Raw genomic sequence first — 57671 nt, forward strand, 5'->3', positions numbered from 1 at the left:
CTCCGACACGGCTGCGGTCGCATCCGTGTCGGACGGCGCCGTGCCGGTGCCCTTCCGGGCTTTGGTCGGTCCGGTCGGGGGTGCTTTCGGGTCGGCTGGTGCGGTTCCCGAGTCAGCGGAGGTGGTGTCGGATTCGGCAGGGGTGGTGCTGGATTCAGCAGTGGCCGACTCAGCAGGCGCGGTGCCCGACTCAACCGGCGCAGCATCGGATTCAGCGGCGGCGGCACTCGAACCCGCGGACGCAGTACTCGGTCCGGCGGGAGCGGTTTCCGATCCGACCGTGCCGGTCTCTACCGACCCCGTTGTTTCCTTCGGCGCGGTTTCCGTGTCGGCGGCAGTATCTGCTCCGGCCGACTCGGTTTCCGGCGCCTCGACAATGTCGGCCTCCGGCAGCGGAACGTTGGTGATCCCCCGCTTCGGTGCGTCCCGCGGGATGGCCGCGTCGTCACCGACGTGCGGCTGTCCGTCGGTGTCGGTGCGCTCGACCGGCAGCGGCTCGGGCTTGGGTTTGGTCGCGGTGCCACCCTGACTGAAACTGAACCCACCGGACGCCGCGTAGCCACCCGACTTGTCGGTCAGCTCTTTGTCGGCGGCTGGCGGCGTCAGTGACACCCGCGAGCGCTTGTATCGGACAAAACCGACAACAAGCACCACGAGCAGCAGGGCAGCGGCCACGGCGATCAGGATCCAGGCTTCGGCACTCACGCGCCCATCCTTGCAGAACGGACCGACCCGCTTTACCACGCCGCCCCGGCGCAGAGACACAACCCCCGAGATTTCTTGTCCTGCGGAACTTCTCGCGAGGTGGCAATAGGATCGGCGACGTGACCGATCGAAACGTGCTTGGGGGGCCGCTGGAAGAGTGCGGCACCGATCCTCTCACCGGCTTCTACCGGGACGGCTGCTGCAGCACCGGGCCGGAGGATCTCGGTAGCCACACCGTGTGCACCGTCGTCACGGCCGAATTCCTGGAGCACCAGGCGTCTATCGGCAACGATCTGAGTACGCCGCGCCCGGAGAACAACTTTCCGGGCTTGCAGCCAGGAGACCGGTGGTGCGTGGTGGCCGTGCGGTGGCTACACGCGCATGAGGACGGTGTCGCCGCACCCGTAGTGCTGGCCGCCACGCACGAAAACGCCCTGGAAGTGATCTCGATGGACATCCTGCGCAAGTACGCCGTAGACGTCCCCAACGACGTCAGCGACCTCTTGTAAGCACGCCCATCCGGGCCACGACCGCTGATGGCACGTGTCACTTATGTGCCATCCGGTCCCGTCCCCAGACAAAGCGATTCAAATCACAGCCCCAGTCGAACCTCTTCATGATCAATGGGACATAGCGGCGGCGACACGCCGTTCCGGCCCGCCGCCATGTCCCGTCGATCATGGTCGGCGGGCGGCGGCGCGTTGGCGGTGCGCTTTTTGGCGGCACGCCGCCGAGCAGTAGCGGGGGCGGCGGCCGGTTCCGGTGTGCCGAACCTGCGCGTCGCATACCGGGCAGCGGGGGTCGCCGGTTTCGTTACTATCCGCTGATTCGTTACGGATATCAGCGTCCGCCGAGCGATTCGTTACGACCGGCGTGGTGCGCATCGCGTCGAGGACCAACGCGGCCGCGCGGTCGAGTCGCCCTTCGGATCGCCGAAGCCGTTGGATGGCAACAGAGCCGGTGAAAATTGCCAGCACATCGGGCACTTCGATGTCGCCGCGAACCGCGCCCTGCCGCTGTGCGGCCAGCAGCAGCGCCCCCAGCGCCCGATGGAAACGCTCCCCCGCACTCATCAGCAGGGCCCGTGGCCAGCCGTCGTCGGACTGCACCATTTCGCACAGCGCCTCATTGCCCGGTGTCGACACCACCACCTCGGTACAGAACTCGAAGAAGGCCGCGCCCGGATCCGGCGCCTCGAGGTAGGCAGCGGCCAGCTTCGCCAGCCGGTCGACCCGCTGCTGCATAACCGCTTCCAGCAGATCGAATTTCGTCGGAAAGTGCCGATAGACGGTGCCCGCCCCGACACCGGCCCGCCGAGCCACCTCGGCCAGCGACACCGACGGGCCTTGTTCAGCGAACGCCCGCTGCGCGGCCGCCAGCACCAGCGAGCGGTTGCGCCTGGCGTCGGCCCGCGCGGCAGGACTTGGCGCGGCCTCGGCGCGAGCACTCATTTCGTTACGGCCTTCCCTTGCGTGACCTGGCGAACCGGGTCCCAGCGCCCGTATGGTCCGAAATGCGGGTCGCCCGACCCGATTCTATCGACAGAGAAGGCAGGCATGTCCCCTCAGCACAACCTTGTCCTGGTCACCGGAGCCACCGGCAAGCAGGGCGGCGCGACCGCCCGCAGGCTGCTGGCCGACGGCACCGCGGTGCGGGCGCTGGTTCGCGACCCGCACGCGCCCGCCGCCCAGGCCTTGGCCGCGGCCGGCGCGGAGCTCGCCGTCGGCGACTTCGATTCCCCCGACACACTGTCCGCTGCACTCGCCGGTGTCACAGCACTTTTCGCGGTGCCGCCCGCCGTCTACGACCCGCAGGGCTGGGATGTCGACCGGGAAGCGCAGCGCGGCATCGCCCTGGTCGACGCGGCGAGCCGGGCCGGGGTCGAGCAGATCGTGTTCACCGGCATCGCCTCGTTCAACTCCGACGACGCCTGGGGTGCGGACGGCAAGACTCGCATCGAGGAGGCCGTCGCCGCCGCCGGCACCCACTACACGTTGCTGCGCCCGGTCCGCTTCATGGAGAACTACCTCATGCGCGGTATGCCGATCGACGGCATCGTCGACGGCGTCCACCGGCACCTGTTCCCGGCAGACCGACCGCTGAAAGTTATTGCGCTGGCGGATATCGCCGACATCGCCGCGCTGGCCTTCGCCGACCCCGACCGCTTCCACGGCCGAACCCTCGAGCTCGCCGGCGATGCCCTCACCCCACCGGACGCCGCCGCAGCGATCACCGCGGCGACCGGCTACCCCGTCCGCTACGAGGAGCTCGACGAAGCAGCCGCCGCCGAGCTCGGCGAGATGATCGCGCACACCTGGCGTCTCGTGCGAGCCACCGGCGGCTGGCACGCCGACGTCGCGGCCACCCGCGAAATCCACCCCGGACTGCGCACATTCGACACTTGGCTCGCCGAAACCGGTGCCGCCCAGATCAAATCCCTACTGGACAGCGTGAGCGCGCTGCGCTGAAGCAGGCCGCCGAAGGGCGTCGGCATACCGCCGGCGTGGTCGTGGGTACGGTCCGCCAGAGTCAGCACTGCCGGAGCAGCCGCATCCTGGCGTCGCCAGCTGAACTGCTTGCAGCGCAGCCCGGTGCGCTGGGTCTACGCCGCACCCACCGGCGCCAGGTTCTCCCCGCGCATCCGCTGCGAGATCACCTGAGTGATGCCGTCACCACGCATGCTGACACCGTAGAGCGCGTCGGCGATCTCCATGGTCGGCTTCTGGTGGGTGATGACGATCAGCTGGCTCTTCTCCCGCAGCTGCTCGAACAGCCCGATGAGGCGGCGCAGGTTGGTGTCGTCGAGCGCGGCCTCGACCTCGTCCATCACATAGAACGGGGACGGGCGGGCCCGGAAGATGGCTACCAGCAAGGCGACTGCGGTGAGCGACTTCTCACCACCGGAGAGCAGCGACAGCCGCTTGACCTTCTTGCCGGGCGGCCGGGCCTCCACCTCGATGCCGGTGGTGAGCATGTCGGACGGGTCGGTGAGCAGCAGCCTGCCCTCGCCACCCGGGAAGAGTTTCGAGAACACGCCGACGAACTCTCGCTCGACGTCCTCCCACGCCTCGGTGAACACCTGCAGGATCCGGGCGTCCACCTCGGCGACCACCTCGAGCAGGTCCTTGCGCGCGTTCTTGACGTCTTCGAGCTGGGTGGCCAGGAAGTTGTAGCGCTCCTCGAGTGCCGCGAATTCTTCCAGCGCAAGCGGATTCACCTTGCCGAGGGTGGCGAGGTCCTTCTCGGCGCGTTTGGCGCGGCGTTCCTGGGTGGGCCGGTCGTACGGCATCGGCGCGGGCGCGGTGACCTGTTCGCCGCGCTCCTGGGCCTGCTCGTACTCCTGCCACTCCAGGTCCGACGGCGGCAGCGGCACGTCGGGGCCGTACTCGGCGATCAGATCGTTGAGGGCGATGCCGAACTGTTCGGAGATGGTGGTCTCGAGCTGCTCGATGCGCAGCGCCGCTTGGGCTTTCGCCACTTCGTCGCGGTGCACCGCGTCGGTGAGCTGGGCCAGCTGGGTGGACAGCGCGCGCACCCGCTCCTTGACCTGCTCGACCTGGGCGGCGGCTTCGCCACGACGGCGGACCAGGTCGTCGCGCCGGGTACCGGCCTCGGCGACCACCTTTTCCAGTTCCGCGGCGATCTTGGCCCCGGATTCCGCGACCGCGGCGGCGACTTCGGCGGCTTTCTTGCGCGAGGCCTGGGCACGTTCGGCGCGGGCCCGCGTCTCGCGTTCGGCACGCGCCGCCCGGCGCAGCGAATCCGCCTTGCCGCGAACCGATTCCGCGCGTTCCTCGGCGGTGCGCACGGAAAGGCGCGCCTCCACCTCCATCGACCGCGCCTCGGCCAGCGCGGCCGCGGCCTCCTCGCGTTCGCGGCCCGCGGACTCGGTGCCCGCGGTGGCGCCGTCGGAGTCGATCTCGGTTTGTTCGAGCTCGGCGTTGCGCAGCCGGTCCTCGATCTCGGCGAGCGAGGTGAGTGCTTCCTCCCGGGCCGTCTCGGTCTCGGTGCGTTGCGCGAGCAGCCGCTCGCTGTCGGACTGCGCGGTGCGGGCGGCGTGGCCGAGCCTGCCGAGCCGGTCGTAGATGGCGACCAGTGACTGGTCGGATTCGTGCAGGGCGAGCAGCGCCTGGTCGACGGCGTCCTTGCGATCGGCCTGTTCGGCGAGCGCGCCCGACAGCGCCGCCTCGAGTTTTTCGGCCCGCCGCTGTGCCGCGACGAGATCGGCCTTGGCGTTGTCGATGTCGGCTTGGATCTCCAGCTGGCTCGGTGCGCGATCGGATCCGCCGAGCAGCCAACCGGTTCCGGTGAGGTCGCCGTCGCGGGTGACCACGCGCACGTCCGGTCTGGCCGCGACCACGGCCCTGGCGGTGGCCAGGTCGTCGGCGACGGCGATACCGGCGGTCAACGCCGTGATCGCGCCGCGCACGCCGTCCGGGCACTCGACCACGTCGGTGAGCCAGCGCGCCGCACCCGGCAGCGGGCCGAGCTGCGGACGGGAAACGCCATCGGCGCCGAATACCAGTGCGGCGCGCCCACCGTCGGCGTCCTTCAACGCGCGGATGGCGTCGTGCGCCGACTCGCCGGTGTCCGCCGCGACGGCGTCCGCGAGCGGACCGAGCGCGGCGGCGACCGCGGCCTCGAACCCGCCGTGCACCCGCAGCAGTCCGGACAGCGGCCCGAGCAGACCCTGCGACCGATGCTCCACCAGCCAGGCGGCACCGTCCCGGCGGGCCAGGCCCATGCCGAGCGCTTCGATCCGCGCCGTCAGGGACGCAACCCGTTTGCTGGCCTCGCGGTCCTGTTCGCGCAGTTCGGTCACCCGCTGATCGGCCAGCGCGAGCGCCTGCACCGCGTGCTCGTGCTGTGCGTCCAGGCCCGCCTCGCCGGCGTCCAGCTCGCTGAGTTCGGCCTGGACCGCATCGAATTCGGTCTGTGCGGCCTCGCCGCGGTTCCTCGCGTCGGCGATCGCCGTCGTCAACCGGGCGATCTCGCCGTCGTAGGACTGGGCCCTGGTGCGCAGCGTGTCGACCTTGCCGACCAGCCGTGCGACACCTTCGCGCCGGTCCGCGATGGCCCGGACCGCGGCCAGGTGCGCCTGCTCGGCGGCCTTGGCGGAGTGCTCGCGTTCGGCCAGCGCGTCGCGGGCCGCCTCCAGCGTCTCCGTCGCGATCTCGACCGCCTCGCGCAGCTCCGCCTCCTCGGCCTCCACCCGCTCGGCTTCGGCCTCCAGCTGCTCCGGGTCGCGTCCGCTGCCGACCGGCGTCTCGGTGTCGAGGTGGCGGGCGCGGTCCTGCGCGATGCGGATGGTCGCGTTGACCCGCTCGGCGAGCGCGGACAGCTGGAACCAGATCTGGGCGGCGGCCTCGGCGCTCGGCGTCAGCCGGGACAGCTGGAATTCCTGCTGCGCCAGTGCGGCATTGGCGGCGTCGAGTTCGCTCTGCACGTTGATGTGCTGCTCGCGCGCGTAGGCTTCCTTGCTCTGCTGGCTCTCCAGTTCGCCGCGGCGGGTCACCAGGTCGTCGGCGGCCAGGCGCAGGCGCGCGTCGCGCAGGTCGGCCTGCACGGTCTGCGCGCGCCGGGCCACCTCGGCCTGCCTGCCGAGCGGTTTGAGCTGGCGGCGCAGTTCGGTGGTGAGGTCGGTGAGGCGGGCCAGGTTGGCCTGCATGGCCTCGAGCTTGCGGACGGCCTTCTCTTTGCGCTTGCGGTGCTTGAGCACGCCCGCGGCCTCTTCGATGAACGCGCGCCGGTCCTCCGGGCGCGATTCCAGAATGGCCGAGAGCTGACCCTGCCCGACGATGACGTGCATCTCGCGGCCGATGCCGGAGTCGCTGAGCAGTTCCTGCACATCCATCAGCCGGCAGGAGCTGCCGTTGATCTCGTACTCGCCGGCGCCGTCGCGGAACATCCGCCGGGTGATGGACACCTCGGCGTAGTCGATGGGCAGTGCGCCGTCGGAGTTGTCGATGGTGAGGGTGACCTCGGCGCGGCCGAGCGGCGCCCGGCCCGCGGTGCCCGCGAAGATCACGTCCTGCATCTTGCCGCCGCGCAGCGCCTTCGCGCCCTGCTCGCCCATGACCCAGGTCAACGCGTCGACCACATTGGACTTGCCGGAGCCGTTCGGACCGACCACACAGGTGATCCCCGGCTCCAAGCGCAGCGTCGTCGCGGACGCGAAGGACTTGAAGCCCTTCAACGTCAGGCTCTTGAGATGCAAGTTCGACGACCTTTCCGTTTTCGTCGGTTCCGCAAGCTGCCCGTTGCCGGACCCGTCGCGCACGCCGACCCGTTCTGCCTGATCAACAGAGGCGGGCGACCAGTCATGGTATCCATCGAGGGCCGAGCACCGCGGACGCGGGACGGCCCCCGTGGCCGCGCGGCGGTTCGGCGACACACGTAGGTTATCGAGTCATCCCGCGATATCCCGTATTTCAATGTGCCCGAAGTTTGCCGGACGCGTCGTCCCTAGTGTCTACCGCACCGGATCCGATGCCGCGACCGACGCGCCCACCACATGCGGGACCATAACGCGCGCGGACGACACGCGGGCCGCCCGCAGGTAACGAATGCGGGCATCTTGTTCGACCTCAGCGGAACCTTTACACCAATAGACCGACCGACTCGCCGCACGCCCTGCCACACGGCGACGTCGCCGCATACGATCCAGTCTGATTCGCCAGCGGGAATGTTTGGAGCGCCACAGGATGCCAGCCCCAGCCGGGACCAGTACGGCGTTCCGGCTTGCCCGCATCGCGCTGCTGCTGCTCGGTAGCCTGCTGTTCCTCTATGCGTGTGAGAACAGCAAGAGCGCGCTGCTGGCGGACAAGTGGGTTGAGGTCGCCATCGCGGGCACGCTGTTGGCCGCCGGGCTGGGGGCGGCTTGGTTCGAGGTCAAGTTGACCGACTATCTCGATGAGGATGCGGACGAGCCTCAGGTGGTGCGGGCCGAAAGCCGTAGGGGGCGGGCGGAGCTGCGTGGGGGGCGCGCCAAAGATCGTGCGGTGACCAAAGATCCTGCGCGGGCGACAGGTCGTGCGGGGGCGAAGGGCCGTGCGGGGGCGCACGGTCTCGCGGGGGCGAAGAGTCGCGCCGGGGCGGGCAAGGATCGCGCCGAAAACCGGGAGTTCCTGGTCGAATCCGAGGGCTGGTCGATGCGCGCCAAGATCGCTCGGTCCGGCGATCTCATCTTCCACGGTCACGATCTGGGCGGCACCTATCCCGCCTACGAATGGATGTGGATCTTCCACCCCGATACCTTTCCCGAGATCCGGGCCGCCCTCGGTGATGACGAAGGCGAGATCCTGGAACTGCTCGAAGACGTTGTCCCGCAACTGGATCGGCACGGCAGGCATGATCCCGGTGCTTGGCTGCGCGCGCACGACATTCCGGCTACCTATCGCGAGAAGGGTGTCAGCGCCACGCAGGAAACCCGGGAACTCCCGATCCTGCAGCCCGGCCTCCCCCACCCGGTGCCCCGGCGCGACGTGTCCGTTTCCGCGCGGGAGCACCGCAACGGGCCGCCGCCCGGTCGCGAGTACCGCAATGCCGCGCCGGTATTCGATGAAGATTCCGTCGAGCCGGACGTACCGGCGCGCGCACGGCGAGACGCTCTCGCACCCGCAGGATTTCGGGATGAAGACGCCGGACCCGGCTGGCCGCAGCGGGATCCGGAGCCCGCGCACTCCCGGTGGCACGCCGAGGCAAGCGCACCGTATGAGGAGATTGCGCCCGCACCCAGTACGGAACCCGCACCGTGGCGTTCCCCGGCTCCCACTCCACGCGAAGACTTCGCGCCGGTCCGACCGCTGCACGAGGAGCCGGAACCAGCGCGTGCACAGTGGAGTTCGGGGGCCGCCGTGTATCCGCCCCGCGAAGAGTACGAGCCAGCCAGGTCGTCTTATGGGCTGCCTGAACCAGCTGGCACACAGTGGAATTCCGGTGTCACCCCGCATTCGCCTCGCGAAGAATATGAACCCGCCTGGTCACCTCGCGAACAGCCGCAATCTACCGGCGCACAGTGGCATTCCGACGCTGCCGCGTACTCGCCTCGCGAGGACTACGAACCCGCCCGGTCACATTACGAACAGCCGGAACCAGCGCGCGCACAGTGGAATCCGGGAGCCGCCGCGCATACGCCGCACGAAGATTTTCAAGCCGCTCGCTCGCTTTACGGGGAACCGGAACCTGCTCGCGCACAGTGGCCTTCCGCCGCACCGACATATTCGCCGCGTGACGACTTCGCGCCCGCGGCACCTCCGTACGAGGCTGCGGCATCGTGGCAAGAGGATCGTGCACCGTCCTACGGCAATTCCGCACCTTCCTACAGCAACCCCGCATTGCCGTACGAGAATCCCGCACCGTCTTACGAACATCCCGCACCGCACTGGCCGACCCGGGACGAGATCGCACGTCCCCCACTCGAGCGGCGCAACTCCAAACGGTCTCAGCACGCTCAGCCGGACACCGAATGGCCGCAACACGACTCCGAACCCGCGCGGTCGCCGTACGAGGACCCGGCCGCCGCGCGGGCACGGCGAGAGCGCCTCGACGCGATCCAGGCGCAGCTGGAGAACCCCTCACTCGCGCCGGCGGAGCGGCCGTATCGAAGGGATGCCGCTCAGCCCCAACACCATTCGCGGCACAGGGAACCAGACAGCCCGATGCCGCTGCAGCGCAGAGGCAGTTCACCCCTGCCGGACGATTACCCGGCAGCCCCGCGCTACGAGCCGCTTTCGCCATCCCGGCAACGCCCCGCGCCGAATGCCGAGCCGTCCTGGCCCGAGCGATCCATGCCTCGTCAGCGGCAGGCGCCGCCCGAGCAGCGCGACGAATACTCCCGCTGGGCGGATCAGTCGCCCGCCGAGTACGACGAGCCGCCCGCGCGCCGGCACCGCCGGTCGAGCCCGCCACCGAATTCCGCGGGCACAGGTCGGCACGCGCAATCGCACAGCGCTACGCCACGTCGGCCATAGCCGGTTCACTCTTCGCGCAGCTGCCGCCACCTCCGAGGTTCCGGCACCGAGGGTGAACTAGCCGCTGCACACAGGTGCCACACGCCGACGACCCTCGTCAGCTGACCCTGCTCACCTCAGGTGACCCCGCTCAACTGAGGTGAGCACCTCGATCCGAGCGACCGCGCTCAACGCACGTAGCGCGAGCACCGGCCCGACTCGAACCCCGTCAGCATGCGGAACACCAGAACCGCACCCCACGGCCCGATCACCCAGATCGGCCACGGGTAGGTGAATTCGCCAACGCTCAGCGAGATAGCACCCCAGATCAGCAGGACGAGCACGCTGACACCGAGCCAGCTGCTGCCTTCGATCTTCTGCCAGATCGGGATGCGAGATCCCGAGTCCGCTTTCCCCACAGTCTCTTTCGGCAGCTTGGGCAGATCCGACAGCACCAGCTGCAGATCGTCCGTGGTCGTGGTCGCGTAGACCTTCGCGGCGCGCTCGTCGTACTCGGCGAGGTCGATCCGGCCGTCCTCCAGGTGCCGGGCGAGCAAGCGCACCACCTTCTCACGTTCAGCGTTCGAGGCGCGGGTACCGGGCGATATGTCCATACCGAATTTCCTTCTCGACGGTTCCACCTTCCATAGTGGAATATTTCCCAGCATGAACCTTCCACTATGGAATGTCAACCCCTCGGCCGCTCGATGCCACCCGGCGGTGGTGCCGCCCTGCCGAGCGCGGCAGTATGGACGGTGCTCAGCTCGCGGGCGCACAGGGTCCGCGTCGACGAAATCTCCTAGGAGGCATAGGTGTCGGAAACCGTGCGCGGTGTCATCGCCCGCAGCAAAGGCGCGCCGGTCGAGATCGTCGACGTGGTGATCCCCGATCCCGGCCCGCACGACGTGGTGGTGCGGGTGCAGGCCTGCGGCGTCTGCCACACCGACCTGCATTACCGCGAGGGCGGCATCAACGATGAGTTCCCGTTCCTGCTCGGGCACGAGGCCGCGGGCCTCGTCGAGACCGTCGGCGACGCGGTCACCCACGTCGAGGTCGGCGATTACGTGGTGCTGAACTGGCGGGCCGTCTGCGGCGAGTGCCGGGCCTGCAAGCGCGGCCGTCCCTGGTACTGCTTCGCGAGCCACAACGCGAGCAAGAAGATGACCCTCACCGACGGCACCGAACTGAGCCCCGCGCTCGGCATCGGCGCCTTCGTCGACAAGACGCTGGTGCACGAGGGGCAGTGCACCAAGGTCGATCCCGCCGCCGACCCCGCGGTCGCCGGACTGCTCGGCTGCGGCGTGATGGCCGGCATCGGCGCGGCGATGAACACCGGCAATGTGTCCCGCGGCGACACCGTCGCGGTGATCGGCTGCGGCGGTGTCGGCGACGCCGCCATCGCCGGCGCGCGGCTGGCCGGTGCGAAGACCATCATCGCGGTCGACCGGGACAAGCAGAAGCTGGACTGGGCCACCGATTTCGGCGCGACCCACACCGTCGACGCAACCACCGAGGACGTGGTCGAGAAGATCCAGGAGTACACCGACGGCTTCGGCGCCGACGTCGTCATCGAGGCGGTCGGCCGACCGGAAACTTGGAAGCAGGCGTTCTACGCTCGCGACCTGGCGGGCACCGTGGTCCTGGTCGGCGTCCCGACGCCGGACATGACCCTCGACATGCCGCTGATCGACCTCTTCTCTCGCGGCGGCGCACTGAAGTCCTCCTGGTACGGCGACTGCCTGCCCGAACGCGACTTCCCGACCCTGGTCGACCTGCACCTGCAGGGCCGTCTGCCACTGGAACGCTTTGTCACCGAACGTATCTCACTCGACCAGGTGGAGGCGGCGTTCGCCGCGATGCACACCGGCGATGTGCTCCGCTCGGTGGTGGTCCTGTGACGAACATCGAACGCATCGTCACCTCCGGCACCTTCTCCCTCGACGGCGGCACCTGGGACGTGGACAACAACGTCTGGCTCATCGGCGACGAGCACGACGTCCTCGTCGTCGACGCCGCGCACGATGCGGACGCGATCGCCGAGGCCGTCGGCACCCGCAACGTCGTCGCCATCCTGTGCACGCACGGCCACAACGACCACGTCACGGTCGCACCGGAATTGAGTGCCCGGCTCGACGCCCCCATCCTGCTGCACCCCGCCGACGACCCGCTGTGGCGGATGACCCATCCGGACGTCGACTACCGCTCGCTGGCCGACACTGCCCGAATCACCGTGGGCGACACCGACATCGACATCCTGCACACGCCAGGCCACTCCCCCGGCTCGGTCTCCCTGCACCTGCCCGAAGCCGCCGCGCTCTTCACCGGCGACACCCTGTTCTCCGGCGGTCCCGGCGCCACCGGCCGCTCCTACTCCGACTTCGACACCATCATCGCCTCGATCCGCGACCGGCTACTCACCCTCCCTGAGGAAACCACCGTGCACACCGGGCACGGCGGCACCACCACGATCGGCGCCGAAAAGCCTTCTCTCGCCGAATGGATCGCCCGGGGCCACTAATTCCCTTGCCGTCACCCCCGGTGCCGTTGTTATGGTGCCGGGCGTGACTTCTCCCGAGGCGTCCAGACTCTAGCCACCTGTCGAACGACCAGGTGGCGTCCCTCGCCATGCGCGAATCGACCTGCCGACCCGGTCGTTCGGCCCTGAACGTCGTCCCATGGGGGCGATTTCTGCTCTGCCACCCTCCGTTGCCGCTGTGCGCCGGAGGGCGGCGTGGTGTCGAACAGAGTCTGGGAGTCTTTGCATGCCTGTTGTCATATTCGTCTTGGGTGTCGCCGTATTCGCGCAGGGGACATCGGAATTCATGCTGTCGGGGCTGCTCGAGCCCGTCGCAGCGGATGTCGGAGTTTCGCTCGGTTCAGCCGGGTTACTGACATCGCTTTTCGCCGTCGGAATGATCGTCGGCGCGCCACTGATGGCGATGGTCGCCGGTCGTTGGCCTGCCCGGTACGCGCTGACCGGATGCTTGTCGTTGTTCATCGCCGCGCACGTCGTCGGCGCACTCACCACCACCTTCGGCGTGCTGCTCGCCACCCGCGTGGTCGCGGCGGTAGCGAACGCCGGATTCCTCGCGGTCGCCCTCGCCGCGCTCCCCGCGCTCGCCGGTCCGCATCGGGTCGGACGAGCGACCTCCATCATCCTGTCCGGCGTGACACTGGCCTGCATTGCCGGCGTCCCCGCGGGCGCCTTCCTCGGCCAAGCACTCGGCTGGCGCTCGGCCTTCTGGGCAGTCGTCGTCGTGAGTGTGCCTGCGCTGCTGGGCACTTGGTCGCTGGTTCGTACGGAACCCGGGAAAACGGAAGCGACCGACGGCGGTTCCCTCTGGGGCGAGTGGCGCACGCTCAGTCTGCCGCGCGTGCGAATCCTGCTGGTACTCGGCGCAGGGGTGAACGCGGCGACCTTCGCCGCCTTCACCTATCTCGCGGTGATCACCACCAACATCAGCGAAGCAGGACCCGGCTGGGTGCCGATAATGCTTGCCCTCTTCGGGATCGGATCTTTCCTCGGCGTCACCCTCGCCAGCCACTACGCCGACCGATCCGCCCCCACCATCCTCTCGACGGGACCAGTTGCCCTACTGATCATCTGGACCACAACCGCCCTGATCGCCGACTACCTACCCGGCCTCCTGATCATGGCAACAATCAGCGGTGCCACCTCTTTCGCCGTCGGCGCCACAGTGATCGGCCGCATCGTCACCACCGCAACCCCAACGGCCCCACACCTCAGCGGCGCCTTCGCCACCGCAGCACTCAACCTCGGTGCCGCCCTCGGCCCAGCCACCGCAGGCCTGGCCATCAGCACAACGGGCACAACAACATCCGCCCTATGGACCAGCGCAGCACTGGCCTTAGCAGCCACCGCTCTCACCCTCTTCACCCCGACGCGCCAGCCCAGCACCCCCTGACCACGCCCGTGAGTGGCACATGACGGTGGCAAACGTCGAGTGGCACACACCATGGTGTGCCACTCACGGCGGGGTCAGAGGATGGCGAAGGCTACTACGAGGCCGAGGGCGAAGTGGGCGGCGGCTACTACCAGGACTTCGGTGGTGTAGGTGTCGGCGTGCAAGGCCGCGCCGATGTCGATGCCGAGGACTTTTTCGATGACGCGGACCGAGATCACCTGGGCGATGATGCCGACGAGGCCGTAGACGAGGGCGGCGATGAGGCCTTCGGAGAGTTTGCCGCCGCTGCCGACCGCCAGGATGGCGAGCACGACGATGAAGGCCATGCTGATCATGCCCGCGGCGGTGACGATGATCGCGTTGGGCTTGCCCTCGATGACGAGCCCGCGCAGGTGGCCGGGGGTGGTCAGGTCGATGGCGTAGAACCCGACGAGCATCAGGACCAGACCGATGAGGGCGTAGAGAATGATGGCTCCCACGCCCTCGCCGAGCGAGCTCCAGTACCCCGATTCGAGGGCGACTGCGGTCATCATGATCCTTCCGAAGTGGTTGTGACGATGCGGTGCGGGACGAAGGCCGAGCCGTCGTCGGTGATGAGTCCGGCGGTCTCCCGGATGCCGAGCCCCGCCGCGGTGTCGCCGACCATCCAGGCGCCCAGCACGGGGCGCATGTCGTCGAATTCCGGTAGCGGGTCCAGCAATTGGTAGACGTAACCCTCTTCGCCGTAGATGCCGCCGGTGGCGGTTTCCAGGCCGGCGCCGACGATGGTCATGTTGGCGCCTTCGCGACCGAGCTTCGGCTTGCGGATGTATTCGGTGAGCTCGTTGGGCTGATCGAGGTAGGCGGGCAACAGGTTCGGATGCCCGGGATACATCTCCCACAGGATCGCCAGGATCGCCTTGTTGCTGAGCAACGTCTTCCACAGCGGTTCGATCCACATGGTCTGCGGCAGACTGCCGACGACCCGCTTACCGAAGTCGTCGTCGAGCGCCCACTCCCACGGGTAGAGCTTGAAGATCGCCTCGATCGGCGCCTCGGCCAGATCGACGAAACGCTCCAGCTCCGTGTCGAATCCGACCTCTTCGATCGGCAGCGCGATGGTGTCGAACCCGGCCTCGGCGGCGGTCTCCTGCATGTAGGCGGTGGTGACGTTGTCCTCGCCGGTGGCGTCGGCCCCGGACCAGCTGAAGTGCAGCTGGGCGGTCGGCAGGGTGTCGCGCAGTTCGGTCCAGCGCTCGACGAGCTTCTCGTGCAACGAATTCCATTGGTCGCCGCCGGGGTAGAGCGCGGTCAGCCAGTGCCACTGCACGATTGCCGCCTCGAGCAGCGACGTCGGCGTATCCGCGTTGTACTCCAGCAGTTTCGCCGGACGACGCGCGTCATAACGCAGGTCGAACCGCCCGTACACGTAAGGGTCGTTGCGCCGCCACGATTCGGTGATCGGTGCCCAACTCCATTCGGGCAGACCGAAATCCTTGAACCGCTCGGTGAGCACGACATGTTCGACGGCGTTGAGGCACATCGAATGCAGCAGCTCGACATCGGCTTCGAGCGCGAGGATCTCGTCCATCTCGAACTCGTAGTGCACCGACTCGTCCCAGTACGGCCGTGGCTGACCGCTGGCATCGCGACCGGGCACACCGTAGACGAGGCCCTGGCTCTCGGTGATCTGCTGCCAATCCGGCCGGGGCGTACTGCGTATCCGCCGCACTACGATCCCCCGCCGGTGCTCTTGCTGCCGAGCCCGCCGCGCTGAATGGTGGTGCCGCTCTTCGTCTTTATCTCGGCACTCTTGGGTTTCACCGTGGTGCCACCGGTGGGCGGCTTGCCGATGGTGGGGGTGCCGCCGTAGTAGTAGCGGTACTGCGGCCCGGCGCCGAGGATGATCAGGCCGGGGTTGATACCGCCGTCGCCGACGAAGCCGGGGCGTCCGTCACCGCAGTAGCGGTCCTCGACCACGATCTCCTGACCGTTCTCGACCTTCACACACGACGCGGTGACCTTGTCCGGCGCGGAGATCGCCCGGTAGGCGAGGTAACCGCCGCCGACCAACGCGGCGACCCCGACGATCGCGACACCGCCGATCATCACCCGCTTGCGCGTGCGCTTCTTCGCGTCATCAGCCGCGGCGGCGGCCCGCTGCGCTTCGGCGGCCCGCTTACGCGCTTTGTCTCTGGCCCGCGCCTCGGCCACCGTCGGCGGGCGCGGCTGGGTGACGCCGGGCTCCTGCCGCTGCACGCTGCCCGGCCGTGGCGGTGCGGGCGACTCCGGAAGGTCGGTGGGCTGGCCGGGGGTGGCTGCCGGTTGTCCGGGTGCGGCAGCGAGGCCGGCCAGATTCGGGTCGGATTCACTCGGCCCGGCGGGGGTCGCCTCATGCGCCCCCGACGGCTGCGCCGCGGACTCGTCCGGCTGGTTCCCCGGACGCTCGTCGCCAGGATTGTGCGTGCTCACTGTCGAGTCCTCGTCCTATCCCGGCCCACCACTACCGCTCCTCGAATCCGGTCATATCACCCCGCGCGGGCTCCCAGCTTTCCACAACCAAGGTCACCCGACCAGGTGTATCTCCGGAACGTAGCAGTTCGAGCAAACGCGCGCAGTCGTCGCGCCGCCCCTCCGCGACCACGTGCACCCGCCCGTCGCGCGCGTTGGTGGCATGCCCGGTCAATCCGAGCTCCAAGGCGCGCGACCGTGTCCACCAGCGGAAACCTACTCCTTGGACGCGGCCGTGGACCCAAGCACTCAGCCGGGCGAGCTCGTCGGATTCGCCCATCAGGCTTCGACGTCGAAGGACAAAGTCACCTTCGTCCCCGCCTGCAAAGTCCGGCCGACGGTGCACGCCTTGTCGATGGCGCGCTGCACGGTAACCAGCAACCGCTCCCGCGCCTCCTGATCCAATTCGCTGAGGTCGAGCTCGAACGTCTCTTCCAACTGCGGGTAGAGCTCGTTCTCCCGATCCGCGTCACCGGACACGCGGATGGTCGCGTCAAAGGAATCGCCGAGTTTGCGGGAGAGCGAGAAATCCGCGCTCAGTCCCGAGCAACCGGCCAGCGCGATCTTCAGCAACTCACCGGGGGTGAAGGCTCCGGGCACGCCCTGCGAAGCAATCAGCACCTCGGCGCCGCGCGAGCTGCGCCCGGTGTAGGCCCGCGTGCCGGTGCGCTCGACCCATAGCTCGGTCGGTGCCTGTGCGGGAGTCTGTTCAACCATGGTTCGATCCTGCCATTGTCGTCGGAGTTCGCTCACGCCTGGCAACGCGACGAGGCTGGTCTCGCATTCCGGTGGTCGGCACGATAACGACCACCCGAACACGACCGGACCCATACCTACTCCTGGAACCGGTACCCCATCCCCGCCTCGGTCAGCAGATGTTTGGGATGCGAAGGATCATCCTCGAGCTTGCGCCGCAACTGCGCCAAATACACGCGCAGATAATGGGTTTCGGTCGCATACGCCGGCCCCCACACCTCACGTAGCAACTCCTTGCGCCCCACCAGCTTCCCCTTGTTGCGCACCAGCATCTCGAGCATCCCCCACTCGGTCGGCGTGAGATGCACGGTCTCGTCGTTCTTGGTCACCTTCTTGGCGGCGAGATCGACGGTGAACGACGAGGTCACCACGACCGGATCGGAGGCGTCGGTGTCGGCGGCCCCGCGCCGGACCGCGGCCCGCAACCGCGCCAGCAGTTCGTCCATCCCGAACGGCTTGGTGACGTAGTCGTCGGCGCCGGCATCGAGCGCCTCGACCTTGTCCGCCGAGTCGGTGCGCGCGGACAGCACGATCACCGGCGCGGAGGTCCAGCCGCGCAGCCCGGCCAGCACCTCGATGCCGTCGATGTCGGGCAGGCCGAGGTCGAGGATCACCACGTCGGGGTGTTTGTCGGCGGCCGCCCGCAGCGCGCCCGCGCCGGTCTCGGCGGTGATCACCTCGTAACCGCGGACCGACAGGTTGATCCGCAACGCACGCACGATCTGTGGTTCGTCGTCGACCACCAGCACCTTGATCGCCGGGGCTTCCTGTTTCTTCTCGGTCATCACGGCTTCCTGTGTGGTCCGGTTCTGCGCGGCTCCTACTGTCGATGTATCCATCATCAGCTGCTCGCTTCCGTTTCGTCGGCAGGCAGGTCCACGATCATGGTCAATCCTGTGCCGGGGGTCGGTTCGGCGTGCACGGTGCCGCCCATCGCCTCGACGAAACCGCGCACGACCGACAGGCCGAGCCCGACGCCGGTGGTGTTGTCGCGGTCGCCGAGCCGCTGGAACGGCTCGAAAAGTTGTTCCTCGGTCCCTGGCGGTACGCCGGGCCCGACATCAACCACCGCGATCGACACGCGGGCGCCGTCGCGTTCGGCGGTCACCCGCACCGGTGTGTCGCGCGGCGCGTGCCGCAGGGCGTTGTCGATCAGGTTGGCCACCACGCGTTCCAGCAGCCCGGCGTCGGCGCGCACCGAGACATCGCCGACCTCCACCTTCACCCGATCCATCGCCGCGCGCCGCAGCCCACGCGCGCCCATCCCGACGCTGACCAGGGCCCGGTGTACCACCTCGTCCATGTACACCCGTTGCAGCTGTGGCTTCACCACGCCGACGGCCAGCCGGGACGAGTCGAGCAGGTTACCGACCAGCGCGGTGAGCTGGTCCACCGATTCCTCGATGGTTTCCAGCAATTCGGTGGTGTCCTCGGCGGAGAACTCGATGTCGTCGCTGCGCAGGCTGGACACGGCGGCCTTGGCCCCGGCCAGCGGCGTGCGCAGATCGTGGCTGACCGCGGACAGTAGCGCGCGACGCAACCGGTCGGCCTCGAGCAGGGCCGCGGCGGCGCTGGCCTCCTCGGCGAGTCGCGATTGGCGGACCAGCCCGGCCGCCTGGTTGGCGACGGCGTTGAGCACCGGCCGGTCGGCCGAGGCCAGCGGACGGCCGGCCAGCAGCAGCCAGCTGGACGCGTCGCCCGCCTGAATAGCGGTTTCGGCGTCGGCGGCGCGCTGCGGCGGATTCGGGCCCACCGCGGCGATCACCTGCTCGCCGCACACCATGCTGACCGCGCGCAACCCGTAGGTCTCCCTGACCTGTTCCAGCAGTTTGGGCAGATCCGCGCCGTGCAGCACCGCACCGGCGAACAAGGTCAGCAGTTCGGCCTCCTGCGAGGCCCGCCGCGCCTGCCGGGTCTGCTTGGCCGCCACGTCGACCAGGGCCGCCACCGCGACCGCGACGAACAGCAACACCACGACGGTGACGAAGTTGTCCGGCTCCGCGATGGTGAGGCTGTAGCGCGGCGAGGTGAAGAACCAGTTCAGCAGCAGCCCGGAGAGTAAGGCCGAAAATGCCGCGGGGACAACGCCGCCGAGCAGTGCGACGGCGACCACGCCGACGAAGAACAACGCACTGAGACCGCCGAGTTTGAGGTAGCCGTCCAAGAACACGGCACAGATTCCGTAGACCGCCAGCGGCACGAGCACCGCGGCGAGCCAGGCTCGGATCGGCTGACGCGGCATGAGCCCGCCCCGGCGCAGGCCACGGTGGGCTTCCTCGTGGGTCACCATGTGCACGTCGATCTTGCCGGACTGCTGCACCACCGTCGAGCCGATACCCTCATCGACCATGCGCGCCCACCGGGAGCGGCGGGAGGTGCCGAGGACCAGCTGGGTCGCGTTCACCTCACGGGCGAACTCCAGCAGTGTTTTCGGCACATTGTCACCGGTGACGGTATGCAGCGAGGCCCCTAGGCTGGCGGCCAGTTCGCGCAGCCGTACCAGCCGTTCGGTGGAGACACCGGCCAGCCCGTCGCCGCGCACGACGTGCACCAGCACAAGCTCGGCACTGGCCTTGGTCGCGATGCGGCTGGCGCGGCGCACGACGGTCTCGGACTCCGGGCCGCCGGTCACCGCGACGACCACCCGCTCACGCGCCTCCCACAGATCGGTGATCTTGTGGTCGGCCCGGTACTTCGCGAGCGCCGCGTCGACCTGGTCGGCGAGCCACAGCAGCGCCAATTCCCTTAGCGCGGTGAGGTTTCCGGGACGGAAGTAGTTGCGCAGCGCCGCGTCGACCTTGTCGGCGGCGTAGACGTTGCCGTGGGACAGCCTGCGACGCAACGCTTCCGGGGTTATGTCGACGAGCTCGACCTGATCCGCGCCGCGCACTACCGCGTCCGGCACGGTCTCCTGCTGCTGGATGCCGGTGATCTGCTCGACCACATCGTTGAGGCTCTCCAGATGCTGCACGTTGACCGTGGAGACCACATCGATCCCCGCGGCGAGCAGCTCTTCGACGTCCTGCCAACGCTTTTCGTGCTTGCTGCCGGGCACATTGGTGTGCGCGAGCTCGTCGACCAGCGCGACCGCGGGCGCGCGGTTCAGCACCGCCTCGAGATCGAGCTCGGGCAGTAGCGTGCCGCGATACTCCAGCATCCTGGGCGGTATCCGCTCGATCCCCTGCAACAGGTCGGCGGTCTTGGCCCTGCCGTGCGTTTCGACCACCGCAGCCACCACGTCACGGCCGCGCTCGAGCCGCCGGTGCGCCTCGCCGAGCATGGCGTAGGTCTTACCGACACCCGGCGCGGCGCCGAGGTAGATGCGTAGTTGGCCGCGTTTCACTCGTCCATCATTGCGTGTCGCGGTCCCGGCGCGGCGCACCCGCGGCACAGACCGGCGCGCTGCGCCCGATCACCGGACATCGAAGGCACCGGGTTCTGCGACGCGGGTCCGGTCGCCGTCCACGACCAGGCCGGGCACGTGCCGCTCGTCGCGGCGGGCGCCCAGCGCGCGGATCAACAGCGCACAACATACGAACCCGATGATGACGGCGACGGTGACAGCCGACATGACGTTCCTCTCTGGTGACCAATGCGAACAGCCGGTTGCGCTGGAGGGGTCCGCCTGGCCGACTCTCCACTACTACCTCCACGCAGGGAGATCGAGCCGATCTTTACGGTGTGTTGACGCTATCGCCGCATTCTTTGACGGCATCCTGTCAGCTATCCCCGGCCGGGGTGTAAACGAAACGCAAAGGCAACCGTTTCGCGCGCAAAGGAGTCGTAAGGAACCTCGGCACGCGCCGAATCGAAGACTTGACTCGCCAAGGCGCGCTCCACAACACGAGCGCTTGATGGAGGTTGGTCATACATGTCTGTCGTGGTGTTCACGGTGCTCACCGTGGGGATCTTCGCCCTGCTGAGCCTGATCCAGCGAGGGGTGGAAAAGCTGTGATCGCGAACCTGATCGGTCTGGTTCTCGCCATCGCCGTCGCGGTCTACATGGTCGCGGCGCTGCTTTTCCCCGAGAGGTTCTAGGTGAACACGACAACGGCGGGGATCGCCTTCGCGGCGTCCCTGATCATCGCGCTCGCCCTGGTCCATGTACCGCTCGGTGACTACATGTACCGGGTCTACAACAACACCAAGCACTCCCGCGCCGAGCGCGTTCTCTACAAAGCCATCGGCGTGCAACCCGAGGTCGAGCAAACCTGGGGCGTCTATGCCCGCAGCGTGCTGGCGTTCTCCGCAGTCAGCATCCTGTTCCTCTTCTTCTTACAGCTGCTGCAAGGCAGGCTGCCCCTGCATTTGAATGACCCGGGCACCGAGATGACGCCCGCGCTGGCCTGGAACACCGCCGTCAGCTTCGTGACGAATACGAACTGGCAGAACTACTCCGGCGAGTCCACCCAGGGTCACCTGGTGCAGATGGCCGGGCTCGCGGTGCAGAACTTCGTCTCCGCGGCCGTCGGCATGGCCGTCGCGGTCGCGCTGGTGCGCGGCTTCGCCCGCAGGCACACCGGCGATCTCGGCAACTTCTGGGTGGATCTGGTGCGCGGAACCACCCGCATCCTGCTGCCGATCGCCTTCGTGTTCGCGATCGTGCTGGTCGCCGGTGGCGTGATCCAGAACTTCCACCTGCACGACCAGGTCGCGCAGACGCTGAACGGCACCGAGCAGACCATCCCCGGCGGGCCGGTGGCAAGCCAGGAGGTCATCAAGGAACTCGGCACCAACGGCGGCGGCTTCTACAACGCGAACTCCGCGCACCCGTTCGAGAACCCCACCACCTGGACGAACTGGCTCGAGATCTTCCTCATCCTGATGATCAGCTTCTCGCTGCCGCGCACCTTCGGCCGGATGGTCGGCAGCAAGAAGCAGGGCGTTGCCATCGTCGCGGTGATGGGCACGATCGCGATCATCAGTGTGACGCTGAGCAACATCTTCCAGCTGGCCCACCACGGCACCGTGCCCACCGCCATCGGCGCGTCCATGGAGGGCGTGGAAACCCGGTTCGGCGTAGCGAATTCGGCGACGTTCTCCGGCGCGACCACGCTGACGTCCACCGGCGCGGTCGACTCGTTCCACGACTCCTACACCAGCCTCGGCGGCATGATGACGATGTTCAACATGCAGCTCGGCGAGGTCGCGCCCGGTGGCGTGGGCTCCGGGCTCTACGGCATGCTGATTCTCGCGGTGATCACCGTCTTCATCGCGGGCCTGATGGTCGGGCGCACACCGGAATACCTCGGCAAGAAGATCACCCCGCGCGAAATCAAGCTGGCCGCTTCGTATTTCCTCGTCAGTCCGCTGATCGTATTGGTAGGCACCGCGATCGCGATGGCGCTGCCCGGTCAACGCGCGGGCATGCTGAACTCCGGGCCGCACGGACTCTCGGAAGTGTTGTACGCCTTCACGTCCGCGGCGAACAACAACGGCTCCGCGTTCGCCGGCCTCACCGGCAATACCGAGTGGTACAACACCGCACTGGGTCTGGCCATGGTCTTCGGCCGGTTCCTGCCGATCATCTTCGTGCTCGCGCTCGCCGGGTCGCTGGCGAAGCAGGGCAACACCCCCGAGTCGATCGGCACGCTGCCGACGCACCGGCCACAGTTCATCGGCATGGTCGTCGGTGTGACGGTGATCCTGGTCGCGCTCACCTTCCTGCCCGCACTCGCGCTCGGGCCGCTCGCTGAAGGAATCCACTGAAATGACCACACCAACGACCGAAATCACCAGCGCTCCAGACGAATTCACCGAGTCGAAGAAGCAGCTGGAACACAAACGCGTCGCGCGCGGTGCGCTCGACCCGACGATGCTGCTCACCTCGCTGCCCGACGCGGTACGCAAGCTCGACCCGCGCACCATGTGGCGCAACCCGGTGATGTTCATTGTCGAGATCGGCGCGGTCTGGGCGACCGTGCTCGCGATCGCCGACCCGACCTTCTTCGCCTGGGCGATCGTGGTGTGGCTCTGGCTCACCGTCATCTTCGCCAATCTCGCCGAAGCGGTGGCCGAAGGCCGCGGCAAGGCGCAGGCCGACACGCTGCGTAAAGCCAAGACCGACACCGTCGCACGACGTTTGGTGGACTGGACACCCGGCGGGCCGATCGTCGAGGAAGGTGTCGCCGCACCGGAACTCCAACGCGGCGATCACGTCGTCGTCGAGGCGGGGCAGGTCATCCCCGGCGACGGTGACGTGGTGGAAGGCATTGCGTCGGTGGACGAATCGGCGATCACCGGTGAATCCGCGCCGGTGATCCGGGAATCCGGCGGCGACCGTTCCGCGGTCACCGGCGGCACCACCGTGCTGTCCGACCGGATCGTCGTGCAGATCACCCAGGAGCCGGGCAAGAGCTTCATCGACAAGATGATCGCCCTGGTCGAGGGCGCGAGCCGGCAGAAGACGCCCAACGAGATCGCGCTGAACATCCTGCTCGCCTCGCTCACCATCATCTTCGTCTTCGCGGTGGTCACCCTGCAGCCACTGGCGATCTTCTCGAAGGCGAACAACCCTGGCGTGCCGGATACTTCGGCACTGGACGGCAACGGCATCACCGGCATCGTCATGGTCTCGCTGCTGGTCTGCCTGATCCCGACCACCATCGGCGCGCTGCTCTCGGCCATCGGCATCGCGGGCATGGACCGGCTGGTGCAGCGCAATGTGCTCGCCATGTCCGGCCGCGCGGTCGAGGCGGCCGGTGACGTGAACACGCTGCTGCTGGACAAGACCGGCACCATCACCCTCGGCAACCGGCAGGCCGCGGAGTTCGTTCCGGTGCCGGGCATTTCGGCCGACGAGCTGGCCGACGCGGCCCAGCTGTCCAGCCTCGCCGACGAGACACCCGAGGGCCGCTCGATCGTCGTCTACGCCAAGCAGGCGTACAACAAACGCGAGCGCACGCCCGGCGAGCTGACCGGCGCGACCTGGGTGGAGTTCACCGCACAGACCCGCATGTCGGGCGTCGACCTGGCCGACGGGCACCAGCTGCGCAAGGGCGCGGCCAGTGCGGTCATCGAATGGGTTCGTACACAAGGCGGCACCGTGCCCAGCGAGGCCGGCGTGATCGTCGACGGCGTGTCCGCCTCCGGTGGAACACCTTTGGTCGTCGGCGAGCTCAGGGACGGCACCGCCCGGCTGCTCGGCGTCATCCACCTCAAGGACGTCGTCAAGCAGGGCATGCGGGAACGCTTCGACGAGATGCGCAGGATGGGCATCCGCACCGTCATGATCACCGGCGACAACCCGTTGACCGCCAAGGCGATCGCCGACGAAGCGGGCGTGGACGACTTCCTCGCCGAGGCGACGCCGGAGGACAAGCTGGCGCTGATCAAGAAGGAACAGGACGGCGGGCGGCTGGTCGCGATGACCGGCGACGGCACCAACGACGCGCCCGCCCTGGCCCAGGCCGACGTGGGTGTCGCCATGAACACCGGCACTTCGGCGGCCAAAGAAGCGGGCAACATGGTCGATCTGGACTCCGATCCGACCAAGCTGATCGAGATCGTCGAGATCGGCAAGCAGCTGCTCATCACCCGCGGCGCGCTGACCACGTTCTCCATCGCCAATGACATCGCCAAGTACTTCGCGATCCTGCCCGCGTTGTTCATCGCGCTGTTCCCCGGCCTGGACGCGCTGAACATCATGCGGCTGCACAGCCCGCAGTCGGCGATCCTGTCCGCGGTCATCTTCAACGCGATCATCATCGTGGCGCTGATCCCGCTCTCACTGCGCGGGGTGAACTACACGCCGAGCAACGCGTCGAAGTTGTTGAGCCGCAACCTGACCATCTACGGGCTCGGCGGCATCATCGCGCCGTTCATCGGCATCAAGCTCATCGACCTCGTCGTCCAACTCCTCCCTGGGATGTCCTGACATGCGCCTCTCCACTTGGGTCCGGCAGCACCTGGCCGCGTTGCGTGCGCTGCTCGTGCTCACCGCGATCACCGGAATCATCTATCCCCTCGCGGTTTTCGCGGTTGCGCAGCTGCCAGGGCTGCACGACAAGTCGGACGGGTCGTTGCTCACGGCCGACGGTAGGGTCGTCGGCTCCAGCCTGATCGGGCAGTCGTTCACCGACGCCGACGGCAAGGCGCTGGTGCAGTACTTCCAGAGCCGTCCGTCCGCGGCGGGCGAGCACGGGTACGACCCGATGGCCACTTCCGCGTCGAACCTCGGCCCGGAGAGCATTGTGGACACCCTCGACGCCGACCCCTCGAAGGTGAAGCTGAGTTTGCTGTCCACCGTGTGCGCACGCAGCAAGGAGGTCGGCGACCGTGAGGGGGTCGACGGCGCCCGGCCGTTCTGCACGAAAGACGGTGTCGGGGCCGTGCTTTCGGTGATCGGGCCGCGCGACGCCGACGGTGAGGTCTCCCAGCCCACGCAGGTGGTGAGCGTCAACGAGGCGTGCCCGGCGACGCCGTTCCTGGCCACATACAAGGGTGTGCGGGTCGAATGCGCCGAGCCCGGTGCGGATTACGCAGCCGGCCGGATCGTCCCGATCTTCGGCGACGCCACCGTCGACACCCCCGTCCCCACCGACGCGGTCACCGCCAGCGGCAGCGGACTGGACCCGCACATCTCGCCCCGCTACGCGGACCTCCAGATCGCCCGAATCGCCAAGGCCCGCAGCATCTCCGAGGACCAGGTGCGCCAACTGGTGGACGCGCACACATCCGGCCGCGCCCTAGGCTTCCTCGGCGAACCCCGCGTCAACGTGGTCGAACTGAACCTCGACCTCGACCAGCGCTACCCGTTCCGCGGCTGACCTGACAAACGAAGGGCCGGTGACACACCGTCACCGGCCTTTTCGCATATCCTGACCGCCGAGGCGCACATGCCGGGCCACTCGCTGTTGGCCCCCACCATGTCCCGTCGATCATGAGCCACCCCGCCCAACGGGACATCACAGCGCGCCCACTCAACGTTCGCCGCCACCATGCCCCGTCGATCACGGGCTACCCCGCCGAACGGGGCACCATGCCGCGCCCACTCGCGGTTTGCCCCACCATGTCCCGTCGACGATGAGCCCACCCCGCCCAGCGGGACACCACAGCGCGCCCACTCGACGCTTGCCGCCACCATGCCCCGTCGACCATGAGCTACCTCACCGAACGGGACACCACAGCGCGCCCACTCGACGCTTGCCGCCACCATGCCCCGTCGACCATCGGCTACCGCGCCCAACGGGACACCATGGCACGCCCACTCGACGTTCGCCACCACCATGCCCCGTCGACCATGAGCTACCCCGCCCAACGGGACATCACGGCGCACCCACTTGCGGTGCGCCATCATCGCAAGCGAATTCAGCCTTCTTCTTGGATGTTCGGGCGCGGGCCGAGGGGAAGCAGCGGGGCTCGGGAGGTCAGGCAGAACGGGTGACCGGCCGGGTCGAGCAGCACCCGCCAAAGTTCCGGTCCCGGCTGCACCTCAGCGACCCGCGCTCCCAACCGGACAGCCTCGGCCTGCGCGTCGTCCAGGTCATCTACCCGCAGATCGAGATGGATGTGGCTCGGCGCTTCGCCGGCGGGCCAAGTCGGCGGCTGGTAATCCGGCACCGTCAGCGCACACAGCGATCCGCGCTCGGTGTGCACCACGGCCAACTCCGCTGTGCGATAGACGATCTCACCATCGAGGAGAGCGGCCCAGAACACCGCGAGCTCCTCCTTGTCCGAGCAGTTCAAGGTGATCAGACTCAGCTGAGCGATAGCCACCTCACGATCCTACGGCCGGTGACACGCGTGGCGCCGCGAACGGAAGAGGGCCGTGCCCGGCGACTCGGGCGATCAGCGGGCGGTGCGGTCAGCGATATTCGGGGTTCTCGAAGTCGAAGCGGCAGCCCGCGTCCCATTCGGACCGCTGGTTGCCGTGGGCGGGGATTCCGTTGGCGTCTTTGAGCATCCTGGCCAGGTGGAGCAGGTTCCAGGTCATGAAGGTGGTGTTGCGGTTGGTGAAGTCGTTGTCGGGGCCGCCGGAGCCGGGGTCCAGGTAAGAGGGTCCGGGGCCTGCTTCGCCGATCCAGCCGGCATCGGCCTGCGGCGGGATGGTGTAGCCGAGGTGCTGGAGGCTGTAGAGGATGTTCATCGCGCAATGCTTGACGCCGTCCTCGTTGCCGGTGATCAGACAGCCACCCACGCGGCCATAGTAGGCGTACTGGCCGCGGTCGTTGAGGATCGATGAGTTCGCGTACAGGCGTTCGATGACCTGTTTGGTGACGGAGCTGTTGTCACCCAACCAGATCGGGCCCGCTACCACGAGAATGTCGGCGTCCATCACCTGACGTTGCAGTGCAGGCCATTCGTCGGTGGGCCAGCCGTGCTCGGTCATGTCCGGCCAGACGCCGAAGGCGATGTCGTGGTCCACCGCCCGGATGTGCGAGACCTGCACCCCGTTCTTCGCCATGATGTGGGCGCTGACGTCGATCAGGCCTTGCGTGTTGCTCACCTCCGGCGAGCGTTTGAGCGTGCAGTTGATGAACAGTGCGCGCAGGTCGTGGTAATCGGTCATAGTGTGCTCCTCGAGGAGTTGGTGCGGGGGCGACGCGATCGGTGATCGGCGGCGAGCCTGGTCGCCGCCGCGACGCCGGCCAGGGCCCAGATCAGCACGAGTGCCACGGCGAGCCCGAGGGGATAGTTACGGTCGAGCACCGTCGGGTTGTCCGGCACAGCGTATCGGCGGCCGAGCACCGGTGCGGCGATGAAGAGCAACGCGACGGTGGCGACCGAACCGCAGGCGATCGGCGCCCACCAGGTGCTTGGCAGGAGGCGCCGCGCGGTAACGCCGAGCACGGCGCACAGCGGCGCGAACACCGCGTCGTGCAACAGAATTCCGCACGCGAACCACAGTGCGATCGAGAGCAGGTCGGTGCGCGGGAAGTCGAGTAGCAGGGTGATGCCGTACCACCCGAGCCACAGGCCGGCCAGGAGCAATACGATCCGGATCGCGGTCATGCTTGTGCCTCGATCAGCGAAAGCCATTTGGTCTGAAGCACTCCGGGACGACTCGGCGCGATGAGACGGCACGGATAGCCATGGTCGATATCGAGCGGCTCGCCGTTCAGCGATAGTGCCACCAGGGTGTCCGAGTCGACGACATGTCGTTGCGGCAGTACCGAACTCGCATAGATGCCACTGGTCTCCAACGAGCGGAAGCGCACATCTCCACCGCGGTAAGAACCTACGGCGGCGAGTAGCTCACGCAGTCGCACGCCGGACCAATCGCCGGACGCACTCCACCCTTCGACGCAGGCGATCGGCAGCCGAGCCCGCACCTGCGGCATTGCCTGCAATTCCGCCCTGGTGAAACTGCGTTGCCGCTCGCCGACCACCACGGTCAGGCGGTAGTCCGAGGCTCGCGCGCGCTCGACGACACCCGCTGCCATTGCGGACCTGTTGACCGGAAGCCCTTGCGGCCCTTCCCCACTGCGCGGCGCAAGCACTGCGGCCCAACGCAGGAAGGGAACGGTTTGACCGGCGACCACCAAGGTAGCCGCACCTGCGGACACCCAAGCCGCCGTCAGCACCGTGCGCCGAGAGACATACCGCCCGCGAGTATCGGCCCAGCCCCCGGCACCGACAGGAGCACTGTCACCTCCGCCGGCGGCACGGAGACCGGCACCACGGCCAGCGGCGACACCGATTCGGGCACCACCGCCACCAGCAATGCCTCCACCTCCACCTCCGCCTCCGGCACCGTCATTGCCACCGCCACCGCCACCCCCACCAGCACCGCGACCGCGNCTCATTGCCACCGCCACCGCCTCCGGCACCTGCAGGTGCACCTGCACCACGATCGACGGCGTCATCGACTCCGGCACTCTCATTGGTCTCGGCACTCCCGCCGACATCCGCTCCATCCGACTCCCAGTCGATCGGACGACTCAGCACTTCTCGGATCACCGGCAACTTCACCGCTAGGTGCACCGCCAGCGCACCGGCGGCGACGAACGCCATCGCGTAGTGCGCGGTCGGGAAGAAGAACTTCCATGGGTAGTACTGCGCGGTGTTGAGCAGGCCGGTCGACAGCTCGAATATGACAGCCCCGACCAGCAATGCGATCGATCCACGCTCGAGCATGCGCAACGGCGAACCGAGCACCGGGCGCTGGAACAACTTCGGGTACACCGCCCACAGCTTCACCAGCAGCAGCGGGATGGCGGCTACGCCCGAGATGACATGCAGCCCTTGGGTTACCCGGTACAGCCACACCGGGTGCGCGGGCCACCAAAACCAGCTCGGCGGGTGTTGAATCCAATGACTCAGCAGCCCGGTGACGAAGCAGATCAGGATGGCGGTGCCGAGCGCGAGGCCTACTCGGCCGGCGACCTCGGGCCCACGGGCACTCGACACCTGAGGCCCGCGCCGCACCGACGACTCAGCGCGTTCGGCGGATTCGTGCGGGCTCATCGATTACCAGCCCACTGTGCTGCCGAACTGTACGTAGCGCAGGTCATCGAGCGTTCACCTTCATTGTGTCGTCGGCGCGCAGCAGCCACGCGATATGCCTGCCGCCGACCCCGGCCGTGTTCAGCACCCGAAACCCGGTGGCGTGCGCGAGTTGCTCCGCGTGATCGATGCCCACCGACGCCCACGAAAACCAGGACCCGACATGTGACCGGGACTCCAGGCGGACCCGCCGGGTCACCGAACCTGCTCCAGGAGGGCCGAATTCGACGATCGCCACACCATCCGGAGTGAGCAGTTCCGCGGTACGCGCCAGGATGCGTTGCGGGTCACCGCCGATGCCGATATTGCCGTCGGCCAGTATCGCGTAGGACCAGCGCCCTGCTCCCGGCAACGGCCCGAACAGATCGCGGCGCAACGCGGGTGCACCGCGAAACCTACTGATGGCGACCGCTGTCGGCGAGATATCGATCCCCAGCGCGAGCACGCCGCGCCGTAACAGGGCGGCGACCAACCGTCCTGGCCCGCAGCCGAGATCCACCGTCGGCCCGTCGCAGCAGCGGATGAGCGCATGGTCGGCACGGCACTCGCCGGCACCGGCGAGCCCGAGCCACCGTCCGGTCGGCAAACGCAGCCGGGTGCCGTCCGCCGCACGCATCCAACATCGTTCACCGGCCAGCGCGCGGTCGAAGAGGTCGAAATCCGCTCCGATCATCGCACTACCAGCCCACTCAGTTCGTGGATGGTCGCGGCGAAACGGCCGCTCGAGGTCGCGGCGACCCGCAGTGCGTCGGCGAAGGTGTCGACATCGCTGAAGCGCGGCAGCGAACGCACCTGACAACCGCACTGCTGCAAGGCTTTCCGGGTCAATTCACCGGTCCGATCGGTGGACATCGGCACGTCGGCCAGTACCCGGGCCGGCTCGGGCGACGGGAGGCCGAGCGCCCACCAGCCGCCGTCCTCGGCCGGACCGAGCAGTGCGGCCTCGCCCGCGGCGAGCTCGTCGGCCGCTGCGGTCAGTGTCTCCGGCCCGATCTGCGGTGTGTCCATGCCGATTTGCAGCACCGGCGCACCCCAGCGGGCGGCATCGGCGTGCGCGTTGGCCAAGCGGGCGCCGAAGCCCGCCCCGCGCTGCGGGATCACCGAGAAAGCGGCCAGTTTCGCGGCCAATGCACGGCTGTTCTCGGCGGCCGCGAGATCGCCGGTGAAGGCGACGACCCGATGCGTGACGTCGCTGCACAGCACCGAATCGAGGGTGTCGAGCAAGGCCGCCGCCGCCACCCGGGCGGCGTCGCGGGCCGTCAGCGGCGGAGTCAATCGGGTCTTCGCGAAGCCGGCGATCGGGGCCTTCGCGATGACGAGCACCGTTGTCTCGCGAGGCCCGCTCATCGGAGCACCGCCAGGAAATCCTTTGTGGCGCGCAGGGTTCCGAGCCAGGAGCCGGAAACCTTCGAGACGCCGCCGGCTCGGGGCCGGTAGGCGATGTCCCGCTCGACCACCTGCCAGCCCGCGCTCGCGGCACCGACGAGCAGTTCGAGCGGATAACCGGAGCGCAGGTGCAGCGGCCCCAGTGACAGCATCCCGGCCCGCCGCGCTACCCGCATGGCGGCGATATCGTGCACGGGCAGACCGTATTTGCGGCGCAGCCGGTAAGCGATGAGCAGGTTGCCGAGCCTGGCGTGCCACGGCCAGACACCGGCTCGGGTCGGCCGCCGCCGGCCGACCGCGAGATCCGCTCCGCCCCGGACCAATTCGACCAACCCGGGTAGGTCGGCCGGATCCATCGATCCGTCGCCGTCGAGCACGGCGACCATCTCGGTGCACGCCGCGGCGATGCCGGCCTGGACCGCGGCGCCGTAGCCGGGCCTGTCCTCACACACCACCGTGGCGCCGCGCGCACGGGCTACGGCGGCGGTCCCGTCGGTCGAGCCGTTGTCCACCACCAGGGCGTGGTACCCGGCGGGCAGGGCGGCGAGCACCTCCGGCAACGCGTCAGCTTCGTCTCGGCACGGAATCACCACGGTCACTCCGTCCGGATCAACCTGGGTTCGAGTCACGACCATGACGCTATGCCGGAGAGCGCGCCGGACGGCCGAAAAACCTGTGACGAAACAGTGACATCGTCAGAAAAAGCATGAGGAACAGCGCTAACGGTTCGGTGGCCGCCCTATCGTGTTAGCCGTGCATGACACCTCCGAGGTCGCGACCGCAACAACGCCGCGTGCCCGTTTCCACCGTGAGCTGATCGGCGCGGGTATCGCAGCCGCGCTGGTGTCAGCGGCATTCCTCGTCCCGCGAATTGCCAGCGAACAATGGCGCAGCAAGTTGTACGCCGGAGCGGCACCGATATTCGGGGTGTTTCTGCCGCATGTCGGCTGGGGCACCGTTCCCGCGATCGCCCTCGCCGCTCTCGTTGTCGTACAGGGACCGTCGCTCGCGCGACGGCTGGCGTGGCGCCCGCTGCTGGCGACGTCGTGGGCCGTCGCACTCGGGTGGACGTTCGCGCTCGCCATGATCGACGGCTGGCAGCGCGGATTCACCGACCGGCTCACCGACTCCAACGAGTACCTGCACGAGGTGGGCAGCGTCACCGATATCGGCGCGATGCTGCGCGGATTCGCCGATCGCATACTGGATTTCGAGCCGGACTCGTGGACGACGCATGTATCCGGGCATCCGCCCGGCGCGCTGCTGTTCTTCGTACTGCTGGACCGCGCCGGCCTCGGCGGCGGGGCGTGGGCAGGCGCGGCCTGCCTGTTGATCGGCACCAGTGCGGTGCTCGCGGTCGCGGTCGCGCTGCGGGTACTCGGCGCCGAGGATCGGGCGCGCGCCGCGCTGCCGTTCCTGGCGCTGGCCCCGGCGGCGATCTGGATCGCCGTCTCCGCCGACGCGCTGTTCGCCGGTGTCACCGCGTGGGCGGTCGCCTTGCTCGCCATCGCCGCTCGGCACCCGACCGGCCGCCTCGCCGCGGTGGGAGCCGGGCTGCTGTTCGGCATCGGTCTGTATCTCAGCTACGGGTTGGTTCTGATGGCGATACCGGCGGTGGCCGTGCTGATCGCCGCCCGCACCACTCGCCCGCTGCTGCCCGCGCTGGCCGGCGCGCTGGTGGTCGCCGCGGCGTTCACCCTCGCCGGTTTCTGGTGGCTGGACGGCTATCACCTGGTGGTGCAACGCTACTACCAGGGCATCGCCAGCGATCGGTCCTTCGCGTACTGGTGGTGGGGCAATCTCGCGGCGACGATCTGCGCGGTCGGGCTCGCGACCGCGGCGGCGTTGTCGCGGGCGCTGTCCCCACGCCTGCTGCGTGCCCTCGATCCGACGGCGCTGCTGGTGGCCGCGGCCCTGTGCGCGATCCTGGCCGCCGACGTCAGCGGCCTGAGTAAAGCCGAGACCGAACGAATCTGGCTACCGTTCGATATGTGGCTACTCGCCGCCACCGCTTTCCTGCCTCGGTCCACCGCCCGCGGCTGGCTCGCAGTACAGAGCATCACAACGCTGGTATTGGCCCACACGATCCTGACGAATTGGTGAAACGATGTCCATCCTGATCGCCGACGACGATCCGGTTGTCCGGGAGGTGGTCCGGCGCTACCTCGAGCGCGACGGCCTGACCGTCCGCGAAACCGCCGACGGCACAACCACATTGGCCGCGCTGGCGGACGGCGGCGACCAGATCGAGCTGGCCGTGCTCGACGTGATGATGCCCGCCCCGGACGGCATCGAGATCTGCCGCGCGATCCGCTCGGGGCCCCGCCCGGATACCCCGATCATCCTGCTCACCGCGCTCGGCGACGAGGACGACCGGGTGCTCGGCTTGGAGGCGGGCGCCGACGACTACGTCACCAAGCCGTTCAGCCCCCGCGAGCTCGCGCTGCGGGTCGCGTCGGTGCTACGGCGGACTCAGGTGGTGCGCGACGGCACCGAGCCACCGCTACGGGACGGCGCGGTCGAGGTACGGCCCGCGGTCCGGCTCGCGCTGGTCGAGGGGACGCCGGTGGATCTCACGCCACGCGAGTTCGATCTTCTCGTCTTCCTGCTGCGGCATCCCCAGCAGGTGTTCAGCCGAGATCAATTGCTGGCCCAGGTGTGGGGCTGGGATTTCGGCGACCTGTCCACGGTCACCGTGCATATCAAACGGTTACGCGCGAAACTCGGTGCCCGCCACCGCATCGAAACGGTGTGGGGCCGCGGGTACGCATGGGCACGCACCGATACCGGGAACGGAGCCCCCGATGCCTGACGACACCATCCAGCTCATCGGTTACACGCTGGCGTGCTCGGTGCCGGTGGTGCTGATCGGCGCATTCATCCTGCGCGCCACCAGCAATCGCTCGCTCACCACGAGTATGGCTGTGCTGGTGTTGATTCCGACGTTGTCGACGTTGGCGGGCATCATCGGAGTGAGCGGACTGATGTTCACCCACGAACTGCAGCGCACCGCAATCGTGCTCGCCGTCGTCGCGGCGGTCACCGTCCCGGCGGCCATCCTGCTCGGCCGAGAACAGGCCAGAAAGACGGTCTGGGAGAAGCAGATTCGTGAGCAGGAGCGGGCGGCGGAGCGTTCGCGACGCGAGCTGGTCGCCTGGATCAGCCACGACCTGCGTACCCCGCTGGCCGGTATCCGTGCGATGGCCGAGGCGCTGTCGGATGGCGTGGTCAGCGAACCGGACGACGTGGCGCGCTACGCCGGTCAGATCGGCTGCGAAACCGATCGGCTGGCCAGGATGGTCGACGACCTGTTCGAGATGTCGAAGATCAACGCGGGCACCCTGCGGCTCGACCTGGAGCCGGTCGACCTGCGCGAGCTGATCGACGAGGTGCTGGCCGCCAACCGCCCCACCGCCGACCGCGCGCAGGTCGCCCTGCGCGCGGAACAGCCGGACCGCCGAATCGTCGTGGCGGCCAGCGATCAGGCCCTCGGCCGGGTGCTGACCAACCTGATCTCCAACGCGATCGCGCACACACCGCCCGGTGGCGAAGTCGCCCTGTCCGCAGGCGCGTCCGACGGGCAGGCCTGGGCCAGGGTCGACGACACCGGACCCGGGATCGACGAGGCGGATCTGCCGCGCATCTTCGAGGTCGCGTATCGGGGCACCGCCGCCCGGTCGCCCGTCGCCGCCGACGGCGTACCCACCGGCAGCGGAATGGGTTTGGCGATCGCCGCCGGGCTGGTCGAGGCGCACCACGGCGAGATCACCGTGCAGAATCGGGACCGGGGTTGCCGCTTCGAGGTTCGGCTTCCGTTGTCGGACAACTGATCCGGTAGTCGCTGCGGAACGGTGCGGCCGTGGGCTTCAGAATGTCGGGGCGAATGTCCCTACGCTGTCGCGCAGCGGCGCGAAGGCGAACCGGGTCAGACCCTCGATCGGATCCACCTGCGCGGCGAAACCCAGAGCGCGCCTGGCCCGCTCCGGCTCCGCGACGATGTGGCGCACATCGCCGGGCCGGTAGCGACCGGTCACCACCGGCGCGGGCCCACCCCGCGCAGCGGCCAGCGTGGCCGCGACCTCCCCGATGGTGATCGGTCGGCCCGACGAGATGTTCAGCGGCACGAAACCCGGCAGTGGCTGTTCGACAGCGGCCAGGTTCGCCGCGGCGATGTCGGTGACGTGCACGAAATCCCTTGCCTGCCTGCCGTCTTCGTAGACCTGCGGCGGCCTGCCCGCTTCCAGCGCCGATCGGAAGATGGCCGCGACCCCCGAATACGGTGTGTCCCTCGGCATATCGTCGCCGTACACGTTGTGGTAGCGCAGCGCGGTGACCGAGGACCCGGTCGCGGACGCCCACGCCGCCGCGTAATTCTCCTGCGCGAGTTTGCTCGCCGCATACAGGCTGCGCGGGCGCAACGGCGCATCCTCAGGCACCGACTCCCAGGTCAGTATCTCGCCCGTGCCGGGGCAGCGGTGCTCGAACATCCCGGCATCGAGGTCTGCCGTGCGGCGCACACCCACCTCGACCGCGTCGCGTTCGCCGCGATAGCGCCCTTCCCCGTACACCACCATCGAGGACGCGAGCACCAGCCGACGGCACCCGGCGCGCTCCATCGCCGCCAAGAGAACCGCGGTGCCGAAGTCGTTGTGGCTGGCGTACGCGGGCGCGTCCTGCGCGCTCACCCCGGCACCGACCACTGCGGCCTGATGGCAGACGACGTCGACACCGGACAGCACTGCGTCGAGGGCCGCGCCGTCCCGGACATCCACCCGCGCAACCCCTTCCGGAGTCGCGGCGGCGGGGCCGTGCGCCGCGGACACCATCAGATCGAGCGAAATCACCTCGTGCCCGGCGGCACTCAACTCGCGCCGGATGTGGGACCCGATGAACCCGGCGGCGCCGGTCAGTAGCACCCGCACGCCGCTCACCCGCGCTTCCGCTGCTGCCCGGCCCGGGCGATGGACTCGACCACTTCCGCTGGCGCTGTTGTCATATGCCGATCGTGCCTGGTCCGCGCGCTGAAAGGGCCTGACCACGCCGCAACGTCAGACTTTCGTCATGACCCTGAAACCGGTTCGACCCAGCCGGCTCAGGGATGGCCTGAGCGAGCTGGGCCGAGCAGCGCCGGTGGGCGCGAGAACCTCAGGGCTCAGCCGACTTCGGCGTGGTCGAAGTAGTAGGCCGCGGCTGCCAGGTATTGGCAGCAGTCGGGGCCGTGGCCGGCGTGGGTACTGCGGACGAACTGGGCGAGGTCCATGTCCAGATCCATGGGCTCGATAGTGCAGTCGCGGTGCTGTGTACTCCACAGGTCCCGCATATCCCGCGATGTCTGCATCGTGCACCTCCAGCCTGCGTTGTCTATCAGCCTGAAATGCTTACACCCGGGGGGTACCCCGATGCGGGGCGGTTCATACCAAGATCGGTAATTCATCGGGTGACCAGTTGCCAATCGTCGGGCAGGCGCGCGGCGGTCACTTGAGCGCCCTCCACCTCGAGGTCGATGGTGATCGGTCCGAGGCGCAACGCGGCCAACGTGATTCGGCCCCACTCCGGCGGCACCAGCGGCCGCACGGTGATGGTGCGGTTGGGCACGTCGGGGTCGAGGCCGAGGAACGAGCGCACCAGTAGCAGCGGCGCGGCACTCGCCCAGGCCTGCGGTGAACAGGAGGTCGGGTACGGCACCGGAGTCGGGAACCGCGAGCGCGGGAAGCCGCAGTAGAGCTCGGGTAGTCTGCCGTCGAAAGCCGTTGCCGCGTCGAGCAATCCGGTCGCCAGCCGGGTCGCCAGGTCGACCGCGCCCGGCACGTGGCGGTAGCGCAGCAGGCCGGCCACCGCGATGGCGGTGTCGTGCGGCCACACCGAGCCGCAGTGGTAGCTCATCGGGTTGTAGGCGCCCATCTTCGTGGACAGCGTGCGCAACCCGAAACCACTGTCCATCTCCGGCCCGGACAGCCGCCGCACCAATTCGGCGGCGTGCGCGTCGCTGGCGATGCCGGACCAAAGACAGTGCGCCGTATTGCTTGTCAGCGCGTCGACCCGGCGCTTGCCCTTGTCGAGCGCGACGGCGTACCAGCCGCGTTCGGGCAGCCAGAACTCCTCGGCGAACTTGCCGCGCAGCTCCGCCGCCTGATCACGCAGCTCCGTCGCCCGGCGCGCATCGTCGAAGGCCTCGGCCAGCTCGGCGCGGGCCAGCAGCGCGGCGTGCACATACCCCTGCACCTCACACAACGCGATCGGCGCCTCGGTGATATGGCCCTGCAGGTCGTTGATGCCGTCCCAGCTGTCCTTCCACCCCTGGTTGACCAGGCCGCGGTCGGTGGCCCGCCGATACTCGACGAAACCGTCACCGTCCCGGTCGCCGTAGTCCTCGATCCAGCTCAGCGCCGCGTCGGCGGCGGGCAGCAGCTGCCTGATCGCCTCCGCATCCGCGCCCCAGCGATAACACTCGGCCAGCAGCATCACGAAAAGCGGTGTGGCGTCGACGGTTCCGTAATAGATGTTGCCGCCGAGCACCAGCCCACCGGCCGGACCGCGGCGCATCTCGTGCATGATCCGCCCCGGCTCCTCCTCGGTGAGCGGATTCACCGTCTGCCCTTGCAGTTCGGCGAGCTGCTGCAGCGTGCCGAGCGCCAGGTCGACCTCCAATGGCAGCGCCATCCAGGCGGTCAGCAGGCTGTCGCGGCCGAACAGGGTCATGAACCAGGGCGCGCCCGCCGCGACGAACGGCCTGCTGTCGCCGGAATCGTCGTGAATCTGCAAGGCGCCCAAGTCACTTTCGGTGCGCCGGAGCACCTGGGTGAGTTCCGGATGCGAGGCGGCGATGTCGGTGGCGGTGTGCCGCCAGGCCTCGATCTTGCGCCCGGGCGCGCTGACACCGTAGTGCTCGCCGGGGGCCAGCGACACCTGGAACCGCTGGTTGCCCAAGGTGGGCTGGGCGGTGATCTCGGTCTGCCAGCTCGCGCCGACGGGGACCACGACCTTCCACACCAAAGTGCCGGGCAATACGGTGGGTTCGACGCTCGCGGACACCGAGAGCCCGCGCATGCGATCGGCGCGATCGTGGAACAGGAGCTCCCCCTCGGCCACCGTCACCTCGGCTCTACCGTGTCCGGCGCGGCCCTCCTTGACCGCGAAGAGGTCCACGAAATCGGCGTCGACATGCAGCTCGAGGGTGACCGCCGTCGGCTCGCGCCCCATGTTCTCCAGGGTGAGCACCTCGTGCATGCCGTCGGCGACGATCCGCTCGCGCACCACCAGCAACGTACTGTCGGCCAGCCCGGCCGTCGGCGGTCTTCGCAGCACGAACCGCGCGGCGAACGCCTCCGGGCTGAGCACCGAAAGCGGTTCGGGCAGATGGCCGTCCACCAGCAACTCCCATCGGGAGACGACGCGCGCGTCCCGGAAGAAGAGCCCGTGCGGGCGGCCCGGCTCGACATCGCCGAGCCGGTTCGACAGACAGAAGGTGCCGCCCTCGACCAGCGTGACCGAACCCGCTCCACCGAAACCCGTCGGCTCACCGGAGTTCAGTGGAGCGGGGCTGAGCGCGGCGGTCGGATCCGCCGTCACGCGAGTCCGCTCGCCGCGACGGGCACCGGCACCATCTCGTCCTTGCGCCATCGGTAGTCGATCCGTTTCCGCGGCCGCATCAGCTTGCGATAGACCTGCTCGTAGCCGCGCCCGAGCGTATCCGAACCGAAATTCTCCTCGACGTGCTTGCGGCACGCCGCCGGATCCATCGTCTGCACCTCGGCGATGGCTGCGGTGAGTTCGGCGGGGTCGTCACAGATGCGGCCGGTGACCCCATCGACGATCACCTCGGCTACCGCGCCGCCGCGTAGCGCGACGACCGGTGTGCCACACACCATGGACTCGATCATCACCATGCCGAAGGGTTCCTCCCAACGGATCGGGAACAGCAGACACTTGGCTCCCGCCAACAGTTTCCGCTTCGCGGCGGCATCGGCGAGGCCGAATACGTGATCCTGGTCGGTCAGCAATGGGCGTACCTGCTCTTCGAAGTATTTGAGCTCGGGCGGTTCGCTGCACTTGCCCGCCAATACGAGTGGCATGCCCGCGGCGTGCGCGGCCTCCAGCGCCAGATGCGGCGCCTTGCACTCGTTGAAGCGGCCGAGGAACAGCGCGTAGTCGTCCTTGTCGGCACGGAACGGCCACTCCTCAGGATGCAGAGCATTATGCACTCGCCCAGCCCAATTCAAATCGGGGGCCAGCTCTTGCTGCCGGTCGCTGATCGCGACGAGCGAGACGTCGTCGCCCATTTCCCGGTAGTACTCATAACATTCGCCCTCGACCGGACCGTGCACGGTGACCACGGTCGGCAGATCAAGTTCCCTATACGCGGGAGCGTTCAACGGGCCCGCGAAGGTGTGCTCGTGCACCAGGTCGATGGCACCGTCCGCGGCGAGCTTCTCGATCGCCCGCCGGGCGCGCAGCGCGTGCAGCACCTCGGGGAAGGGTTCGCCGAGCCGCTCGGGGCAGATGCGGTCCCACAGCGGAACGAATTTCGCCTTGGTCCCCGGTTCACCGGCGCCGAGCAGGGTCACGTCGTGGCCTCTGGCCACCAGCGAGTCGACCAGATCGGCGACGACGGCTTCCACACCTCCGTAGGCCTTGGGCGGCACATCGAAATACGGAGGGACAACCATCGCGATACGGAATCGGGTTCCGGAGTGGTCGATCGACAGCAGATCGGAGGACTCCGCCTGCGCCGACATCGGCAAGTGGCTCACGCCACCGCGCTCGGCACCATCGTTGGCCAGGGCTACCGCATCGCGGATTCGACCGCTTCGCTGACTCATGACCGCACCTCACCGGTGCTCGACTCCGCCAGGACGTTGATGGCGGCTGGGTTCGTTTTTCGCTCGCTACGCGCGCTCATCGACCCTCCTTCCAAGGGGCACAACCGTTAGCTCTCGCATCCACCCAGTGCTTCGGAGCACCGGGCGCCGAACTCGAACTGGTGGCCGCCTCAGCGGAGGTGAAGCTCAGCCGCACCGCCGTCCACAGGGCTTGGTTGGCCTGGTCGCCGATTTCTCGACCAGGGGGGCCGCCAGTGATGTACCTCATCACGGCGCGCTCAAACCATGCAGTCGGATACGTTGCTGATCGATTGCCGAGATCGGCAGGTGGGAGCCGCCTTTGCCGATCGCACCCAACATGTCCACCGGGGTGGACAGCGGGCTCAGCCCTCGATCACGATCTTCCCGTCCTGTCCCGGCACCACGAACGGCAGCAGCCGCTCGGCCTCGGCGCGCACCGCCTCCTCGTCGGCGGCCGACAGCGGATGCCACGGCGTGACCCGAATGGTGGTGTCGTCCAAGACCCACCGGCCGTGCACGAACCCGTCGACCAGGTACATCGGCACGCCGCCCGACGCCTCCTTGGCGATGCGCTGCCGGTCTTCCTCGCTGATGATCCTGCGCCGGTCCTTGTGGCCGAGCAGCGCGTTGTCGAAGGCGGGCAGGAAACGCACCGGCACCGGCAGATTCGGGTCGGCCAGCGGCCCGTCCGGCAGATCGAACAGCACCCGGTGCTGGTCGTCGGTGAAAACGCGTAGGCGGGTGCGCATCTCGTCGACCACCTCGGCCAGCCGGGTGACCCCGGCCCACGCCTGCATGTCGGCGACGGTGGCGGGCCCGAACGCGGCCAGATAACGCAGAATCATGGTCTCCGCCTGCGGCGTCGCCGCCATCGGCGCGCCGATCCATTCGTCGGCCAGCGCGACGGTAACCGAACGGTTGCGCCACTTGCCCCAGGCGCCGGTCACCGGGCTGTGCACCATGGGCACCAGAAGCTCCGCCGACTCGGCGAGCCTGCGCGGGTTCCGGCCCGGAAAACGCTCGCCGAGTAGCTGTCCGAGGTCGGACCGGGACCGAATGCTGCCGGACAGCAGCTCCCGTCCCGCGGCGGCCAGCTCGTCCAGGTCGAGGCCCTCGATCTCGTCGCGGTAGTAGGGCGCCTGCAGCGCGGCGTGCACCACCGGGCGCACCGTGGGGCGCAGCCAGCGGAAGTCGTCCGCGTCGGCGAGGTGCACCGTGCGGCGAATCATGGCGGAGCGCACCAGCTTTCGCTCACGCAGCAACGCGGCCAGGTCGTCGTGCCGGAACTCCGCGAGCCGGGTCCACAGCCCGACATAGGGCCAGTTCGGTTCCTGCCCCTGGACCGCGACCAGATGCCGGACCAACTCCAACGGTGTCATCGCGACCCGCTGCGCCAACATCTGACGCACCAGCAGGGTTCGGTTCAGCTCACGCAGCGATAGTTCCGTCATGAGGCCATCTTCGCCGATACCACCGACAGAACGGGCCCTTCCGCCGGTAACCGCGCATACGTATACATACAATTAATCCATGTTCGATCCCCTTACTCTGGCCGTCGGCGCAGGCATCCTCGGCCTCGGCTGGGCCCTCGGACGGTACGGCCACCTCGGGGCGGTGGGCGGCAAGGCGCGGCGCAGCGCCGCGAAGTGCGGCTGCGGCCACGACCTCGCCATCCACGATCCGCAGGCCGGGGAGTGCCACGCGGAGGAACGGCGCTCGGTCGCGCCCGCGACGTGGCAGTGGGTGCGCTGCCCGTGCCGGCGGTACACCGGGCCGCTGCCGGTCGAGGACTACTTCACCCGGCCGTTCCTGCCGCCGACGGACTGAGGTCGAGCGACAGGCGCGCTACGGCCCGTGCGGTACCGCACGACGAGCGCGCGGTACCGCAAGCGGCATCACTCGGCGTCCGGCTGCATCCGCCGCGGCACGCCGATCCTGTTCCACAGGTTGATCATCGCGGTCACCCCCACCAATCCGGCCAGGGACCCTTCGTCGAAATGCTGCTCCACGTCGGCCCATACGGCATCGCTCACCCCGTGCTCGCCGAGTTTGGTGACCGCTTCGGCGTAGGCGAGGGCGGCGCGCTCGGCGTCGGTGTAGAGCGCCGACTCACGCCAGGCATCGAGCTGGAAGATGCGCTTTTCAGTCTCACCGGCCAGGCGGGCGTCGGTGGTGTGCAGGTCGATGCAGTACACGCAGCCGTTGATCTGTGAAGCCCGGATCTTGACCAGCTCCCGGACCACCGGGTCCAGCGGGCCGCGGCGAATCGCCCCCTCGGCGGCGAACCACGCCTGGTACAACTCCGGCGCAACCTGTGCGAGCTTCATCCGTGACACGGTGTCGTCCTTTCCTCGGTGTGCTTCTCCTACACCAATGGGACGAGGCAGCCGTCGAAAATGTGACACGCGGTCACGAATCGGGCAGGCACCTGGCCGGATCGGGCAGCTCGCCGCACGGCGCGTTGCCGTGTGCCCGGAGCACGTCCTTGCCGTTCTGGTCGACCAGGTAGTGCAGGAAGGCCGCCGCCAGCGAGTCACCGGGCAGCTCGCCGTGGCTGTAGGCGTATTCCACGCCCCAGAACGGGTATGTGCGAGCGATCGCCGCGTCACGTCCCGCGGTGACGCCGTTGATCGCGACGGTCGCCAGTTCGGCCGCTACCGCCTCGGAGTACTCCGAATAGCCGATGGCACCGGGGATTTCACCGACGGCCTTCTGCATGTCCTTGGTGACTTGGACCTCGCAGTGCGTCGCGGCGGACAGCACCGTGCCCTTGATCGCGATACAACTCACGTGCGGCCGATCGGGTTGACTCCCGCCGAGTAGCCTGCGCTCGAACGTATTTCGAGAACCGGAGCCCTGGATCCGATTCACCAGCACCACCGGCAGATCCGGTCCACCCACCTCACGCCAGTTGCCGATCCGGCCTTGATAGAGATCCCGGATCTGCGCCTCGGTGAGGCTCGGCACGCCGACCCCCTTGTCGACGATCATGCTGAACAGCGACAGCGCCAGCGGGCGAGGCACCAGGGCGGGATATCCGCTGCCCTTCGGACCGTCGCTGATAGCCAGCAGTCCCGTGTTGCCCTCCTCGGCCAGCCGGTCCAGCCCGCGTTCGGTGCCTTCGAATGCGAAGGCGAATTGCGCTCCGGTACAACGCTTACCGTACTGTTCGGCGGCCGCTCGGACGACCGGTGCGAAGGCCGACGATCCGACCACGGTGAGCGTGCCCTCGGCACATTCCAGCGGCGTCGGCGCGGGCTCCAGTGCGTTGAAGATCAATTGGACGATGATCACCAGCACCAGAAAGATCGTCAGCACCGACATCATTCGGGGAATGCCGGTGCGGCTTCGGGTTTCCTGGATGCGCCCACCCTTGATGCCGCCGGTCAGCACCGGCACCGGGTACTCCCCCGTGCCCTCGGAGCGCTGCAGGATGGCCAGGATCTTGTAGTGCTCACCGCGATCCAGCGGCACCTTGGGCAGATCGATGACACCGATGTGCCCGGCCATGTCCTCACGCACCGCGATGCCGGAGTCGCGATCCAGGTTGTCCGCCAGGCCGGGATCGCTGAGTTCGGTCACCGCCATGCCGATGACCAAACGCTGCGGAAACCGTAGATGCAGGCCGATCCGCGCGGGATCGGGCGCCTTGTAGTCGTGGGTGTCGATGTCGGTCGCGCCGCTGTTCTCGATGCGCACCAGGACAACCGAGAGATCCTTCAGATCCGGACTCGCGCCGTCCAGCGACGGGCGCAGCTGCGGCAGCACGCCGGGGAACACCGAGGCGACCTCACCGGTGACGGGCGTGTCCATCTGCACGCGATAGCCGAGCCGCTTGCGCCCGACGAGCACGAACTCGTACAGGAACGCGGTGATCGGCACCGCGATACCGATGACGGCCAGCACGATTTCGACCGGAAACTCGCCCAACGGCCCGCCCACCCCCACCTACTCTGTCTGGCAACCATTCTCAGTGGCGATCGCGGCAGATCCCCGGCACGGCACGACTATTCGGCAACAGTTAACCGGACGGCCATCAGGCCTCGTGCACCTCGGTCCAGGCGAGCAGGTCGGCCAGCGGCCAGGTGTTGATGACCCGCTCGGCCGCAACACCATTCGCCACGGCGCGCTCGCAACCGTAGCCCTGCCAGTCCAACTGGCCGGGCGCGTGCGCGTCGGTGTCGATGGAGAAGTGGCAGCCCATCTCGATCGCGAGCTGGATCAGCCGGGACGGCGGGTCGCGGCGCTCCGGCCTGCAGTTGATCTCGACGGCGGTGCTGTAGGTCCGGCACGCCTCGAACACCATCTCGGCGTCGAAGGTCGATTCGGGCCGGGTGCCGCGGCCGCCGGTGACGAGCCGGCCCGTGCAGTGGCCGAGCACGTCGACGTTGGGGTTGGCCACCGCGTAGACCATGCGCTTGGTCATCGTCGCGCTGTCCGCGCGCAGGTGCGAGTGCACGCTGGCCACCACGATGTCGAGTTCGGCGAGCAGATCGGCCTGCTGGTCGAGGGTGCCGTCGTCGAGGATGTCGACCTCGATGCCGGTGAGAATGCGAAACGGCGCCAAACGATCGTTGAGCTCGGCGACCACGTCGAGTTGCTTGCGCAGCCGGTCGGCGGACAGCCCGTTCGCGACGGTCAGGCGCGGCGAATGATCGGTCAGCGCACAGTATTCGTGCCCCAGGGCCGCCGCGACCCCCATCATCTCCGCGATCGGGCTACCGCCGTCGGACCAGTCCGAATGGGTGTGCAGGTCGCCGCGCAGTTGGGTGCGCAGCGGCTTGCCGGGGGCGCCGATCGGCTGTGCCGCGTTGCGCAGGTCGAGCAGGTACTGCGGCACCCGGCCCGCGTACGCCTCCTCGATGACGGCGGCGGTCTTCGGCCCGATCCCGGCGATCTCGCGCCAGCTGTGCGCGGCGCGGTGGGTTTCGCGTTCCTCATCGGGCAGCTCCGCGACGATATCGGCGGCCCGGCGGTACGCCTTGACCCGGTACGTCTCGGCCCGCGAGCGTTCCAGCCAGAAGCCGATCTCCCGCAGTCCCTCCACCGGGCCCGGCGTGGCCGCCGGGTCCGCTGTGCTCGAATCGTCTGCCGCCACAGCGGTTAACGAATCCTGCTGTACTTCATGAAGGCCACTCCGTCCTCGAACACCCGACTGGTGATCACCCGGAACTTCGCCGCATCGGGCAGCCTGGGGCCGGACCCGAACAGCGACCGCCCGCGGCCCAGCAGGACCGGGTACAGCTTGAGGAAGATCTGGTCGATCTCGGGCAGCAGTTCCTGGGCGAGCTCCCCGCCGCCACACAACCAGATCCCGAGCCCCTCGGTGCGCTTGAGTTCGCGCACCTTGCCCAGCGGGTCGCTCGCGATCAGTTCGACGTCGGGATCCGGGTTCTCCGGCAGCGTCGTCGACACCACGTACTGCTTGAGATGCGCGTACGGGCTGGACGTCCCGGTGCGCACCCCGAAGTCGTGGGTCTTGCGTCCCATCAGCACGGTATCGAAGTACCGGTTGCGCTTGTCGATCCCGAGCGACTCCCGCACCTTGGTGGGCAGCGTCTCCGGATATTGCGCCGTGATCGCAGGCCCGTGGTCGCCGCCGACCGGGAAGAAATCGACCGATCCGTCATCGGTGGCGATGTAACCGTCGATCGTCGAGGCTACGTAGTAGGTGAGCTTGCGCATGTGTCCTTCCTCCACGGCCGGACCGACTTCCCGAACCGCCTACAAGAAAGGTAACTCGCGCCCGCTAACGACCGCGAGGCTTCGGTTGGCACCGCGGGCAAGAATACGAGGAACGATTCATGAATTTTTCCCGCTGAACAGGCGCTCCGCAGCGACGGCACGGTTCGTGCTCGCGGCCGTAGACGGCAAGGGAGCGTTCGAAATAGCCGGATTGGCCGTTGACGTTCACGTAGAGCGCGTCGAACGAGGTGCCGCCCGCGGCGAGTGCTTCCCCCATCACCGCGCCGACGTCGGCGAGCAGAGCGCGTACGGCGGGACGGGACAGGCCGGAGGCGAGCCGGCTGCCGTGAATCGAGGAACGAGCGCACCAGCAACAGCGGGGCGGCACTCGCCCAGGCCTGCGGTGAGTTCGCGCGCCACAACGATTCGACGGCGTAGATGTTGCCGATGCCAGTAGACATCGAGTTACTGCATGATACCCGGCCTGCTGAAACAGCACACCAGCGTCCACCAGGTGAACTTCCGCCGAAAACGTCTGCAAAACCGTTACGGCGGTCCCCATGAATCGGCCGCCCTTCCATAACCCCTCAACTTTCATAGTGCACGACAGATCGTTGGCGTACAGGTGGATTGGGCGACTTCGGACGGCAGGTCAGCGCTTCGTCGCTTGCGCAAACCCACGATCTGCGCCGAGGATGCACTGACAGCTTCGCCACCCACTCGGCTTCCCGCGACGTCGATCGGTTCGAAGTCTTCTCTATAGCAGTAGGTTCGTACACCGAGGGCGTCAGTGGCCAGGTTGACAAACTTCCGATGGGCATCGAGGGTTGTCACAACCGCCTGTAGCGGGTCCTCGACCTGTACGACTATCCGCCAGCCCAGGGCCGAGTGGTCAGTGTTGATGAATTCGGACCGCCAAACCTTCAGCCACGACCCGGACGTGGCCGGTATCCGAAGCGTCGGCCACGCCGGTTCCGGGCGACCTACCACCGCACCCACGGCGTGCGGCCCCTGTTCGGCGCGCTCGTCCTGAACACGGGAGTCCTCTGCCACATGATCCGGGATCACCAGTGCTCCAGCAGTTCCGTGACTTTCTCAAGAGTCTGCGGCGCCAGCGTTGGACCGGGCTGAAGCTTACGTGCGGGTGTGGCGTGTAGCGCTACGTTCGGTAATCCCCTGGTCTCGCATCGAGGAGCTGCTGTCCGCGCATTCGACATGCTTCCGGCACGCGGTACCGCATGGCAAGGCGTAGAGAGAACGGGTTTGTGTGAATCATCGACCAGGGTAACAATTGCTTCGCCGAAGTCATTGCCGGTTATCCGAACCCAGAATCGCCCCTGCCCTTCTGCCAGTCGTCGAAAGTCACCTCGCTGCCGCGCACCTTCCAATCGAGCCGGCCATTGGTCGCCCTTCCCGCCACGATTGCAGCTGCGGCCGACGGCGATCGGAACTGGACGTCAACTGTAAAAACGGCATGCCGTCCGTCACTGCTCGGCTGGAGAAAGCCGTCCTCCTCCAGCTTCTTTCGCAACGGACGGTAACTATGGTTTCCACCTACCCATGTCGACCGGGCCTGAGAACCTGCACGGACAGTGAACCGCCCATCGATTACCTGCGCAGCGGCGATGAGATCGAGCAGCTCCATCACAAACACTGGTGAGTCCGGAAGCGGTTCGAAGTCCGACTCTTCGTCCTCGATCTGCGGCCGTCCGGAAACCGCAAGCGGCAGGCCGTGCTTGCCCCAGTGCTCTTCTTTGTAGCGCTCCATGTCGTCACCGTGCAGCTGTGTGGTGGCGTTCCCTCGGCGTACCCAGAATTCGACTTCGCCCTGGCCTCCCACTGCCTTGGTTCGTCTCACAAAGATCGGCCGCATTGCAGGAGCAACGATGACCTGACACACCTGTTTGCCGTCGACCACAGGGAAATCCATCCGAACGTTCGCTGCCGTGGTGACCGAGAGATGGTTCCTGAGCAACTCCTGCAAGCGCAACTCATACCTGTCGAGATCGGCGACATCGATTGCCGCCATATCGTTGTCTAGCCCGACCGGCTTGCCGCTGTCTTCGACACCGATGAATAGCGAACCGCCGTCGCCGTTCAGCAGTGCGCACACGGTCTTGACGATGATGTGCTTGCGCTCTGGTTCCGCCTGCATTGTTTTCAAGTCCAGGAACGCAGACGCCTTGAACTCAACCGTCTGCGACTCACCAGCGGAAATTAATTCGGCGGGCGACATCGATGCCGGCGCTTCGACCGGCGCGATTCCGTGCTCGATCGCTGTCGCGATCAGTTCCAGCAGAACCCGTTCGCGCTGGACGACGAAGCCTTCGAAGTCGTCGTGCAGTAGGGAATCCGGATTGACCAGATGCGTAGCGACCAACGACCGCAGCGTCGGCTCGTCGATGGCGCCGATCTTGGTCAATTTGGCCAGGTAGGCGGAAGGCGACGAACCGCCGAGGATGTGGCGGTTCGTATACGCGGACAACGGGGTCTTGTTGATGATCGAGTCGTAGAGCGCACGATCGAGTCCCTGCTTGGCGCACCAAGCCTGCGGGAAGATGTGATGTATATCGATCGCGTCGTCGAAGTAAGTTGCGGCGTTGATCTGGTTACCACTGCACCAGTCTCGGGCGCCGTCCGAGATCAGCAGGGCATATACACCTTTGTATGCGGCGCTGTTCCGGGTTCGCAGGGTGCGCAGCCGCCCCGCGGCAAACTGAGCTTCGGCCACCGTCCGGGGCTCGTTCGACGTACGGCCCAGTGCCCAGTCCACCACCTCTGGCAGATCCCGCGCAAAGCGGGTTTCTGTTGTGCCGCTGTATAGTTCGCCGAAGACACCACACCAATACCAGCGGGTGACCTTCTGCTGCACTTCGTAGGTGTTCCAGGCCTGACCGAGTGCGGCGCAGATCGCGGCGAGCGGAATCAGCTGGGCGCCATAGGGAACGAACTTGACGTCGAAGATATTTCGACGATGCAGGAACTTCGCCGCTGCGAGAAGACCATTGACGATCTCTTGACTGCATTTCTTGAAGTCGTCGAGTGGCAGCCGGAGCATCTCGACGCGTCGGCAACCGATTCGCGGGCCGCCTTTGGAGTCGGTAGGATCGGCGGCCTCACGCCGCCGATATGTCGCCAGCAGCGTTATCGCCTGCAGGAAGTCGGTTTCCGATACCTCCGACAGAACACGAAACTTGCCGTCGCCCCATTGCATTCGGCACTGGTCCCAATGCTCACGAAGGTTGAACTCCTCTGCCGCGTACGTCGCAGTGAGCAGCTCGAATACCGTGAGCGTGACGCCCCCGGTATTGACCTTCTCGAATACCTGGCAGACGGCCTCTCGGGGAGTCCCTGCAGACAGTTCGATCACCGGAACCAAGTACTGTTCGAACCGTTTGATGAACCTCTTGTTGAACGACTGCCATGACTCGATCGCAGTGGGGGCATAACCGTTCAGCTTCATGAAACTGTGCCCCCAGTCGTCGGCGTCGAACACCTGGGTCATGGGGAAAAGGCCCGCCCGGCATTCTTCGTCCATGGTCGACAGGTCGAGCTCGACACGGCCGAAGCTGCCGCGCACCTTGCCGTCGGCCGGAACGAATCGGAAAGCCTCATCCCGATCGACTTCGTCGTCGAGCGCGGCCGCCATATCGACATAGAATCGGCCTTCGATGCTTCGACGCCGGTCGTCGACGGTCACCACCGGGCGGTCAAGTATCAGCGCCTGGTACAACGAGGTGATCCGCTGTTGCCCGTCCAACAGCAATTGGGCAGCGGGCACGCTACCCAACAGCTCCACTCCTTCGATAGGGCGTTGCTTGAATCGCGTTGAGCCGCCTGCCTGCAACATCATCAGCGTCCCGACCGGGAAGCCCTGAGACACCGAGCTCAACAGGCTTCGAATGTTGGACTCCGGCCACACCCAACCGCGCTGGAACTCGGGCAGCTGAATCTGTCCTTCCCTGGCCTGCTCGAGCAGGTTCCGCAGGAACGGCTTCTTGATCTCGAAGGCATCCACGCTCAACGACGGTCCTCCCCTGCGCTCGTTTGCCGCGCGACCCCCGGTCGCGGGCACGGATGCCCGACTGTAGCAGCGGATGATGCGAATTACATTGTATAACTGGGCAATACGGTTATCTGTGTCGAACGGGCTTGTAGCGTTCAATCCGTCAGTTCTCGAAGGAATTCGGCCACTCGGATCGCGAATTCGTCGGTCGGCCCGTAGATCAGGCATAGATCCTCATACAAGGTGGTTAGTGCCGACTGCGCCTCGCCGATCTGTCCGGTACTTGCGAGTACCTCGCCGAGGTCGTACCGCAAGTACAGGGCGGTCTCGCAACCGTCCCCGTTGGCGGCGGCAACCTCGTCGAGCACCGACTGTAGTGCCGAAATACCGCCTTCGATGTCGCCCAGCGCGATGCGGCAGCGGGCCGCACTCGCTCGGCTGTCCCACGCGGATTCGCTGTAGCGGCCTTCGATCCGGAGGTATGCCTCCGCGAGCTCGTCGAATTCACTTTTGGCTCTCCGATGTTCACCGCTGAGCGTCCAAGCGGCGGCAACCAGGCTACGCAGTCGGAGCACGTCGGAGTTGTCCTTGCCGTGGACCTCTGCCGCGCTGGCGAGTACCGAGTAGAGCGCATCAGCTGCTTGGTCGAAGCGGCCCTGCTGAAGCAGCTCGTCGTAGCGGTGCCGCGCCGAGTCGATGGCGGTGCGCAGGTGCATAGCGCTCATCGGCGCGGTGGGCGAGGCAGCCACGACACTCAGGCGGGTCGGCTCGATCTGCGCGGTCTCAAGCGGTGCGTTCGGTCTCCGGAAAACCCTTGTCGGGTCAGGGAATCCGGGGCGGTACAGCTCGGTCACCGCAGGTGTGGCGCCTGGCGCGGGCAGGAATGGCAATAGTCGCTCGTACACGGTGCAGGCATCTGCGGGTCGCAGCGCCGGATGCTTCTGCAGCAGGTCCAGGACCAGCCGTTCGAAGTCGGCCGGCAGTTCCGGCCGCAGTTCGCGCAGCGGTTGCGGATCGGATTCGACGTGCTGGCGTTGCAGCTCGTACCCGGAAGCACTGTCGAATGGAGGTGTGCCGCTGGCCATTTCGTGGATCATGCAGCCCAGTGAGTACAGGTCACTGCTCGGATTCTGGATCCGGTTGCCCAGCACCCGTTCCGGCGCCATGTAGCGGTAGGTGCCGATCACCTGACTGGTCTTGGTAAGCCTCGGTCCACCATCGAGAATCGCGGCGATACCGAAATCGATCACCTTGACCGCGCCGTCCCGGGTGATCAGCACGTTGTCGGGTTTGAGGTCACGATGTACCACCGGGATCGCGTGGGCGTGGGACAGGACGGTGGCGACCTGAGCCCCCACCGCCGCCACCCAGCTCAGCGGGAGCGGGTTGCCCGGCTGGATGTAATCACGGAGTGGAACTCCATCGATGAGCTCCATCACCAGGTACACCGCTTCGAAAGAGGCGTCCAGCACCGCGTCGAAGACCTGCGGCACCCCGTGATGACGGATACGGGCGGTCACCCGGGCTTCCTGGCGGAACCGCTGAGCAAATTCCGTGGCCTGCTCGTGTGTCTGAACCTGGTCGAGGCGGATCTTTTTAACCGCGATCTCCCGGTCGAGCACGGTGTCGTAGCCCCGCCACACCGAGCCCATTCCGCCCGAGTTAATCTCCTCGGTCAGCTCGTACCGGTTATCGATCCGCCGCTCAGCCATCTCGCGCCCCCTACCTCACGCCACCAGTGTCAAGTGCGACGGTATCCGAGCTGGTCAGGTCAGGCCACACTGTCCATGCCGGCCTGACGGCGAATAGTTCGCCAAGCAGCGCGGCTGAGCTGGCGGTTTACCGTCTCCTGGAAGGACGGGTCGGATTTGTTGAAGTACCTGTCGCCGACGCCGACGGTGGCGTCGACGTGGTCCATCATCTTGTCGCGCAAGACCTCGGCGAACTTGTTTCGGAAGTCGTCCTCGGTGCGGTTGTTTAGAGCGGCCAGCTTGACACCTGAGTCGGCCACCGCATCCTGGTAAGGCTTGAGCAGGTCGTCTTCGCCGAGTTCGAGCCCAAAGCGGTCGTTCAGCTCGGCGATCAGCGCGGAAAGCAGTGCCTGTTCCGGATCTTGCGCCGAGCCGGCCCCGTCACCGAATCCGGGGAGCACTGCCGAGCCTTCCGGATCCAGCCCGAGATCGTGCTCGCCAGTGCGCTCTACCCGCATATGGCTGAGCTCGACTTCGCCGATGTCGACACCACCGTCTTCGCGCCTCGGCAGGACGTTGAGCAGGTGCTTGCCGTAGAGATGCAGCATTTCCAGTTCGATGTCCTGGTAGGGGACGATCTGCGCGAGGAATCCGTACTTGCGGACGAAATCGCGCAGGTCGGTGCGGAAGCCTTCAGCGACTTCGACATCATCGGTGTCGTCGCTGTGCAGCAGGTGGGCGAAACGGGCGACGGCGGGTTCGAGGTGCCGGTACAGCTCGGCGTGCAGCTTCTGCCATTTTGACTGCGAACCGCCGGCCCGCTCCTCCGCCCGGATGTAAGCGTCGGCGAAGTCCCGCATCTCTTGCGGCAGCAGGATCGGTGGGGAGAGGACTCGATCCTGTGCCCGGTAGAGCAGGTTCGGGTCGGTCGGCAGCGCTTCGGCTTCCTCGTAGTAGGGCTTGAACGACGCCTGGATGTGTTCGGCTTCGTTGTAGAAGTCCAGGACGGCCAGGTCCTCGACCGACTTTCCGTCGGCGGTCCGGTTGAGCCGCGAAAGGGTCTGCACCGCGGCGATACCCTTCAGGGACTTATTCACGTACATGGTCGTCAGCAGCGGCTGATCGAAACCGGTTTGGTACTTCTCGGCGACCACCAGAATTCGGACCTCCGGCTGCCCCCTGCCGCCTGCGCGAGTTGCGATGTCGTCGGCGCGGGTATACGCAAAAGCCTTTGGCAGCTGGGATTCCGCCACCCCGCCGTTCTCCTTGACCTCGCTGGTCTCCTCGCCTTCGTACTCGAGCGTGCCCGAAAACGCCACCAGCACACCGATATCCGGATACCTGTCGATAAAACCGGTGTCGTCGAGATGTTTGCGGATGGCCCGGCACATATCGACCGCAGTCTTGCGGGAGTCGGTGACCACCATCGCCTTGGCCCGCCCCTGTAGCCGCGGCCGGGTATGCGTGACGAAATGCTCGACGATCACCTGCGCCTGCTGCGCCACCGTGGACGGGTGCGTGAACGCGAATCGGGCCAGCAGCGTCTTCGCCTTCGACTCCGGAACCTCGTAGTCGGAAGGGTTTTCGTTGACCAACTTGTAGTAGGTCTTGTACGTGACGTAGTTGCGCAGCGGGTCGAGGATGAAGCCCTCGTCGATGGCCTGGCGCATCGAATAGGTGTGGAAGGGCTGATACTTGTCACCAACGAGGGTTCCGAAGGCTTCGAGGGTCTTGGCTTTCGGAGTCGCGGTGAACGCGAAGTACGACATGTTGTGCGCCTTGCTGCGGTCTTCGGCCTTGCGCTTCAACCGCTCCGCCACTGTGAGTTCGGTGGCGCCCTCGTCCTCGTCATCGGCGTCGAGCCCGAGATCGCGCAGCGCGGCACGCACCGCCGTCGCCGCGTCACCGGTCTGCGATGAGTGCGCCTCGTCGATGATGATGGCGAACCGGCCAACACGCAGCTCTGCCTCGTTGCGCCGCAGATAGTCCAGCAACGCCGGGAACGTTTGCAAGGTAACGGGAATGATCTTGCCCGATTCCTGGGTGAGCGCCTTCGCGAGCTGCTCGGATTTCGCGCCGCGCTTCTCATCGATCTCCACCACCAGGCCCTGTACCTTTTCGAAGCTGCCCACGGTTTCCCGCAGTTGGGCGTCCAGGTTGCGGCGATCGGTGATGATCATGATCTTGTCGAAAACCGGTGTACCCGGCTGCAATCCGGCCACAGCGGCTTCTGGATCGAGCGCTGCCGGATCAGTGGGAGTGTGCAGGTCGGACAGGCGGTGCGCCAGCCAGGCTATGGTATTGGACTTGCCGGAGCCGGCGGAGGCCATGACCAGGTAGTTGTGGCCGGCCCCGTGGGTGGCGGCGTGCGCGGTGAGCTTCTTGACTGCGTCCCACTGCTGGAACCGCGGGAAGATGGTCGATTTGCTGGTGCGGCCGCTCGGGCCTTTTGACTTGTGGGTGTGCACGAAGCGCTCCAACATGTCCAGCCAGTTGTCCGGATGCCAGATCGTCTCCCACAGATAGGAAGTGGCGTACTGGCCCGGCTCGGAGGGAGCCGGGTTGCCGGCGCCACCTGAGCGTCCCGGGCCCTCCGAACCCGTATTGAACGGCAGGAAACGGGTTTTCGCACCACGCAGCTGTGTGGTGACGAACACCAACTTCGGATCGACCGCGAAATTGGCGATCACCCGGCGGGTGAAAATCAACTCGCGAGGATCACGCTCGGTGCGATACTGATGCTTCGCGTCCTCCACGTTCTGACCGGTGAGCGGATTCTTCAGCTCCGCCGTTGCCACCGGAATACCGTTGAGCAGCAACACCAAATCCAACGCGCGTCTGGCATTCGCCGGATTTGTGGCATAGCGGAGTTCGCGCACCACCGTCAACCGGTTCGCCCGGTACTCCGTGAGATCAGCATCCGAAGTCACCAGATTAGGTTTGAAGTAAGCCAGCCGAATCCTGACACCACGGTCCTTGACCCCTGACCGCAGCACCTCGATCAGCCCCTTCTCCCCGATCTGCTGATCCACCGTCTTAGCGAGCCCCCGCTGCGCGACATCCTGGTCGCCGCCATAAGCAGAAACCAAGTCGTCCCAGTCCGGCTGCTGGGTCGCACCGATAAAGGCGAGCAGCTCACCCATATCGAGACCGAGTTCGGCCTGGTACTCGTGCGGATTACCTTGCAACCAACCGTTTTCCAGCAGGCTGGCGACGACCGTGTCGCCGAAGGTCAGTTCGTCGTGGACTGGGCTCATGGTGTTATACCCCCTGGGTGACGTTCCGCCCGCTGGCGGTGGTGACATCGAATTGGCCGGTTACGGCTGCTGCGATCAACGCTTGGCGACGTTCAGCGAGAAGCGAATTCTGCAATTTCATAGCGGATTTCAACTGGATGCTCGAATGCATGCCAGTATCAATTTTCCTCACTACATCTTGCTGTTCACGAAATGCCATAGCAGGCACCCCCACATTGCCAACCTCGGCTAATCCCAAGCCAACCTTCGTGCCACCGTAGCTATTCGCTGCAAGCTGCTGCCGTGATCGCGGAGATTTGAGGGCATACGCGAGCCAGCGCCCGTAACATTTTTCAGCCACCGGTCGTAGCAGTGCGATATGTTGGCTCACGTTACCGTCTGCCATCTCGTCACTGACGACGGCGACCGATCCGATATCAGCTGTAATGCTGACCAGCACATCTCCGGGGCGCGTGCGGGTACGTTCTCGTTCCGGGCCTTCCGGTGCACAAACTCGGAGAATGTCACGCGTGTCAAGATCAATGCCAACCCTAGGGATATTCGCGATTCGAAGAAATACCGTCCCGTCGTCCGTAACAAACTCTCCCCAACCTCGGGGGCCGCTTGTTAGACGCGATACGAGAAACTTGACGCGAATACTGCCAGCACTGACATCACCAATATGCTCCGCAAGCAAACTCTGCTCGAGCGCCAGCGTCGCTTCAATCTGCTGTCGACGATACCCAATCATCCGGTCAATGTGACTGGTTTCGGCGTCGAGGAAGTCGGCGATGCGGCGCTGCTCCTCCAAAGGAGGTAGAAGCATCGGCAAGGAACGAAACTCGTCAAACGGAAGGTCCCATTGATTAGGCCTAATACCCTTCGAAACGGACTGATAGAGATGGACGTACGGCTGCGATCGAAGTAGGTAGTGAACGAATCGCGGATGGAGCTTTGGTGATAACTCGCATACGAAGTACGCAGGACTCACAATTCCCTCGTACTGGGATACCGCGAGCGACCCTTGCCAAGTCTTCATCTTGTTGAGGACCAGGTCGCCGGGTCGAACGAAACGATACGCATTGAGATCTTCACTTGGCTTGTTGAAGTTGTCATCCCTGCTGGCTTTTGGCACCACGCCGTGGTCTCGATAGACAGACAGCAACTCTGCATCTGGCCGCTCCGAAATATCTCGGCGCCGTAACACTGACCAAAGTGGAGCCCGTGTCCAATGATTGGGAGCCACATCCAGCGCTTGCGAATCGACGGTGAACGCTGCGCTCATTTCGTCACCTCTCCGAGCAGCTCTTGAATCTCCGACTCCAGGGTCTTGAGCTCAGCGTCGATCTCCGCCAACGGTCGCGGCGGTATATACACGTAGAAGTGCCGCGTAAACGGGATTTCGTATCCAATCTTGGTCTTGCTGTGTTCGATCCATGCATCCGGGATGTGTGGAAGAACCTCACGCACGAGGTAGTCCTCGACATTCTCCTGGAAGGGCACGTTCTCGTAATCGCGCAGTTCGGGATCAGGTTCAGGTTCGCCGCCTTTGAGCTGGATTTCCCCTTCGGGATCGCGGGCACCGAGCGCTTCGCGCAGGGCCTTTGCGAAAGATGCACCGGCAGGCCAGGGTTCACCGGCACCGACCACCTGATCCTTGAGAGCAGTCACGGCGTCGGCTTTGGTCATCCATACCGAACCGACCAGCGGCTGCAGCAGTTTACGGAAATCGTCGGTGTCGGTGTACTGCTTTGCCACGGGCGCAGCACCCGAGAGTTTGTCGAGCGCTTCCTCGGTGAGTTCGAACCGCAGCCGCAGCGGCCGCTCCACGGTGATCCTGCGGTAGCCGAAGTCGTTGTTGGCGAAGACCTTCACCTTGCCGTGCAGTGGATGTTCCGGGTCTGCCGCGACATCGAGCGCGTTGCCGTAGAGCCGGGTGATCTCGGTGATCTGTTCGGCAGTGATCACTTTGCGCTTATCCCCTAGGGACTTCCGCATCTTCTGCCAGTAGTCACGGGCGTCGAGCAGCACCACCTTGCCGCGATGCTCCGGCGCCTTCCGGTTGGTCAGTAGCCAGAAGTATGTGGAGATGCCGGTGTTGTAGAACAGCTGATCCGGCAGTGCGACAACGGCCTCGAGCCAGTCTTTTTCGATGATCCATCGGCGGATCTCGGATTCACCGGATTCAGCGGCGCCGGTGAACAAAGGGGAGCCGTTGAAGACGATGGCGACTCGACTGCCGCCGCCTCCACCGAGGTCCACAGGCTTCATCTTCGAGAGCATGTGCATCAGGAACAGCAGTGAGCCGTCATTGATTCGAGGCAAACCGGCACCGAAACGTCCTGCCTCACCGAGATGGTCGTGTTCCCATTCGACCTCGCTCTTCACCTTCTTCCACTCCACGCCGAAGGGAGGGTTGGCGAGCAGGTAGTCGGCTTTCAGATCCTGGTGGCCGTCCTGGCTGAAAGAGTTGCCGAAGACGATGTTGTCCGGATTCTGTCCCTTGATCATCAAGTCGGAGCGGCAGATCGCCCACGACTCGGGGTTGAGCTCCTGGCCGTAGGTTTCCACGCGGGCCTGCGGGTTCATCGCGAGGATGTGTTCCTCAGCTGAGCTGAGCATGCCGCCGGTCCCGCACGCTGGGTCGAGCACTTTGCGGGTGACGCCGGGCTGGCCGACAAGGTCCGGGTCCGGGGCGACGAGCAGGTTAACCATCAGTTCGATCACTTCGCGCGGCGTGAAATGTTCGCCGGCAGTCTCATTGGACTGCTCGGCGAAGCGCCGGATCAGTTCCTCGAAGACGTAACCCATGTTGTGGTTCGATACACGCTCTGGGTGCAGGTCGAAGTCGGCGAACTTGCCGATCACTTTGTACAACAGATTCGCGTCGTCGAGCCGCTTCACCTGCTGGGCGAACTCGTACTTCTCCAACACCTCGCGGGAGTTGTCGGAGAACGCGCCCACATATTTGAGCAGCCCCTTCGCCACGTGTGAGGAGTCGCCAAGAATCTTTTTGAGCGTCAAGTCGGACGTGTTGTAGAAGACGGTGCCCGAGGCCTTGCGCAGGAAGGGGTCCGGATCCAGGTCACGTTCCTTGATCTGTTCGTACTTGGCCCGCACCGCATCTCGTGTCGGCTCCAGCACACACTCCAGCCGTCGTAGCACCGTGAACGGCAGAATCACTTTGCCGTAGTCGGACTGCTTGTAGTCTCCGCGCAGTAGATCGGCGACCGACCATGCATGGTTGGCAAGCTCGCTGTGCTTGCTGCTGTTCACTCAGTACCTCCACGCTCTTGTGTCTTCACGTTGGGTGTCTCGATGTCGTGCTGTGGGGTTACAGCCCCGGTGGTGAGTCCGTTCGTCACCAGTTCTGTCAATTGATCTGCTGCGTCGGTGGCTATGCCAAGTGCTGCCCGCAGGTGGTGCAGGCGGCGGAAAGACTGTCCGTACCGCTGCTGCTCCGCAAACGACAGCAACGGTATTCGTAGCTTGGCCGGATCGAACCGAAGGGTCTGGGTCCGTGTCATGGACACGTTGTCGGCGCCGTTGATG

Annotated in this window: 46 protein-coding genes and 3 pseudogenes (1 of these 49 running past the window's edge); 14 read left to right on the forward strand and 35 right to left on the reverse strand. The window is 66.7% G+C overall.

All coding sequences use genetic code 11. The annotated features are described in order from the left end of the window. Positions 1–705: pseudogene (locus tag DBO33_RS44225) on the reverse strand (signal recognition particle-docking protein FtsY); the annotation flags it as partial. A gap of 119 nt (positions 706–824) precedes the next feature. Here DBO33_RS44225 and DBO33_RS32185 point away from each other — a divergent pair. Continuing rightward, positions 825–1214, forward strand: coding sequence for a DUF2237 family protein (locus DBO33_RS32185; protein ID WP_040737431.1), 390 nt, complete (start codon positions 825–827; stop codon positions 1212–1214). A 168-nt stretch (positions 1215–1382) separates the two neighbouring features. Here the strand turns inward: DBO33_RS32185 and DBO33_RS32190 are convergent, their stop codons facing one another. Continuing rightward, positions 1383–2156 carry a TetR/AcrR family transcriptional regulator gene (locus tag DBO33_RS32190; protein ID WP_107658399.1) on the reverse strand — a complete coding sequence of 258 codons (774 nt, stop codon included), beginning with the start codon at positions 2154–2156 and terminating at the stop codon, positions 1383–1385. Between the two features lie 105 nt (positions 2157–2261). Between DBO33_RS32190 and DBO33_RS32195 the strand changes: the two genes are divergently transcribed. Next, positions 2262–3173: an NmrA family NAD(P)-binding protein gene (locus DBO33_RS32195; protein ID WP_107658400.1), complete on the forward strand. Its 912-nt coding sequence runs from the start codon at positions 2262–2264 to the stop codon at positions 3171–3173. Positions 3174–3307: 134 nt separating this feature from the next. Here DBO33_RS32195 and smc read toward each other — a convergent pair whose 3' ends face one another. Beyond that, the gene (smc, locus tag DBO33_RS32200) at positions 3308–6922 is read right to left on the reverse strand and encodes a chromosome segregation protein SMC (protein ID WP_107658401.1); all 3615 of its coding nucleotides are present in this window, start codon (positions 6920–6922) and stop codon (positions 3308–3310) included. A gap of 487 nt (positions 6923–7409) precedes the next feature. Here smc and DBO33_RS32205 point away from each other — a divergent pair, with 487 nt between their 5' ends. Continuing rightward, positions 7410–9677, forward strand: coding sequence for a hypothetical protein (locus tag DBO33_RS32205; RefSeq protein ID WP_107658402.1), 2268 nt, complete (start codon positions 7410–7412; stop codon positions 9675–9677). Positions 9678–9844: 167 nt separating this feature from the next. Here DBO33_RS32205 and DBO33_RS32210 read toward each other — a convergent pair whose 3' ends face one another. Next, entirely contained in the window at positions 9845–10270 is a 426-nt protein-coding gene (locus tag DBO33_RS32210; protein ID WP_107658403.1) for a DUF1707 SHOCT-like domain-containing protein, read from the reverse strand. A 198-nt stretch (positions 10271–10468) separates the two neighbouring features. On the opposite strand from DBO33_RS32210, the gene DBO33_RS32215 reads away from it, so the two are divergent. The 3 genes from DBO33_RS32215 to DBO33_RS32225 all read left to right on the forward strand — a co-directional run bounded on the left by DBO33_RS32215 (position 10469) and on the right by DBO33_RS32225 (position 13582). Continuing rightward, the gene (locus tag DBO33_RS32215) at positions 10469–11554 is read left to right on the forward strand and encodes an S-(hydroxymethyl)mycothiol dehydrogenase (RefSeq protein WP_107658404.1); all 1086 of its coding nucleotides are present in this window, start codon (positions 10469–10471) and stop codon (positions 11552–11554) included. Then, a complete protein-coding gene (locus tag DBO33_RS32220) occupies positions 11551–12174 on the forward strand; it encodes an MBL fold metallo-hydrolase (RefSeq protein ID WP_107658405.1) in 624 nt (207 codons plus the stop codon). The genes DBO33_RS32215 and DBO33_RS32220 overlap by 4 nt, the downstream gene beginning before the upstream one ends. Before the next feature lie 244 nt (positions 12175–12418). Further along, positions 12419–13582 (forward strand): Cmx/CmrA family chloramphenicol efflux MFS transporter, encoded by a 1164-nt coding sequence (locus tag DBO33_RS32225; protein WP_107658406.1) that lies wholly within the window; start codon positions 12419–12421, stop codon positions 13580–13582. 74 nt (positions 13583–13656) lie between these two features. Here DBO33_RS32225 and DBO33_RS32230 read toward each other — a convergent pair whose 3' ends face one another. The 8 genes from DBO33_RS32230 to DBO33_RS43205 form a co-directional block, all read right to left on the reverse strand. Further along, a complete protein-coding gene (locus DBO33_RS32230) occupies positions 13657–14112 on the reverse strand; it encodes a DUF350 domain-containing protein (protein ID WP_107658407.1) in 456 nt (151 codons plus the stop codon). Continuing rightward, positions 14112–15293: a glutathionylspermidine synthase family protein gene (locus DBO33_RS32235; protein ID WP_107658408.1), complete on the reverse strand. Its 1182-nt coding sequence runs from the start codon at positions 15291–15293 to the stop codon at positions 14112–14114. The genes DBO33_RS32230 and DBO33_RS32235 overlap by 1 nt, the downstream gene beginning before the upstream one ends. Further along, complete coding sequence (locus DBO33_RS32240) at positions 15293–16033, reverse strand: hypothetical protein (protein ID WP_107658409.1); 741 nt, start codon at positions 16031–16033, stop codon at positions 15293–15295. Before DBO33_RS32240 ends, DBO33_RS32235 begins: the two co-directional genes overlap by 1 nt. A gap of 31 nt (positions 16034–16064) precedes the next feature. Next, positions 16065–16352: an acylphosphatase gene (locus tag DBO33_RS32245; RefSeq protein WP_107658410.1), complete on the reverse strand. Its 288-nt coding sequence runs from the start codon at positions 16350–16352 to the stop codon at positions 16065–16067. Next, on the reverse strand, positions 16352–16789 hold the full coding sequence (locus tag DBO33_RS32250) for an OsmC family protein (RefSeq protein WP_107658411.1): 438 nt from the start codon (positions 16787–16789) through the stop codon (positions 16352–16354). Before DBO33_RS32250 ends, DBO33_RS32245 begins: the two co-directional genes overlap by 1 nt. A 116-nt stretch (positions 16790–16905) precedes the next feature. Continuing rightward, positions 16906–17613, reverse strand: coding sequence for a response regulator (locus DBO33_RS32255; protein WP_107660781.1), 708 nt, complete (start codon positions 17611–17613; stop codon positions 16906–16908). Positions 17614–17669: 56 nt separating this feature from the next. Continuing rightward, positions 17670–20171, reverse strand: coding sequence for a sensor histidine kinase (locus tag DBO33_RS32260; RefSeq protein WP_107660782.1), 2502 nt, complete (start codon positions 20169–20171; stop codon positions 17670–17672). Positions 20172–20240: 69 nt separating this feature from the next. Next, positions 20241–20399 (reverse strand): hypothetical protein, encoded by a 159-nt coding sequence (locus tag DBO33_RS43205; protein ID WP_159080643.1) that lies wholly within the window; start codon positions 20397–20399, stop codon positions 20241–20243. A gap of 380 nt (positions 20400–20779) precedes the next feature. On the opposite strand from DBO33_RS43205, the gene DBO33_RS44230 reads away from it, so the two are divergent. From DBO33_RS44230 to DBO33_RS32280, 4 genes are read left to right on the forward strand one after another with little or no spacing between them, the layout of a single operon-like run. Beyond that, complete coding sequence (locus DBO33_RS44230; RefSeq protein ID WP_234391429.1) at positions 20780–20866, forward strand: potassium-transporting ATPase subunit F; 87 nt, start codon at positions 20780–20782, stop codon at positions 20864–20866. Then, the gene (gene kdpA / locus DBO33_RS32270; RefSeq protein WP_107658412.1) at positions 20867–22537 is read left to right on the forward strand and encodes a potassium-transporting ATPase subunit KdpA; all 1671 of its coding nucleotides are present in this window, start codon (positions 20867–20869) and stop codon (positions 22535–22537) included. Between the two features lies 1 nt (position 22538). Then, positions 22539–24704, forward strand: coding sequence for a potassium-transporting ATPase subunit KdpB (kdpB, locus tag DBO33_RS32275; RefSeq protein WP_107658413.1), 2166 nt, complete (start codon positions 22539–22541; stop codon positions 24702–24704). Position 24705: 1 nt separating this feature from the next. After that, a complete protein-coding gene (locus tag DBO33_RS32280) occupies positions 24706–25596 on the forward strand; it encodes a potassium-transporting ATPase subunit C (RefSeq protein WP_107658414.1) in 891 nt (296 codons plus the stop codon). Positions 25597–26137: 541 nt separating this feature from the next. Here DBO33_RS32280 and DBO33_RS32285 read toward each other — a convergent pair. The 8 genes and pseudogenes from DBO33_RS32285 to DBO33_RS32320 all read right to left on the reverse strand — a co-directional run bounded on the left by DBO33_RS32285 (position 26138) and on the right by DBO33_RS32320 (position 31290). Further along, positions 26138–26545 (reverse strand): VOC family protein, encoded by a 408-nt coding sequence (locus DBO33_RS32285; RefSeq protein WP_107658415.1) that lies wholly within the window; start codon positions 26543–26545, stop codon positions 26138–26140. 88 nt (positions 26546–26633) lie between these two features. After that, positions 26634–27338: a flavodoxin family protein gene (locus DBO33_RS32290; RefSeq protein WP_107658416.1), complete on the reverse strand. Its 705-nt coding sequence runs from the start codon at positions 27336–27338 to the stop codon at positions 26634–26636. Beyond that, positions 27335–27781 carry a hypothetical protein gene (locus DBO33_RS32295; protein ID WP_234391155.1) on the reverse strand — a complete coding sequence of 149 codons (447 nt, stop codon included), beginning with the start codon at positions 27779–27781 and terminating at the stop codon, positions 27335–27337. Before DBO33_RS32295 ends, DBO33_RS32290 begins: the two co-directional genes overlap by 4 nt. After that, positions 27778–28386 (reverse strand): annotated as a pseudogene (locus DBO33_RS32300) (molybdopterin-dependent oxidoreductase); the annotation flags it as partial. The gene DBO33_RS32295 and the pseudogene DBO33_RS32300, both read right to left, overlap by 4 nt. After that, complete coding sequence (locus DBO33_RS43670; RefSeq protein WP_199857080.1) at positions 28347–28529, reverse strand: hypothetical protein; 183 nt, start codon at positions 28527–28529, stop codon at positions 28347–28349. The pseudogene DBO33_RS32300 and the gene DBO33_RS43670, both read right to left, overlap by 40 nt. A gap of 750 nt (positions 28530–29279) precedes the next feature. Further along, on the reverse strand, positions 29280–29948 hold the full coding sequence (locus tag DBO33_RS32310) for a methyltransferase domain-containing protein (RefSeq protein WP_107658418.1): 669 nt from the start codon (positions 29946–29948) through the stop codon (positions 29280–29282). Beyond that, positions 29945–30622, reverse strand: a complete 678-nt coding sequence (locus tag DBO33_RS32315; protein WP_107658419.1) for a TIGR04282 family arsenosugar biosynthesis glycosyltransferase — start codon at positions 30620–30622, stop codon at positions 29945–29947. The genes DBO33_RS32310 and DBO33_RS32315 overlap by 4 nt, the downstream gene beginning before the upstream one ends. Further along, a complete protein-coding gene (locus tag DBO33_RS32320; RefSeq protein WP_234391156.1) occupies positions 30619–31290 on the reverse strand; it encodes a glycosyltransferase family 2 protein in 672 nt (223 codons plus the stop codon). Before DBO33_RS32320 ends, DBO33_RS32315 begins: the two co-directional genes overlap by 4 nt. Before the next feature lie 124 nt (positions 31291–31414). On the opposite strand from DBO33_RS32320, the gene DBO33_RS32325 reads away from it, so the two are divergent. The 3 genes from DBO33_RS32325 to DBO33_RS32335 are packed head-to-tail and all read left to right on the forward strand — an operon-like array spanning position 31415 to position 34491. Then, entirely contained in the window at positions 31415–32764 is a 1350-nt protein-coding gene (locus DBO33_RS32325; protein WP_107658421.1) for a hypothetical protein, read from the forward strand. A 4-nt stretch (positions 32765–32768) separates the two neighbouring features. Continuing rightward, positions 32769–33473, forward strand: a complete 705-nt coding sequence (locus tag DBO33_RS32330; RefSeq protein ID WP_107658422.1) for a response regulator transcription factor — start codon at positions 32769–32771, stop codon at positions 33471–33473. Next, positions 33466–34491, forward strand: a complete 1026-nt coding sequence (locus DBO33_RS32335; protein WP_107658423.1) for a sensor histidine kinase — start codon at positions 33466–33468, stop codon at positions 34489–34491. The genes DBO33_RS32330 and DBO33_RS32335 overlap by 8 nt, the downstream gene beginning before the upstream one ends. A 36-nt stretch (positions 34492–34527) precedes the next feature. Here the strand turns inward: DBO33_RS32335 and DBO33_RS32340 are convergent, their stop codons facing one another. The 4 genes from DBO33_RS32340 to DBO33_RS32365 all read right to left on the reverse strand — a co-directional run bounded on the left by DBO33_RS32340 (position 34528) and on the right by DBO33_RS32365 (position 40952). Further along, the gene (locus DBO33_RS32340; RefSeq protein ID WP_107658424.1) at positions 34528–35592 is read right to left on the reverse strand and encodes an NAD-dependent epimerase/dehydratase family protein; all 1065 of its coding nucleotides are present in this window, start codon (positions 35590–35592) and stop codon (positions 34528–34530) included. A 499-nt stretch (positions 35593–36091) separates the two neighbouring features. Further along, positions 36092–38230 carry an amylo-alpha-1,6-glucosidase gene (locus DBO33_RS32350; protein WP_407670558.1) on the reverse strand — a complete coding sequence of 713 codons (2139 nt, stop codon included), beginning with the start codon at positions 38228–38230 and terminating at the stop codon, positions 36092–36094. Next, complete coding sequence (locus tag DBO33_RS32355) at positions 38227–39396, reverse strand: glycosyltransferase family 4 protein (protein ID WP_199857041.1); 1170 nt, start codon at positions 39394–39396, stop codon at positions 38227–38229. The genes DBO33_RS32350 and DBO33_RS32355 overlap by 4 nt, the downstream gene beginning before the upstream one ends. A 467-nt stretch (positions 39397–39863) precedes the next feature. Continuing rightward, positions 39864–40952 (reverse strand): winged helix DNA-binding domain-containing protein, encoded by a 1089-nt coding sequence (locus DBO33_RS32365; protein WP_107658428.1) that lies wholly within the window; start codon positions 40950–40952, stop codon positions 39864–39866. 79 nt (positions 40953–41031) lie between these two features. On the opposite strand from DBO33_RS32365, the gene DBO33_RS32370 reads away from it, so the two are divergent. Further along, positions 41032–41328: a hypothetical protein gene (locus DBO33_RS32370; protein ID WP_107658429.1), complete on the forward strand. Its 297-nt coding sequence runs from the start codon at positions 41032–41034 to the stop codon at positions 41326–41328. 68 nt (positions 41329–41396) lie between these two features. On the opposite strand, the gene DBO33_RS32375 is transcribed toward DBO33_RS32370, so the two are convergent. The 11 genes and pseudogenes from DBO33_RS32375 to DBO33_RS32420 all read right to left on the reverse strand — a co-directional run. Further along, entirely contained in the window at positions 41397–41828 is a 432-nt protein-coding gene (locus DBO33_RS32375; RefSeq protein WP_107658430.1) for a carboxymuconolactone decarboxylase family protein, read from the reverse strand. Positions 41829–41910: 82 nt separating this feature from the next. After that, positions 41911–43443, reverse strand: a complete 1533-nt coding sequence (locus DBO33_RS32380) for a PstS family phosphate ABC transporter substrate-binding protein (RefSeq protein ID WP_234391157.1) — start codon at positions 43441–43443, stop codon at positions 41911–41913. A 94-nt stretch (positions 43444–43537) separates the two neighbouring features. Beyond that, the gene (locus tag DBO33_RS32385) at positions 43538–44599 is read right to left on the reverse strand and encodes a PHP domain-containing protein (RefSeq protein ID WP_107658431.1); all 1062 of its coding nucleotides are present in this window, start codon (positions 44597–44599) and stop codon (positions 43538–43540) included. 5 nt (positions 44600–44604) lie between these two features. Next, a complete protein-coding gene (locus tag DBO33_RS32390; protein WP_107658432.1) occupies positions 44605–45186 on the reverse strand; it encodes a dihydrofolate reductase family protein in 582 nt (193 codons plus the stop codon). A 64-nt stretch (positions 45187–45250) separates the two neighbouring features. Continuing rightward, positions 45251–45668 (reverse strand): annotated as a pseudogene (locus DBO33_RS32395) (zinc finger domain-containing protein); the annotation flags it as partial. 833 nt (positions 45669–46501) lie between these two features. After that, positions 46502–49204, reverse strand: a complete 2703-nt coding sequence (locus tag DBO33_RS32400; protein ID WP_234391433.1) for a DUF4357 domain-containing protein — start codon at positions 49202–49204, stop codon at positions 46502–46504. A gap of 143 nt (positions 49205–49347) precedes the next feature. Next, positions 49348–50904, reverse strand: a complete 1557-nt coding sequence (locus DBO33_RS32405; RefSeq protein WP_107658434.1) for a serine/threonine-protein kinase — start codon at positions 50902–50904, stop codon at positions 49348–49350. A 59-nt stretch (positions 50905–50963) separates the two neighbouring features. After that, on the reverse strand, positions 50964–54140 hold the full coding sequence (locus DBO33_RS32410) for a type I restriction endonuclease subunit R (RefSeq protein ID WP_107658435.1): 3177 nt from the start codon (positions 54138–54140) through the stop codon (positions 50964–50966). A gap of 4 nt (positions 54141–54144) precedes the next feature. After that, positions 54145–55404: a restriction endonuclease subunit S gene (locus tag DBO33_RS43210; RefSeq protein WP_159080644.1), complete on the reverse strand. Its 1260-nt coding sequence runs from the start codon at positions 55402–55404 to the stop codon at positions 54145–54147. After that, on the reverse strand, positions 55401–57395 hold the full coding sequence (locus tag DBO33_RS32415) for a type I restriction-modification system subunit M (RefSeq protein ID WP_107658436.1): 1995 nt from the start codon (positions 57393–57395) through the stop codon (positions 55401–55403). Before DBO33_RS32415 ends, DBO33_RS43210 begins: the two co-directional genes overlap by 4 nt. Beyond that, positions 57392–57671, reverse strand: the final stretch of a protein-coding gene (locus tag DBO33_RS32420; RefSeq protein ID WP_159080645.1) for an N-6 DNA methylase. The gene runs 1742 nt beyond the window's last position; the window shows 280 of its 2022 coding nt (coding positions 1743–2022); its start codon lies off the right edge, out of view; the stop codon is at positions 57392–57394. Before DBO33_RS32420 ends, DBO33_RS32415 begins: the two co-directional genes overlap by 4 nt.

This window comes from Nocardia suismassiliense (assembly GCF_900269665.1).
GTDB lineage: Bacteria > Actinomycetota > Actinomycetes > Mycobacteriales > Mycobacteriaceae > Nocardia > Nocardia suismassiliense.

Bases quoted from the DNA above. Each gene is read 5' to 3' on its own strand.
- DBO33_RS32190 (WP_107658399.1), bottom strand. From the start codon at position 2,156: ATGAGTGCTCGCGCCGAGGCCGCGCCAAGTCCTGCCGCGCGGGCCGAC.
- DBO33_RS32195 (WP_107658400.1), top strand. From the start codon at position 2,262: ATGTCCCCTCAGCACAACCTTGTCCTGGTCACCGGAGCCACCGGCAAG.
- DBO33_RS32205 (WP_107658402.1), top strand. From the start codon at position 7,410: ATGCCAGCCCCAGCCGGGACCAGTACGGCGTTCCGGCTTGCCCGCATC.
- DBO33_RS32210 (WP_107658403.1), bottom strand. From the start codon at position 10,270: ATGGACATATCGCCCGGTACCCGCGCCTCGAACGCTGAACGTGAGAAG.
- DBO33_RS32225 (WP_107658406.1), top strand. From the start codon at position 12,419: ATGCCTGTTGTCATATTCGTCTTGGGTGTCGCCGTATTCGCGCAGGGG.
- DBO33_RS32230 (WP_107658407.1), bottom strand. From the start codon at position 14,112: ATGACCGCAGTCGCCCTCGAATCGGGGTACTGGAGCTCGCTCGGCGAG.
- DBO33_RS32245 (WP_107658410.1), bottom strand. From the start codon at position 16,352: ATGGGCGAATCCGACGAGCTCGCCCGGCTGAGTGCTTGGGTCCACGGC.
- DBO33_RS32250 (WP_107658411.1), bottom strand. From the start codon at position 16,789: ATGGTTGAACAGACTCCCGCACAGGCACCGACCGAGCTATGGGTCGAG.
- DBO33_RS32255 (WP_107660781.1), bottom strand. From the start codon at position 17,613: ATGACCGAGAAGAAACAGGAAGCCCCGGCGATCAAGGTGCTGGTGGTC.
- DBO33_RS43205 (WP_159080643.1), bottom strand. From the start codon at position 20,399: ATGTCGGCTGTCACCGTCGCCGTCATCATCGGGTTCGTATGTTGTGCG.
- kdpB (WP_107658413.1), top strand. From the start codon at position 22,539: ATGACCACACCAACGACCGAAATCACCAGCGCTCCAGACGAATTCACC.
- DBO33_RS32280 (WP_107658414.1), top strand. From the start codon at position 24,706: ATGCGCCTCTCCACTTGGGTCCGGCAGCACCTGGCCGCGTTGCGTGCG.
- DBO33_RS32290 (WP_107658416.1), bottom strand. From the start codon at position 27,338: ATGACCGATTACCACGACCTGCGCGCACTGTTCATCAACTGCACGCTC.
- DBO33_RS32295 (WP_234391155.1), bottom strand. From the start codon at position 27,781: ATGACCGCGATCCGGATCGTATTGCTCCTGGCCGGCCTGTGGCTCGGG.
- DBO33_RS43670 (WP_199857080.1), bottom strand. From the start codon at position 28,529: ATGACGGTGCCGGAGGCGGAGGTGGAGGTGGAGGCATTGCTGGTGGCG.
- DBO33_RS32310 (WP_107658418.1), bottom strand. From the start codon at position 29,948: ATGATCGGAGCGGATTTCGACCTCTTCGACCGCGCGCTGGCCGGTGAA.
- DBO33_RS32315 (WP_107658419.1), bottom strand. From the start codon at position 30,622: ATGAGCGGGCCTCGCGAGACAACGGTGCTCGTCATCGCGAAGGCCCCG.
- DBO33_RS32330 (WP_107658422.1), top strand. From the start codon at position 32,769: ATGTCCATCCTGATCGCCGACGACGATCCGGTTGTCCGGGAGGTGGTC.
- DBO33_RS32335 (WP_107658423.1), top strand. From the start codon at position 33,466: ATGCCTGACGACACCATCCAGCTCATCGGTTACACGCTGGCGTGCTCG.
- DBO33_RS32355 (WP_199857041.1), bottom strand. From the start codon at position 39,396: ATGTCGGCGCAGGCGGAGTCCTCCGATCTGCTGTCGATCGACCACTCC.
- DBO33_RS32365 (WP_107658428.1), bottom strand. From the start codon at position 40,952: ATGACGGAACTATCGCTGCGTGAGCTGAACCGAACCCTGCTGGTGCGT.
- DBO33_RS32370 (WP_107658429.1), top strand. From the start codon at position 41,032: ATGTTCGATCCCCTTACTCTGGCCGTCGGCGCAGGCATCCTCGGCCTC.
- DBO33_RS32375 (WP_107658430.1), bottom strand. From the start codon at position 41,828: ATGAAGCTCGCACAGGTTGCGCCGGAGTTGTACCAGGCGTGGTTCGCC.
- DBO33_RS32390 (WP_107658432.1), bottom strand. From the start codon at position 45,186: ATGCGCAAGCTCACCTACTACGTAGCCTCGACGATCGACGGTTACATC.
- DBO33_RS32405 (WP_107658434.1), bottom strand. From the start codon at position 50,904: ATGGCTGAGCGGCGGATCGATAACCGGTACGAGCTGACCGAGGAGATT.
- DBO33_RS32410 (WP_107658435.1), bottom strand. From the start codon at position 54,140: ATGAGCCCAGTCCACGACGAACTGACCTTCGGCGACACGGTCGTCGCC.
- DBO33_RS43210 (WP_159080644.1), bottom strand. From the start codon at position 55,404: ATGAGCGCAGCGTTCACCGTCGATTCGCAAGCGCTGGATGTGGCTCCC.